This window comes from Rhodanobacter sp. sgz306013 (assembly GCF_057031145.1).
Genome location: NZ_JBXCIJ010000006.1, coordinates 1 through 57,671, shown reverse-complemented (window position 1 = coordinate 57,671; position 57,671 = coordinate 1). Strand labels below are relative to the sequence as shown.

Annotated in this window: 46 protein-coding genes (1 of these 46 running past the window's edge); 22 read left to right on the top strand and 24 right to left on the bottom strand. The window is 69.5% G+C overall.

The genetic code is table 11. The annotated features are described in order from the left end of the window. Positions 1 to 154, top strand: the 3' portion of a protein-coding gene (locus tag AC2EWF_RS17750) for a hypothetical protein (protein ID WP_483640726.1). It extends 1,166 nt beyond the left edge of the window; 154 of the gene's 1,320 nt are visible here — the last part of the coding sequence; the start codon falls outside the window, past its left edge; the stop codon is at positions 152 to 154. Positions 155 to 168: 14 nt separating this feature from the next. On the opposite strand, the gene ubiA is transcribed toward AC2EWF_RS17750, so the two are convergent. Beyond that, entirely contained in the window at positions 169 to 1,098 is a 930-nt protein-coding gene (gene ubiA / locus AC2EWF_RS17745) for a 4-hydroxybenzoate octaprenyltransferase (protein WP_483640725.1), read from the bottom strand. Between the two features lie 396 nt (positions 1,099 to 1,494). Between ubiA and AC2EWF_RS17740 the strand changes: the two genes are divergently transcribed. The 5 genes from AC2EWF_RS17740 (at position 1,495) to AC2EWF_RS17720 (ending at position 8,887) form a co-directional block, all read left to right on the top strand. Further along, positions 1,495 to 1,839: a TfoX/Sxy family protein gene (locus AC2EWF_RS17740; RefSeq protein ID WP_483640724.1), complete on the top strand. Its 345-nt coding sequence runs from the start codon at positions 1,495 to 1,497 to the stop codon at positions 1,837 to 1,839. A 244-nt stretch (positions 1,840 to 2,083) separates the two neighbouring features. After that, positions 2,084 to 4,408, top strand: a complete 2,325-nt coding sequence (locus tag AC2EWF_RS17735; protein ID WP_483640723.1) for a TonB-dependent receptor family protein — start codon at positions 2,084 to 2,086, stop codon at positions 4,406 to 4,408. Between the two features lie 99 nt (positions 4,409 to 4,507). Further along, positions 4,508 to 6,919, top strand: coding sequence for an alkaline phosphatase family protein (locus tag AC2EWF_RS17730; RefSeq protein ID WP_483640722.1), 2,412 nt, complete (start codon positions 4,508 to 4,510; stop codon positions 6,917 to 6,919). Positions 6,920 to 6,960: 41 nt separating this feature from the next. Next, positions 6,961 to 8,295: a cytochrome-c peroxidase gene (locus AC2EWF_RS17725; protein WP_483640721.1), complete on the top strand. Its 1,335-nt coding sequence runs from the start codon at positions 6,961 to 6,963 to the stop codon at positions 8,293 to 8,295. A gap of 244 nt (positions 8,296 to 8,539) precedes the next feature. Next, positions 8,540 to 8,887 (top strand): VOC family protein, encoded by a 348-nt coding sequence (locus AC2EWF_RS17720; RefSeq protein WP_483640720.1) that lies wholly within the window; start codon positions 8,540 to 8,542, stop codon positions 8,885 to 8,887. Between the two features lie 55 nt (positions 8,888 to 8,942). On the opposite strand, the gene ilvD is transcribed toward AC2EWF_RS17720, so the two are convergent. The 11 genes from ilvD to AC2EWF_RS17665 form a co-directional block, all read right to left on the bottom strand. Continuing rightward, positions 8,943 to 10,817, bottom strand: a complete 1,875-nt coding sequence (ilvD, locus tag AC2EWF_RS17715; RefSeq protein ID WP_483640719.1) for a dihydroxy-acid dehydratase — start codon at positions 10,815 to 10,817, stop codon at positions 8,943 to 8,945. A gap of 43 nt (positions 10,818 to 10,860) precedes the next feature. Next, positions 10,861 to 12,429: a threonine ammonia-lyase, biosynthetic gene (ilvA, locus tag AC2EWF_RS17710; protein ID WP_483640718.1), complete on the bottom strand. Its 1,569-nt coding sequence runs from the start codon at positions 12,427 to 12,429 to the stop codon at positions 10,861 to 10,863. Continuing rightward, complete coding sequence (ilvN, locus tag AC2EWF_RS17705) at positions 12,426 to 12,707, bottom strand: acetolactate synthase small subunit (protein ID WP_483640717.1); 282 nt, start codon at positions 12,705 to 12,707, stop codon at positions 12,426 to 12,428. Before ilvN ends, ilvA begins: the two co-directional genes overlap by 4 nt. Positions 12,708 to 12,887: 180 nt before the next feature. Beyond that, positions 12,888 to 14,687 carry a biosynthetic-type acetolactate synthase large subunit gene (gene ilvB, locus AC2EWF_RS17700; protein WP_483640771.1) on the bottom strand — a complete coding sequence of 600 codons (1,800 nt, stop codon included), beginning with the start codon at positions 14,685 to 14,687 and terminating at the stop codon, positions 12,888 to 12,890. Positions 14,688 to 14,816: 129 nt separating this feature from the next. Then, on the bottom strand, positions 14,817 to 15,158 hold the full coding sequence (locus AC2EWF_RS17695) for a VOC family protein (protein ID WP_483640716.1): 342 nt from the start codon (positions 15,156 to 15,158) through the stop codon (positions 14,817 to 14,819). Between the two features lie 74 nt (positions 15,159 to 15,232). Continuing rightward, complete coding sequence (gene ilvC, locus AC2EWF_RS17690; protein ID WP_483640715.1) at positions 15,233 to 16,249, bottom strand: ketol-acid reductoisomerase; 1,017 nt, start codon at positions 16,247 to 16,249, stop codon at positions 15,233 to 15,235. 229 nt (positions 16,250 to 16,478) lie between these two features. After that, on the bottom strand, positions 16,479 to 17,606 hold the full coding sequence (gene leuB, locus AC2EWF_RS17685) for a 3-isopropylmalate dehydrogenase (protein ID WP_483640714.1): 1,128 nt from the start codon (positions 17,604 to 17,606) through the stop codon (positions 16,479 to 16,481). Next, positions 17,603 to 18,184 (bottom strand): 3-isopropylmalate dehydratase small subunit, encoded by a 582-nt coding sequence (gene leuD, locus AC2EWF_RS17680; RefSeq protein ID WP_483640713.1) that lies wholly within the window; start codon positions 18,182 to 18,184, stop codon positions 17,603 to 17,605. Before leuD ends, leuB begins: the two co-directional genes overlap by 4 nt. Continuing rightward, positions 18,181 to 19,599, bottom strand: a complete 1,419-nt coding sequence (leuC, locus tag AC2EWF_RS17675) for a 3-isopropylmalate dehydratase large subunit (RefSeq protein WP_483640712.1) — start codon at positions 19,597 to 19,599, stop codon at positions 18,181 to 18,183. The genes leuD and leuC overlap by 4 nt, the downstream gene beginning before the upstream one ends. After that, positions 19,596 to 20,597: a branched-chain amino acid transaminase gene (locus AC2EWF_RS17670; RefSeq protein ID WP_483640711.1), complete on the bottom strand. Its 1,002-nt coding sequence runs from the start codon at positions 20,595 to 20,597 to the stop codon at positions 19,596 to 19,598. Before AC2EWF_RS17670 ends, leuC begins: the two co-directional genes overlap by 4 nt. Beyond that, positions 20,594 to 22,204: a 2-isopropylmalate synthase gene (locus AC2EWF_RS17665; protein WP_483640710.1), complete on the bottom strand. Its 1,611-nt coding sequence runs from the start codon at positions 22,202 to 22,204 to the stop codon at positions 20,594 to 20,596. Before AC2EWF_RS17665 ends, AC2EWF_RS17670 begins: the two co-directional genes overlap by 4 nt. A gap of 784 nt (positions 22,205 to 22,988) precedes the next feature. On the opposite strand from AC2EWF_RS17665, the gene AC2EWF_RS17660 reads away from it, so the two are divergent. The 7 genes from AC2EWF_RS17660 (at position 22,989) to AC2EWF_RS17630 (ending at position 33,430) form a co-directional block, all read left to right on the top strand. Further along, positions 22,989 to 24,050, top strand: a complete 1,062-nt coding sequence (locus AC2EWF_RS17660) for a LacI family DNA-binding transcriptional regulator (protein WP_483640709.1) — start codon at positions 22,989 to 22,991, stop codon at positions 24,048 to 24,050. Positions 24,051 to 24,069: 19 nt separating this feature from the next. After that, positions 24,070 to 27,093, top strand: a complete 3,024-nt coding sequence (locus AC2EWF_RS17655; protein WP_483640708.1) for a TonB-dependent receptor — start codon at positions 24,070 to 24,072, stop codon at positions 27,091 to 27,093. Positions 27,094 to 27,162: 69 nt separating this feature from the next. Then, complete coding sequence (locus AC2EWF_RS17650) at positions 27,163 to 28,686, top strand: tryptophan halogenase family protein (RefSeq protein ID WP_483640707.1); 1,524 nt, start codon at positions 27,163 to 27,165, stop codon at positions 28,684 to 28,686. 165 nt (positions 28,687 to 28,851) lie between these two features. Next, positions 28,852 to 30,315, top strand: a complete 1,464-nt coding sequence (locus AC2EWF_RS17645) for a glucoamylase family protein (RefSeq protein ID WP_483640706.1) — start codon at positions 28,852 to 28,854, stop codon at positions 30,313 to 30,315. Between the two features lie 16 nt (positions 30,316 to 30,331). Then, on the top strand, positions 30,332 to 31,609 hold the full coding sequence (locus AC2EWF_RS17640) for a sugar ABC transporter substrate-binding protein (RefSeq protein WP_483640770.1): 1,278 nt from the start codon (positions 30,332 to 30,334) through the stop codon (positions 31,607 to 31,609). Between the two features lie 115 nt (positions 31,610 to 31,724). Next, the gene (locus AC2EWF_RS17635) at positions 31,725 to 32,612 is read left to right on the top strand and encodes a carbohydrate ABC transporter permease (protein ID WP_483640705.1); all 888 of its coding nucleotides are present in this window, start codon (positions 31,725 to 31,727) and stop codon (positions 32,610 to 32,612) included. Beyond that, positions 32,609 to 33,430 (top strand): carbohydrate ABC transporter permease, encoded by an 822-nt coding sequence (locus tag AC2EWF_RS17630; protein ID WP_483640704.1) that lies wholly within the window; start codon positions 32,609 to 32,611, stop codon positions 33,428 to 33,430. The genes AC2EWF_RS17635 and AC2EWF_RS17630 overlap by 4 nt, the downstream gene beginning before the upstream one ends. A 794-nt stretch (positions 33,431 to 34,224) precedes the next feature. Here the strand turns inward: AC2EWF_RS17630 and AC2EWF_RS17625 are convergent. Next, complete coding sequence (locus tag AC2EWF_RS17625; protein ID WP_483640703.1) at positions 34,225 to 35,319, bottom strand: ABC transporter ATP-binding protein; 1,095 nt, start codon at positions 35,317 to 35,319, stop codon at positions 34,225 to 34,227. 146 nt (positions 35,320 to 35,465) lie between these two features. Here AC2EWF_RS17625 and AC2EWF_RS17620 point away from each other — a divergent pair, with 146 nt between their 5' ends. From AC2EWF_RS17620 to AC2EWF_RS17580, 9 genes are all read left to right on the top strand, one after another. Continuing rightward, positions 35,466 to 36,821, top strand: coding sequence for a GH1 family beta-glucosidase (locus tag AC2EWF_RS17620; RefSeq protein WP_483640702.1), 1,356 nt, complete (start codon positions 35,466 to 35,468; stop codon positions 36,819 to 36,821). A 34-nt stretch (positions 36,822 to 36,855) separates the two neighbouring features. Continuing rightward, positions 36,856 to 38,454 carry a GH39 family glycosyl hydrolase gene (locus AC2EWF_RS17615; RefSeq protein WP_483640701.1) on the top strand — a complete coding sequence of 533 codons (1,599 nt, stop codon included), beginning with the start codon at positions 36,856 to 36,858 and terminating at the stop codon, positions 38,452 to 38,454. A 9-nt stretch (positions 38,455 to 38,463) separates the two neighbouring features. Beyond that, entirely contained in the window at positions 38,464 to 39,147 is a 684-nt protein-coding gene (locus AC2EWF_RS17610) for a GNAT family N-acetyltransferase (protein WP_483640700.1), read from the top strand. Between the two features lie 220 nt (positions 39,148 to 39,367). Continuing rightward, positions 39,368 to 39,991 carry an XrtA/PEP-CTERM system exopolysaccharide export protein gene (locus tag AC2EWF_RS17605; RefSeq protein ID WP_483640699.1) on the top strand — a complete coding sequence of 208 codons (624 nt, stop codon included), beginning with the start codon at positions 39,368 to 39,370 and terminating at the stop codon, positions 39,989 to 39,991. Positions 39,992 to 40,028: 37 nt separating this feature from the next. After that, on the top strand, positions 40,029 to 41,573 hold the full coding sequence (locus AC2EWF_RS17600; protein WP_483640698.1) for an XrtA system polysaccharide chain length determinant: 1,545 nt from the start codon (positions 40,029 to 40,031) through the stop codon (positions 41,571 to 41,573). Continuing rightward, on the top strand, positions 41,570 to 42,337 hold the full coding sequence (locus AC2EWF_RS17595; RefSeq protein ID WP_483640697.1) for a P-loop NTPase family protein: 768 nt from the start codon (positions 41,570 to 41,572) through the stop codon (positions 42,335 to 42,337). Before AC2EWF_RS17600 ends, AC2EWF_RS17595 begins: the two co-directional genes overlap by 4 nt. Positions 42,338 to 42,413: 76 nt before the next feature. Then, on the top strand, positions 42,414 to 43,724 hold the full coding sequence (locus AC2EWF_RS17590) for an outer membrane beta-barrel protein (RefSeq protein ID WP_483640696.1): 1,311 nt from the start codon (positions 42,414 to 42,416) through the stop codon (positions 43,722 to 43,724). A 44-nt stretch (positions 43,725 to 43,768) separates the two neighbouring features. Next, positions 43,769 to 44,494: a serine aminopeptidase domain-containing protein gene (locus AC2EWF_RS17585; protein WP_483640695.1), complete on the top strand. Its 726-nt coding sequence runs from the start codon at positions 43,769 to 43,771 to the stop codon at positions 44,492 to 44,494. Beyond that, positions 44,491 to 45,324 (top strand): alpha/beta hydrolase family protein, encoded by an 834-nt coding sequence (locus AC2EWF_RS17580; RefSeq protein WP_483640694.1) that lies wholly within the window; start codon positions 44,491 to 44,493, stop codon positions 45,322 to 45,324. Before AC2EWF_RS17585 ends, AC2EWF_RS17580 begins: the two co-directional genes overlap by 4 nt. 5 nt (positions 45,325 to 45,329) lie before the next feature. Here AC2EWF_RS17580 and AC2EWF_RS17575 read toward each other — a convergent pair whose 3' ends face one another. The 11 genes from AC2EWF_RS17575 to AC2EWF_RS17525 all read right to left on the bottom strand — a co-directional run. Next, the gene (locus AC2EWF_RS17575; RefSeq protein WP_483640693.1) at positions 45,330 to 46,520 is read right to left on the bottom strand and encodes a hypothetical protein; all 1,191 of its coding nucleotides are present in this window, start codon (positions 46,518 to 46,520) and stop codon (positions 45,330 to 45,332) included. Then, entirely contained in the window at positions 46,517 to 47,686 is a 1,170-nt protein-coding gene (locus tag AC2EWF_RS17570) for a glycosyltransferase family 4 protein (RefSeq protein ID WP_483640692.1), read from the bottom strand. Before AC2EWF_RS17570 ends, AC2EWF_RS17575 begins: the two co-directional genes overlap by 4 nt. Further along, positions 47,683 to 48,324, bottom strand: coding sequence for a polysaccharide deacetylase family protein (locus AC2EWF_RS17565; protein WP_483640691.1), 642 nt, complete (start codon positions 48,322 to 48,324; stop codon positions 47,683 to 47,685). The genes AC2EWF_RS17570 and AC2EWF_RS17565 overlap by 4 nt, the downstream gene beginning before the upstream one ends. Next, complete coding sequence (locus tag AC2EWF_RS17560; protein ID WP_483640690.1) at positions 48,321 to 49,493, bottom strand: glycosyltransferase; 1,173 nt, start codon at positions 49,491 to 49,493, stop codon at positions 48,321 to 48,323. Before AC2EWF_RS17560 ends, AC2EWF_RS17565 begins: the two co-directional genes overlap by 4 nt. Further along, positions 49,490 to 50,605 carry a glycosyltransferase gene (locus AC2EWF_RS17555; RefSeq protein ID WP_483640689.1) on the bottom strand — a complete coding sequence of 372 codons (1,116 nt, stop codon included), beginning with the start codon at positions 50,603 to 50,605 and terminating at the stop codon, positions 49,490 to 49,492. The genes AC2EWF_RS17560 and AC2EWF_RS17555 overlap by 4 nt, the downstream gene beginning before the upstream one ends. Positions 50,606 to 50,613: 8 nt before the next feature. Continuing rightward, positions 50,614 to 51,972 carry a phenylacetate--CoA ligase family protein gene (locus AC2EWF_RS17550; protein ID WP_483640688.1) on the bottom strand — a complete coding sequence of 453 codons (1,359 nt, stop codon included), beginning with the start codon at positions 51,970 to 51,972 and terminating at the stop codon, positions 50,614 to 50,616. Beyond that, positions 51,969 to 53,519 carry an oligosaccharide flippase family protein gene (locus AC2EWF_RS17545; RefSeq protein ID WP_483640687.1) on the bottom strand — a complete coding sequence of 517 codons (1,551 nt, stop codon included), beginning with the start codon at positions 53,517 to 53,519 and terminating at the stop codon, positions 51,969 to 51,971. The genes AC2EWF_RS17550 and AC2EWF_RS17545 overlap by 4 nt, the downstream gene beginning before the upstream one ends. 24 nt (positions 53,520 to 53,543) lie before the next feature. Beyond that, positions 53,544 to 54,977, bottom strand: coding sequence for an O-antigen ligase family protein (locus AC2EWF_RS17540; protein ID WP_483640686.1), 1,434 nt, complete (start codon positions 54,975 to 54,977; stop codon positions 53,544 to 53,546). A gap of 76 nt (positions 54,978 to 55,053) precedes the next feature. Further along, complete coding sequence (locus tag AC2EWF_RS17535) at positions 55,054 to 56,184, bottom strand: glycosyltransferase family 2 protein (RefSeq protein WP_483640685.1); 1,131 nt, start codon at positions 56,182 to 56,184, stop codon at positions 55,054 to 55,056. Then, on the bottom strand, positions 56,181 to 56,531 hold the full coding sequence (locus AC2EWF_RS17530) for a hypothetical protein (protein ID WP_483640684.1): 351 nt from the start codon (positions 56,529 to 56,531) through the stop codon (positions 56,181 to 56,183). The genes AC2EWF_RS17535 and AC2EWF_RS17530 overlap by 4 nt, the downstream gene beginning before the upstream one ends. 125 nt (positions 56,532 to 56,656) lie before the next feature. Further along, positions 56,657 to 57,671: non-ribosomal peptide synthetase (locus AC2EWF_RS17525; protein WP_483640683.1), on the bottom strand; the 1,015-nt coding region annotated here is incomplete at its 5' end.

Below are 57,671 nucleotides of genomic sequence, written 5' to 3'. Positions count from 1 at the left end.
GCCGGACTTCAGCCGCGCCGCGTTGTCCGCCCCGATCGTGACCAGGGGCAGGCATCTCGAAGGCAAGGGCTGGACCATCGATCTGGCGCCGGGCTGGTCTGTCGCCCCGGCTGCGAAGTCCGGGAACTACGTGCTGGTGCAGTATCCCCGCTGACCACCGGTGCCGGTTCAGCGTACTGCCAGCGCCAGCGCGATGCCTGTCCACACCGCCAGGCCCCACCAGTTGTTGTGGCGGAAGGCGGCGAGGCAGGGGCCGCGCTCGCGCTTGCGGATCAGCCACAACTGGTACGCGAACAGGCCGGCGGCCACGAGCAGGCCCAGCCAGTACGGCCAGCCGAGGTGCGCACGCTGGCCCACGAACAGCATCGCCAGCAGCAGCGTCGCCATCAGGATGCCGATGATCGGCAGGTCGGCGTCGCCGAACAGGATCGCGGTGGATTTCGCACCGGCCTTGAGGTCATCCTCGCGGTCCACCATCGCGTACTCGGTGTCGTACACCACCGACCAGAGAATGTTGGCGATGAACAGCAGCCAGCCCAGCGGCGGCACGGTGCCTGCCACTGCGGCGAACGCCATCGGGATGGCCCAGCCGAAGGCCGCGCCCAGCACCACCTGCGGCAGGTAGGTCCAGCGCTTGGTGAACGGATACAGCGCGGCCAGCGCCGCGCCGGCGAACGACAGCTTGATCGTCAGCGCATTGGTGAACAGCACCAGCACGAAGGCGAACGCCAGCAGCGAGGCAAACACGACCAGCGCCTCGCGCGGCGTCACCCGCCCGCTGGCAATCGGGCGCCCCGCGGTGCGCGCCACCTGGGGGTCCAGCTTGCGGTCGGCGAAATCGTTGATCGCGCAGCCCGCCGCGCGCATCGCGAACACGCCCAGCGTGAAGATCGCCAGCGGCTTCAGCGGCGGCCAGTCGCCGGCCGCCAGCCACAGCGCCCACCAGGTCGGCCACAGCAGCAGCAGCGCGCCGATGGGGCGGTCCATGCGGGTGAGCACGAGGTAGTCGCGCGCCTTCTCGCGATGCCGCGTCGGCAACCTGCGCAGCAGCCAATCCAGCACGCCGTTCGCGCGGGTGGAGCTGTCGGCCGGGCGCACGACGGTCGGCGCCGCCTTCGCAACGTGCCTTGAGATCGAAGAAGCGGGTTTGCGCCGCTGGCGCTTGCGCGGAGGGGAAGCCATCGGCGCAGTTTAGCGTGGCCGGGTTGGCGCGGCGGCGTGATGCCGACCCCAAAAATGGCGTGTCGCGCCGCGGTCGCAACGCTTCGTCGCGCGATCTCCACCGCGACCCCGGGAGAGGATGGCTTTGCACGATATGAGACGCTATGGTCGCGACGACGCACGCCGTTGCAGGTATCCATGACACTGCCGCCACGGCGAGCCGAAAGGTCCTCTACCTGCCGGCGTTGGCGGTCTGCTGGGCCTGCTGCTGCTCTCGCGCTGAACATCGCGGCGCCCGGGCACGAATTCGAATCTGACTGGAGTTGCGCGCGCATGGCCACCGATCGCGATTTCATCGATTACGTCATCGAGCAGGTTGCGCTGGGCGACCGGCTCTCGCACAAGAAGATGTTTGGCGAGTACGCGCTGTACGTGGACGGCAAGGTGGTGGCCTTTGCCTGCGACAACAGCTTGTTCGTGAAGCCTTCCGCCGCTGCGGCAACGCTTGCTCCGCAGTTGCCGCAGCGCCCGCCGTATCCCGGCGCAAAGGACTATCCGGTGGCCGATGAGCTGCTGGACGACGCGGATGCGATCCGCCGCCTGTTCGTCGAGACCGCCGCGTCGATGCCGCTGCCGAAGCCGCGCAAGCCTGCGGCAACGAGGAAGCGCGGCAAGTAGTTCCACGGTTTTCACGAATCCCGACCGGCGCCTCCCCCGCCGGGTTCGGCGTCGTGGCTGGCCGACGCGCCCGGATCGCGGGCCGGCCATGCCGGCGTCATGCCGCACGCCTGACCTTCATCTGGTTGTAGGCGAATTTTCACAAAGCGGATTCACCATGCCGCAGGCCGTCGACGACGGTCGTCGAATCCCTCATCGCCATATGCGGCGTCCTCGCGAGACGCGCCGCCAAGGATGCTTGCGCATGTTCAACCGCCGTACTTCGATCCAGCTGTCGTGCCTCGCCCTGGCCATCCTCGCGACGCTGCACGGCAACGTCGCCGCCGCGGCCGACGATGCCGCCGCCGCCCCCGCTCCGGCAGCCGCGCCGGCCAAGGACCGAGCCATCGCGCTGACCGCGGTGTCGGTGGTGGCGACCGGCGAGACGCGCCAGATCCAGACCATCGGCCGCAAGGACATCGAGGCGGTCGCGCCGGGCACCAGCGCGCTGAAGGTGCTCAACGAGCTGCCTGGCGTCAACTTCCAGTCGTCCGATCCGTGGGGTGCGTACGAGTGGTCCACGGCGATCAGCTTGCACGGCTTCGACCAGAGCCGGCTCGGCTTCACGCTCGACGGCATCCCGCTGGGCAACATGTCCTACGGCGTGAGCAACGGCCTGCAGGTGACCCGCGCGATCAGCTCCGACAACATCGCCTCGGTGCAGCTGGCGCAGGGCGCCGGCGCGCTGGGCACGCCGTCCAATACCAATCTTGGCGGCACCGTGCAGTTCTATTCGGCCGACCCGGACATGACGCCGGGTGCGCGTTTCAACCAGACGATCGGTTCGGACAACACCCTGCGCACCTACGCGCGACTGGATACCGGCGACTTCCACGGCTTCTCGATGTACGTGTCGTTCGACCACGCCAACACCGACAAGTGGAAGGGCTACGGTTCGCAGCGCTCCAACCAGGCCAACCTGAAAGCCGTGTACCAGTGGGGCGACGGCAACCGCGTCAGCCTGTTCGTGGACAGCTCGCGGCGCAAGGAATACGACTACCAGGATCTCTCGTTGACCAGCCAGCGTGTGCTGGGCTGGAACTTCGACTACTGGCAGCCGGACTGGAACACCGCGCTGCGGGCAGCCACCGCCTACCACACCAGCGGGCAGTACAGCGGCGTGGCCAACGGCTTTCCGGCCTCGCTGGCCGGCCTGCCGGCCGACTACGACTGGCTGGATGCGAACTACTACGCCGGCGGCGGCATCCGCAAGGACAACCTGGTCGGCCTCAACGGCAGCTTCAACTTCGGCGAGAACCTGACCTGGAACGTGGGCAGCTACTACCACGGCGACCGCGGCGAAGGACAGTGGGTGACGCCGTACGCGTCGTCGCCGGCCTCCGGCCTGCCGCTGGCCATGCGCACCACCGACTACGGCCTGGACCGCTACGGTGTGACCAGCTCGCTGCAGTACACGATCGGCAACAACGACGTCGAAGTGGGCGTGTGGGGGGAGAACTCCAGCAACCACATCGAGCGCAACTACTTCAACCTCGCCGGCCAGTACACCGGCCTGTGGACCTTCTACGACGGCGAGACGCCGTTCCTGCGCGGCTTCCTGCAGCACTACACCTACGACACGCGCATGGCGTATGCCGAGGACACCCTGCATTTCATGGACGACCGGCTGACCGTCAACGTCGGCGCCAAGTCGCTGCGTTCCACCAGCACCGCGGAATCGCTGGTGGCCACCAGCGCGTTCGCGCAGGGCAGCATCAAGGCCAGCGACGGCTTCCTGCCGCAGGCCGGCGTGGACTACAAGCTGGACGGGCACCAGGACATCTACGCCTCGTACAGCAAGAACATCGACGCCTACGGCGCGCTGCCCTTCGCCACCTCGCAGGCGACATTCGACGCCAGCAAGAGCACGCTCAAGCCGGAAGGCTCGCAGACGGTGGAAGCGGGCTACCGCGTGCACGGTGCCACCTTCGAGGCGGCGGCCGACCTGTACTACACCCGCTTCAGCAACCGCCTGCTGCAGACCACGCCGTGCTCTGCGGTGCAGACCTGCGCCAGCCAGCTCGACAACGTCGGCAGCGTGGACAGCAAGGGCGCCGACCTGTCGCTGATCTGGCGCCCCGTCGAGGGCCTGCGCTGGCTCAACACGTTGTCCTACGACAGCTCCAAGTACCAGGACGACTACCTCAACGGCGGCGTGGTCGCCACCCGGGGCAAGTACGTGGTGGGCATCCCGAGCTGGATGGCCACGTCCAGCGTGAACTACCACGTGGGCGCCTGGGACTTCACCGTTGACGGCAAGTACACCGGCCGGCGCTACATCACCTACACCAACGACTCGCAGGTGCCGTCGTACTGGCTGTTCAATGCCGGCGCTAGCTACGACCTTGGCGCGATGGCGGGCTTCCGTGACATTCGCCTGGCGCTCAACGTGACCAACCTCGCCGGCAAGCATTACTTCGCCACCACCGGCACCAACGGTTACGTCGCCTCCGATCCGAACGGCTACAACCAGACCTTGCAGGCCGGTGCGCCGCGGCAGGTGTTCTTCAACATCAACGCGAAGCTCTGAGGTCGCTGCCGTGCCGGCCGCTCTCGCGGCCGGCACGGGGCGTTAACCTTGCCACCGGACGCGAGTCGATCGCGTCCTTTCACTTTTTCGGGGTTGCCCATGAAACGTCGTCTGTTGCCCTTGGTCCTGCTGTTCGCGCTGGGTGGCTGCGCGCGTGAGGCTACGGTGTCGCACCTTGCCGTCAGCGGCGTGGTCGGCGGTGCGGTGCCGGTGGCCGGCGTGCCAGTCACGGCCACCGACCATGCGGGCCATCGCACGGTGTCCGGCGTGACGGACGGGCAGGGCCACTACTCGCTGCTCCTCGATGGGCCCGGCCCGTTCGTGCTGACGGCGCCGTTCAACGACGACGGCGGCGCGCCGGCCATCCTGTCCGCGGCGCTTTCGCCCGCGTCGGGCCAGGCGTCGGCGGTGGTGAACCTCGATCCGCTCACCACCTTGCAGACGCAGCGCGCACTGGGGGCAGTGCTGGACGGCGCGCCCGATGCGGCGAAGATGGCCGGCCTCGACGCCGCGCGCATCGCCGCGGCGGAACGCGATGTCGCCACGGTATTCGCCCCGCTGTACGCGGCTTTCCAGGTGCCCGCCGCCGCGGCGAAAGATCCCGCGGGCGATGCGTCGTTCCACGCCGATGCCGGCAATCCGCTGGGCGCGCTGTTCTCGGTCGTGCACTTCGACGTGCGCCGGGGCAGCGCCAGCGTCGGCAGCGATGCCGACCGCGCGGAGGTTTCGGTGCCTGCGCAGGGCGCGCCTTCCGCCGCGGTGCCCGCCACCGCGGCGGCTTCGGCGCTGGCGCTGGCGCACGGGCCGACCGCCACGCCAATCCAGCACGTGATCGTGGTGATCGGCGAGAACCAGACCTTCGATGGCCTGTTCGGCGGCTATGCGCCGGCCAGCGGTCAGTCGGTGCGCAACCTGCTTTCCGAAGGCATCATCAAGGCCGACGGCACGCCGGGCCCCCATTTCGCGCTGGCCGCGCAGAGCAAGGGTGCGCCGCTCAAGGCCTACAGCCTGCAGCCCGAACGCGCGGGCAGCTACGCCACCTTGCCGCAGCCGCTGCAGACCGGCGAGATCAACCCGGTGACCTTCCAGAGCGCCACCGGTGTGCCGGACACGCGCTTCCCCGCTGACCTGCCCAACGGGCCGTTCCAGATCACCCGCTACGTGCCGTACCGCAACGCGGGCAAGGACGGCCTCGCCGCGGCGGTGGTGACCGGCGATCCGGTACACCGCTTTTTCCAGATGTGGCAGCAGACTGGCGGCGACAACGCCAGGCTCGACATGTTCGCCTGGGTCGCCGCGAGCACCGGCCAGGGCGGCGACACCCCCGGCGTGACCCCGGCCAATCCGGCGCAGGGCGGCGAGCTGATGGGTTTCATGAACATGTCCGCCGGCGACGCGCCGCTGTTCGACAAGCTGGCGCGGGACTACGCGCTCGGCGACAACTACCACCAGTCCATCATGGGCGGCACCGGCGCCAACTTCTTCGCCATCGCCACCGCCGACGTGCCGTTCTTCAACCAGGACGGCAAGGTCGCGGCGCCACCAGCCAACCAGATCGAAAACCCCGATCCGATGCCGGGCACGCCGGACTTCTACACCCGCGACGGTTACCAGGGCGGCTCCTACGTCGACTGCTCCGACCCGAAGCAGCCGGGCGTCGCCGCCATCCGCGCCTTTCTCGACGCGCGCCACATCCAGAGCAAGTGCGCGCCTGGCGCCTATTACCTGCTGAACAACTACAACCCCGGCTACGACATGGACGGCCGTCCACAGCCGATCGGCCCGGACAACTACAACTACCCGCCGCAGACCGTGCCCACCATCGCCGAGCTGCTGGCGAAGCACGGCGTGAGCTGGAAGTGGTACACCGGCGGTCGCGACGCGGCGGACGTCGCCGCCGAGGCGGCCGCGCTGCACATGCCGGTGGCGAAGGCGCAGATGCTCCAGTACAACAACATCGGCGATCCGCTGGCGGCCTCCGCGAACGTGATGGGCGATCCGGCGCTGAGGTCCGGCCTTGCCGGCCTCAGCACGCTCGACAGCGACCTGGCACGGCACACGCTGCCGGCGGTGTCCTTCGTGGTGCCGAAGAACCTCGACAGTGGCCATCCCGGCTATTCGGCGCCGGCCAGCTACGAAGCCTTCCTCAAGGACCTCCTGGCCAGGGTCCAGGCCGACCCCTCGCTGTGGGCGCATACCGCGATCCTGATCACCACCGACGAGGGCGGTGGCCATTTCGATACCGGCTACATCCAGACGCTGGACTTCTTCGGCGACGGCCCGCGCATCACGATGCTTGCGGTCTCCCCGTATGCGCGCAAGGGCGTGGTGGACCACGAATACGGCGATCACGCCTCGATATTGAAGTTCATCGAGCGCAACTGGCGCCTGCCGCCGCTGTCGGCGCGCAGTCGCGACAACCTGCCGGATCCGGTGACCGTGGCCGGCCATCCGTACCGGCCGGTCAACGGCCCGGCGGTGGGCGACCTGATGTCGCTGTTCCGGTTCTGAGCCGGTGCCGCGCCAGCGGGGATCGCGAGCCGGATGAAGGCATGCGTCCTGCGCCCGGTGAACGGCATGGCCTCGGGTCCGCTTGGATCGGCGCCGCCGCCGCCGCCGCCGCGACGCTGGCCGTGCTCGCCATCGGCCTCGCGGGTGCCTGCCTGCCGGCATTGGCGCGCGAGCAGGCCACGGCAACGACGGATGCGGCGCGCGACGCCGCCATCCGCCGCTGGGTGCGCTACCCGCCCATGCCGGCGCACCTGAGTCCGCAAGCCGAACTGGGCAGGCGGCTGTTCTTCGACAAGGCCTTGTCCGCCTCCGGGCGGATGTCGTGCGCCAGCTGCCACGATCCCGCGCATGCCTACGGCCCGCCGGACGGTCGCGCGGTGCAGCCGGGCGGCAAGGACCGACGCCACGCGGGTATGCGTGCGGTGCCCTCGCTGCGCTACCTCGACAACACGCCGCTGTTCAGCCTCAACGCCTTTACTCCCGGCTCCGAGGATGCCGAATACGAAGGCCCCAGCGGCGGCTTCGACCAGGATGGCGCGGCGGCCTCGCGCCAGCAGCAAGCCGCCGGCCCGCTGCTCGATCCCAATGAAATGGCCAACGCGACGCCCGCGGCGGTGGTCGCCGCGGTGCGCGACGGCCCCTACGTGCGCCGGTTCGCCCAGGTCTTCGGCGCGGACGTGTTCATGCATCCGCGGCAGGCCTTCGACGCCATCGGCGCGGCGCTGCAGGCGTTCCAGGCCGAGGACCCGAGCTTCCATCCCTACACCAGCAAGTTCGACGCGGTGATGTCCGGCCATGCGCGCTTCACGCCGCAGGAGCTGCGCGGCTACGCGCTGTTCAACGACCCGAAGAAAGGGAATTGCGCCTCGTGCCACATCGACGTGCCCGGCCCCGGCGGCCGGCCGGCGGCATTCACCGATTACGCCTACGAGGCGCTGGGCGTGCCGCGCAATCCGCAGATTCCGGCCAATCGCGATCCGCACTACTACGACCTCGGGCTGTGCGGCCCCAAGCGGCGAGATCTCGCAAGGCAGACGCAGTACTGTGGCATGTTCAAGACGCCGACCCTGCGCAATGTCGCCACGCGCCGCGTGTTCTTCCACAACGGCTACTTCCACACGCTGGACGCGACGATGCACTTCTACGTCGAACGTGACACCGACCCGCGCAAGTGGTATCCGGTGGTGGGCGGCAAGCTGCAGAAGTACGACGACCTGCCGGCGCGCTACCGCGCCAACGTCGATCGCGGCCACGCGCCGATGGATCGCGCGCCGGGCGACGAACCCGCGCTCGACGCGCTGGAGATCGCCGACGTCATCGCGTTCCTCAAGACGCTGGACGACGGCTATACGGCCAGGGCTGGCGGGACACCGTAAGCAACGAACGGCCTTCGCGCGAGCGCCGCTCAGCGACGCTTTCCCGTCGAAACGGCGAGATGACCAACCATGTTTCACCATGCGTCCAAGGTCGCCCTGTCCGCGCCCGTCGTGGTGGCCTTGCCGGAACCCGGGAAGCGCAGCGCGTTCCAGGGGGTTCTGCCCACGGCGTAGCCGCCAACTTGGGCACCAGGGCGCTTCGGCGCGCGCATCGGATATTCGACACCACCGGAGGAGAGCCGCCATGCCCAAGTCGCTGGATCACATCGCCCTGGTAGTGCGCGATCCCGCGCGCAGCGCCCGGTTGTTTGCGCAGGTGTTCGACGACGCGCGGGTGGAGCAGGACGGGGGCGGTCACGACACCCGGGTCTGGCTGGCTGGCGTGTGCCTGGTGCTGGTGCGCGGCGCGCCGCCGGCCGCGCGCAACGGCGACCACATCGCTTTCGCGGTGGACAAGGCCGCGTTCGCGGCTTGTGCGGAGCGCCTGCGTGCCGCGGGCATCGCATGCCTGATGGCACGCGGTGACAGTGCGCTGTACTTCGACGACTACGACAACCACGTGTTCGAGCTGGACGTGGCGGAAGGCGACTGATGCCGCGCCGCGATGCCGTGCCCGTCGTGGCGGGGCATCACCGGGCGTTCCGCGGTCAGGCCGGCGTTTCGCCGACACTTGCGATGCCGAGCCGGCCCAGATCCCGCACCGCGCCGTTCGCCGCGTTCGACGCCATCGCCGCATAGGCCTGCAACGCCACCGAAACTGGCCGAGAACGGTTCGCCGGCTTCCACGCCGCGCGGCCGCGCGCCTCCATCGCGCCGCGGCGCGCGGCGAGGGTTTCTTCCGGCAGGTCGAGGCGGATGCTGCGGTTCGGAATGTCGATGGCGATCGGGTCGCCGTCCTCGACCAGGGCGATCAGGCCGCCTTCCGCGGCTTCCGGCGAGACGTGGCCGATCGACAGGCCGGCGGTGCCGCCGGAGAAGCGGCCGTCGGTGACCAGGGCGCAGGCCTTGCCCAGGCCTTTCGACTTGAGATAGCTGGTGGGGTAGAGCATCTCCTGCATGCCTGGGCCACCGCGTGGGCCTTCGTAGCGGATCACCACCACGTCGCCGGCCTTCACCTTGTTGCCGAGGATGCCGCTTACCGCGGCTTCCTGGCTTTCGTAGACCCTGGCGGTACCGTTGAACACCAGGATGGAGTCGTCCACGCCGGCGGTCTTCACGATGCAGCCTTCCGGCGCGAGGTTGCCGAACAGCACGGCGAGGCCGCCGTCGTGGCTGAACGGCGTGCTGGCGGAGCGGATCACGCCGCGTTCGCGGTCGGTGTCCAGCGACTCCCAGCGCGCAGACTGGCTGAAGGCCACCTGGGTGGGGACGTTGCCGGGAGCGGCGCGGTAGAAGGTGTGCACCGCCTCGTCGTGGCCGCGCACGATGTCCCATTGCGCCAGCGCCTCGCCCAGGGTGGGTGCGTGCACGGTGGGGCGGGTGGTGTCGATCAGGCCCGCGCGGTCGAGTTCACCCAGGATGGCCATGATGCCGCCGGCCCGGTGCACGTCCTCCATGTGCACGTCGGCCTTGGATGGCGCCACCTTGCACAGGCAGGGCACGCGTCGCGAGAGGCGGTCGATGTCGGCCATGCCGAAGTCCACGCCGCCTTCGCGTGCCGCGGCCAGCAGGTGCAGCACGGTGTTGGTGGAGCCGCCCATGGCGATGTCCAGGCTCATGGCGTTCTCGAACGCCGCGCGGTCGGCGATGCCGCGCGGCAACGCGCTGGCGTCGTCCTGCTCGTACCAGCGGCGGGCCAGGTCGACGACAAGGCGGCCGGCGCGGCGGAACAGCTGCTCGCGGTCGGCATGCGTGGCCAGCACCGAACCGTTGCCGGGCAGCGCCAGGCCCAGCGCCTCGGTGAGGCAGTTCATCGAGTTGGCGGTGAACATGCCCGAGCAGGAGCCGCAGGTGGGACAGGCGGAGCGTTCCAGGCTGGCCACCTCGGCATCGCTGTAGCTGTCGTCGGCGGCGGCCACCATCGCGTCGATCAGGTCCAGCGCCTTCTTCGCGCCCTTCACCACCGCCTTGCCGGATTCCATCGGGCCGCCGGAGACGAACACCGCGGGGATGTTCAGCCGCATCGCGGCCATCAGCATGCCGGGGGTGATCTTGTCGCAGTTGGAGATGCACACCAGCGCGTCGGCACAGTGCGCGTTGGCCATGTATTCCACGCTGTCGGCGATCAGCTCGCGCGAGGGCAGCGAATACAGCATGCCGCCGTGGCCCATGGCGATGCCGTCGTCCACCGCGATGGTATTGAACTCCTTGGCCACGCCGCCGGCGCCCTCGATCTCCTCCGCCACCAGCTTGCCGAGGTCGCGCAGGTGCACGTGGCCGGGCACGAACTGGGTGAAGCTGTTCGCGATGGCGATGATGGGCTTGCCGAAGTCCCCGTCTTTCATGCCCGTGGCGCGCCACAGGCTGCGGGCGCCGGCCATGTTGCGGCCATGGGTGCTGGTGCGGGAACGGTAGTCGGGCATGGGCGTTCGTACTCCGGAAATCCAATGGGGGGTGCGGGTGGCGTCAGCTGCGCAGCAGCAGGCGGTAGGCGGCGTTGCCGCTCTCGTCGCAGTGCGGGTAGCCCAGCGTGGCGAGGAAGCGGTGCAGCGTGGCCAGTTCGTCGGCCGGCACCTGGATGCCGACCAGGATGCGGCCATGGTCGGCGCCGTGGTTGCGGTAGTGGAACAGGCTGATGTTCCAGTCCGGGTGCAGGCGGGCGAGGAAGTCGGGCAGCGCGCCGGGGCGCTCGGGAAAGTCGAAGCGGTACAAGCGTTCGTCCTGCGCCAGCGGCGAGCGGCCGCCCACCATGTGGCGCAGGTGCAGCTTGGCCAGCTCGTCGTCGGCCAGGTCGAGTACGGCGAAGCCCTGGGCGCGGAATGCGGCGGCCAGCGCCGCGCGTTCGCCGCGGCTGGCGGTCTGCACGCCAACGAAGATGTGCGCCTGGCGCGCGTCGCCGATGCGGTAGTTGAACTCGGTGATGCTGTGCCGGCCCAGCGCCGCGCAGAAGCGGCGGAAGCTGCCGCGTTCCTCGGGGATGGTCACCGCGAACAGCGCCTCGCGCTGCTCGCCGGCCTCGGCGCGCTCGGCCACGAAACGCAGCCGTTCGAAATTCATGTTCGCACCGGAAACGATCGCGGCGAGCGTGGCGCCCTGCAGCCTGTGGCTGGCGGCGTACTGCTTCAGCCCCGCCAGCGCCAGCGCGCCGGAGGGTTCGGGCACGCTGCGGGTTTCCTGGTACACGTCGCGGATCGCGGCACACAGCGCATCGCCGTCCACACGCAGCACCTCGTCCACGTGGCGGCGGCACACCGCGTAGGTGAGCGCGCCCACCTGCTTCACCGCAGTGCCGTCGGCGAACAGGCCTACCTCGGGCAGCACCATGCGTGCTCCGCTTTCCAGCGAGCGCGCCATCGCGTCGGAGTCGTCCGCCTGCACGCCGATCACCTTCGTCTGCGGCGACAGCGTCTTGATATAGCTGGCCACGCCGGCGAGCAGGCCGCCGCCTCCCACCGGCACGAACACCGCGTCGGGCGGCGTGGAAGACTGGCGCAGCAGTTCCATGCCCACGGTGGCCTGGCCGGCGATCACGTCCAGGTCATCGAACGGATGCACGAATACCAGGCCGCGCTCGGCCTGCAGGCGCGCGGCGGCGGCCTGGGCGTCGCTGTAGGAATCGCCGGCCAGAAGCACTTCGACGAACGCGCCGCCGAAGCGGCGCACCGCGTCCACCTTCACTTGTGGCGCGGTCACCGGCATCACGATCAGCGCACGGATGCCGAGTTTCGCCGCCGCCAGTGCCACGCCCTGCGCGTGGTTGCCGGCCGAGGCGGCGATCACGCCGTTCGCCCGTTCGGCGGCGTCCAGCGCGGCCATGCGGTTGTAGGCGCCGCGCAACTTGAACGAGAACACCGGCTGCAGGTCTTCGCGCTTCAGCAGCACGCGGTTGCCGATGCGCGCGGACAGCAGTCCGGCAGGTTCCAGCGGCGTCTCGCGCGCCACCTCGTACACGCGCGCGGCCAGCGTGCGGCGCAGCAAGTCCAGGTCGGACGGTGCGTCGTCAAGGCCTGCGTGCGTGGCGAGGCGCGCGTTCATGCCGGCGTGGCGGTGGCGAAGCGGCCGCCATCGCGGCCGCCCACCAGCGACAGGCTGCTCGCGTCCAGCACGTCCACCAGCTTGCGCAGCTGGCGCAGGATCTGCTCCAGCGTGCCCTCGTCGCCGTGCATCACCAGGGTCAGCTGCGACATCGCCGGGTCGTGGGTGGTCGCCACGGTGAGCGCGTCGATGTTGACGTGGCGCGCGGCGAACAGCCCGGCCACGCGCACCAGTGCGCCGGATTCGTTCTGCAGCAGGATGGACAAGGTGTGTTTCATGGTCTTACTCCGCGAACCCTTCATGGATGGAACCAACCGTTGATGTAACCAACCGTTCGCCCTGAGCGTAGGCCCGCAGGGCCGGAGTCGAAGGGCAAGTCGCGGGGGCGTTTCGACTCTGCCCGCTGCGCGGGCTACGCTCAGCGCGAACATTGCTTTCGGACGACATAAGCGGTGTTTTCAGAACATCGACGTGGATGGAACCTCGTTTGCCTCGACCGGCGCCTCGCCGCGCGACGGGATGAACTCGCCGGTGATCATCTGCGCGTAGGTCGCCCCCGGTCCCACCATCGGGTACACGCCGGCATCGACGTCGATCACCACTTCCAGGAAGGCCGGGCCGTCCCAGGCGAGGAAGTCGGCGATGGTGGATTCGAGCTGCGCCTTGTCGTCGAGGCGGCGCGCCCAGGCGAAGCCGTCGGCCTGCGCGGCCAGCACGAAGTCCTTCTTGTGCAGGCTCTTGTCGGAGGCGGCGAAGCGCCGGCCGAAGTACAGCTTCTGCCACTGCCGCACCATGCCGTCGCCGCTGTTGTTGAGTACGACGATCTTCAGCGGCAGGCCGTAGGTGGTGACGGTCTCCAGTTCGCCGAGGTTCATGCGGATGCTGGCGTCGCCGTCGATGTCGATCACCAGCGCGTCGGGCCGCGCGAACTGGGCGCCGACCGCCGCGGGCAGGCCGAAGCCCATCGTGCCCATCGAGCCGGAGGTGAGCCATTGCCGCGGTGCGCGGAAGTCGAAGTACTGCGCCGCCCACATCTGGTGCTGGCCCACGCCGGTGCTGACCACGGCGCGGCCCCTGGTATGGCGGTTGATCGCCTCGATCACCGCCTGCGGCTGGATCAGCGGGTTCGCGCGGTCCCAGTCCATCGCGTGCCCGCGCTTCAGCGCGGCGACGTGGGCGTGCCAGTCGTCCAGCGCGGGGCGGATGCCGTGGCCCTGGCCGTAACGGGTCAGGCGTTCCAGCGCGAGCCGCAACGGGCCCACGTGCTGCCAGTCCACCGGCTTCACCTTGCCGATCTCCGCAGGGTCGATGTCGACCTGCGCGATGAACTTCGCGCGCGGCGCGAACCGGGCGGGCACGCCGGCCACGCGGTCGTCGAAGCGCGCGCCCAGCGCGAACACGAAGTCGCAGTCCTCCACCGCGTAGTTCGCGTAGGCGGTGCCGTGCATGCCCAGCATGTGCAGCGCCAGCGGCTCCGTGCTGTCGAACGCGCCCAGGCCCATCAAGGTGGTGGTGACTGGCAGGCCGAACGCGTCGGCGAACACGCGCAGCGCCACCGCGGCCTCTGCCGCGATCACGCCGCCGCCGGCGTAGATCAGCGGGCGTTTCGCCTGCATCAGTGCGTCGAAGAACGCGGCGCAGGCCTCGTCGTCCAGGTGTGAGCTCTCCACCGCGCGCAGGCGCGCGCGGTAGCCGGGGATGGTCAGGCGGCAGGCGCCGTCGAAACGCAACGCGGCGTTCTGCACGTCCTTCGGCACGTCCACCACCACCGGGCCGGGGCGGCCGCTGCGCGCGATCTCGAACGCGGTGCGCAGGGTGGCTTCCAGCTGTGCGACGTCGGTGACCAAGAACACGTGCTTGGCGCAGGCGCCCATGATGTTGCTGACCGGCGCCTCCTGGAACGCGTCGCTGCCCAGCGACGAGGTAGGCACCTGGCCGCAGATCGCCACCAGCGGAATCGAGTCGGCCATCGCGTCGCGCACCGGCGTCACCATGTTGGTGGCGCCGGGGCCGGAGGTGACGATGGCCACGCCGACCTTGCCCGAGGCGCGCGCATAGCCCGCGGCCATGAAGCCGGCACCCTGTTCGTTGGCCGGCACCACCAGCGGCATCGGCTCGCGCCCCTCGACCGACGCATGGTCGGCGTTGTAGCGGAACACCGCGTCGTACACCGGCAGGATCGCACCGCCGGAATAGCCGAACAGCACGCCGGTGCCTTCGTCGGCCAGTACCTGCACGATCGCCTCGGCGCCGGTCATGGCATGGCCGGCGAGCGGGTGCAGGTGGGCGGCGGGGGCCGTGGGGGCGGTCTGCGTGGTGGCGGTCACGATGGATTCCTGGCGGGTGGGCGGATGTCTCTTCCCCTGCTTGCAGGGGAAGGAGACGAATCAATTGCGGATCAGTTCGCGCTCGACGGCCGGGTGCACCGGTACGCCGAAGGTGGCGATGATCTGCAGGTCCTGCTCCAGCGTGGAGAAGCGTTCCCACGCGATGCCGTTCACGTCGGTGCTGCTGCTGAAGCCCTGCGCGTCGTCGTCCTCGAAGCCGAGCTGGCAGATCTGGCCGGCCTTTTCGGGCTGCTGGCGGATCGAGAAGTTGAGGCTGTCGGTACGCCACATTGCGTAGATGCCGTAGACCAAGGCCTGCGGCGGCTGGCCCAGGCGCTTGCTGTAGTCGGCGATGGAGGCGTCGAGGTCGGCGACGGCCAGGGCGATATGGAAGCGTTTCATGGCATACCTCGTTCTGCTCTCGTTGCGTGGTGGAACGGGCCGCGCGATGCGTCGCGCGCGGCCCGGCGCCGGCCTCAGCCGACCTTCTTCAGCGGCTCGGCGGCCGGCTTCGGCGCGTTGGCCTGCAGCCAAGGCATGCGGGCGCGCAGCTTCTTGCCCACCTGCTCGATCGGATGCTCCAGGTCGGCCTGCTTGAACTTCTTGTAGTTCGGCAGGCCTGCGTCGTATTCGGCGGTCCAGTTGCGCGCGAAAGTGCCATCCTGGATGTCCTTCAGCACGTCCTGCATGCGTTGCTTCACGCCGGCGTCGATCACGCGCGGGCCGCTGACGTAGTCGCCGTACTGCGCGGTTTCGGAAACGAACTCCAGCATCCGGGTGATGCCGCCCTCGTAGAACAGGTCGACGATCAGCTTCAGCTCATGCAGCACTTCGTAGTAGGCGATCTCCGGCTGGTAGCCGGCTTCCACCAGGGTCTCGAAGCCGGCCTGGACCAGGGAGCTGGCGCCGCCGCACAGCACGGCCTGCTCGCCGAACAGGTCGGTCTCGGTCTCTTCCTTGAAATCGGTCCTGATCAGCATCGCGCGGCCACCGCCGATGCCGTCGGCATAGGCATGCGCCTTCGCCTCGGCCTGGCCCGACACGTCCTGGTGCACCGCCCAGATGCACGGCACGCCGCGGCCGCGCTCGTATTCGGTGCGGACCAGGGCGCCCGGGCCCTTCGGTGCCACCAGGATCACGTCGATGTCCTTGCGCGGATCGATCTGCCGGAAGTGCACGTTGAAGCCGTGCGCGAACAGCAGCGCCGCGCCGGGCTTGATGTTCGGCTCGATCGCTTCCTTGTAGAGCGCGGGCTGCACCATGTCGGGGGTGAGCACGGCGACCAGGTCCGCGCCCTTCACCGCCTCGCCCGGCTCGGCCACGGCAAAGCCTTCGGCCTTGGCTTTCTCCCACGAAGGACCGCCCTTGCGCAGGCCGACCACGACGTCCAGACCGGAGTCGCGCAGGTTGAGGGCGTGGGCGCGGCCCTGGCTGCCGAAGCCGAGGACGGCGATGCGGGCCTTGGCCAGCGTATCGTTGGTGCTGCTGCTCATGCGGTGACTCCTTCGTTGACGGTGACGTGGTTGCTTGCGGTGGTGTGCGGCTGGATGCGGCGGACATGGGTTGCCTCCCCTGCGCGCGCCTTGGCGCCGGAACGGGGGCAGCGACGGAACCACGCTGGGGAGTGGGCGTTCGTCGCCGATGGCGCCGCAGGCGGCACGCAGGGGAGGGCAAGGGTGGCGAAGGCGTATCCGCCTTTGCCGTGACGGTGCGATGGCGTGCTCAACCGCATGAGCGTGCCCCGCTGAGGAAGGCGTGCTCGTTGCCGGCGTGCGCTTCCAGCGCCGCCAGTACGGCGGCGCGCACGTCGGTGGTGCTGGCGTGGCCGCCGAGGTCGCGGGTGCGCGGACCGTGCTGCAGCACATGGTCGACGGCGGCTTCCACCGCCCGGGCCTCGGTCTCCAACTGCAGCGAGTGGCGCAGCAGCAGTGCGGCGGACAGCATTGCGCCGACCGGATTGGCCACGCCCTTGCCCGCGATGTCGGGTGCAGAACCGTGGATCGGTTCGTACAGCCCGACCGCGCCTGTCCTGAGCGTAGGCGAAGCCGGAGTCGAAGGGCCCAACGAGGCCGAGGGCAGCAGGCCCAGCGAGCCGGCCAGCGCGGCGGCCTCGTCGGTAAGGATGTCGCCGAACAGGTTTTCGGTGACCACCACGTCGTAGCTGGCCGGGCGGGTCAGCAGCAGCATCGCCATCGAGTCGACCAGCTGGTGCTCCAGCACGACGTCGGGATAGTCGGCGGCCACGCGCGTGACGGTGCGGCGCCACAGCCGCGAGGTTTCCAGCACGTTGGCCTTGTCCACCGAGGTGACATGCCGGCGGCGGCCGCGCGCCAGCTCGAAGGCGCGGCGGGTGACGCGTTCGACCTCGGCCTCGGTGTACCTGCATTCGTCGGTGGCGTAGTCGGCGCCCCTGGTCTTCGCGCCGAAGTACGCGCCGCCGGTCAGCTCGCGCACGAACAGCACGTCGACCCCCTTCAGCTTCTCGTCCTTCAACGGCGACAGCGCGGCCAGCGCGGGATGCACGGTGAGCGGACGCAGGTTGGCGTACACCCCCAGGCCGGCGCGCAGCGCCAGCAGGCCCTGCTCGGGGCGCACCGTGGCGTTGGGGTCGGACCACTTCGGGCCGCCCACCGCGCCCAGCAGCACCGCGTCGGCGGCCTGGCAGGCGGCCAGCGTCGCGGCCGGCAGCGGCTCGCCGGTGGCGTCGATCGCGGCGCCGCCGGCCAGGTGCTCGTCGAACGAGAACGCGTGCTCGTAGTGCGTGGCCACGGCCTGCAGCACGGCGACCGCCGCCGCGGTGACCTCGGGACCGACGCCGTCGCCGGGCAGGGTGACGATGCGTGCCTTCATGCAGCTTGCTCCTGTTGTTCGTAATGGGCGATCAGCTCTTCGTTCTGCAGCAGGTAGCCCAGCTGATCGACGCCGTGCAGCAGGCAGTGGCGTGCGAACGGCTCCAGTTCGAAGCCGATGCGGCCGCCATCGGGCAGCGCGATGTACTGGCCCTGCACGTCGATGCTCAGCTCGACGCCGGGGTTTGCCAGCAGCCAGCGGTGCTCGGCGGGGGAGATCACGATGGCGAGCAGGCCGTTCTTCAGCGCGTTGTTGCGGAAGATGTCCGCGATCTCGCTGCACAGCACCGCGCGGATGCCGTAGTCCAGCAGCGCCCAGGGCGCGTGCTCGCGCGAGGAGCCGCAGCCGAAGTTGCGGCCTGCCACCACGATGGCGCAGCCCTTCGCCTCCGGCCGGTTGAGCGGAAACGCCGGGTTGTCGCTGCCGTCGGTCAGGTAGCGCCAGTCGTTGAAGCAGAGCCTGCCCAGGCCTTCGCGCGTAGTGGTGGTGAGGAAGCGCGCGGGGATGATGCGATCGGTGTCGATGTTCTCGTCCGGCAGCACGGCGGTGCGCGAGTGGATGCGGGTGACGGGCTTCATGCGGCTTGCTCCTGCGACAGGTACTCGCGCGGATCGGCAATCGCGCCCGCGACGGCGGAAGCCGCGGCGGTGGCGGGGCTGGCCAGCACGGTGCGCGCGCCCTTGCCCTGGCGGCCCTCGAAGTTGCGGTTGGAGGTGGAGACGACCAGCTGGCCAGGTTGCGCCAGGTCGCCGTTCATGGCGATGCACATCGAGCAGCCCGGCACGCGCCACTCGGCGCCGGCGGCGCGGAACACCTCGTGCAGGCCCTCCGCCTCGGCGTCGCGACGCACCGCCTCGGAGCCGGGCACCACCAGCATGCGTACGCCGGCGGCGACGCGGCGGCCGCGCAGCACCTGTGCGGCCTCGCGCAGGTCGGACAGCCGCGAGTTGGTGCAGCTGCCCACGAACACCACGTCCACCCTGGTGCCCTGCATGGGCTGGCCGGCGCGGCTCTGCATGTAGTCCAGCGCGCGCTGCTCCATCGCGTTGCGCGCGGCGGGCACCGGCGTATCCATCGCGATCGCCATGCCGGGATGGGTGCCGTAGGTGACGGTGGGTTTCACCGCGCGGGCGTCGATGCGCACCTCGCGGTCATACCGGGCGCCCTCGTCGGTCCGCAGCGCGCGCCAGCGCGCCACCGCACGCTCCCACGCCGCGCCCTGCGGCACGCGCGGGCGGCCCCGCAGCCACGCGAAGGTGGTTTCGTCGGGAGCGATCAGACCCGCGCGTGCGCCGGCTTCGATCGACATGTTGCACACCGTCATGCGCTCCTCCATCGACAGCTTCTCGATGGCCGCGCCGCGGTACTCGATGACGTGGCCGGTGCCGCCGTCCACGCCGATGGTGCCGATGATGTGCAGGATCAGGTCCTTCGCGCCCACGCCCTGCGGCAGCTCGCCGTCGACATGGATCGCCAGCGTCCTCGGCTTGCGCTGCAGCAGGCACTGCGTGGCCATCACGTGACCCACCTCGGTGGTGCCGATGCCGAAGGCCAGCGCGCCGAACGCGCCATGCGTCGAGGTGTGGCTGTCGCCGCAGACGATGGTCATGCCCGGCTGCGTGGCACCCAGCTCGGGGCCAATCACGTGCACGATGCCGCGCTCGGCGCTGTCCCAGCCATGCAGTTCAATGCCGAATTCGCCGCAATTCTTCTCCAGCTGCGCCACCTGCGCCTGCGCTTCCGCGTTCGCGTACGGACGTGTGCCGTCGGCGTTCGCCGGCAGGGTGGGCGTGGAATGGTCCAGCGTGGCCAGCGTGCGGTCCGGGCGGCGCAGCTTCAGGCCCCGCGAACGCAGCTCGTCGAAAGCCTGCGGCGAGGTGACCTCGTGCACCAGGTGCAGGTCGACGTACAGGATCGCCGGGGTGTCGGCGCTTTCGGGCGCGACGACGTGTGCGGCCCAGATTTTCTCGAACAGGGTGCGTGCGGCCGTCATGCCGGGATCTCCATGGAAGCAGGCTTTTCTTGACGAGTGCGGGCGTGGATGGCCGCTTCTTGAACTTCGCGGCCAGGTGCGGCTGCGCCGACCACATCCAGCCAGCCCCACTTGTCCGCGGTGCGGCCGTCGAACAGGCCGAAGAACGCCTCGCGCAGCGAGCGCGTCACCGGACCGGGTCGGCCGTCGCCGACCGGCTTGCGGTCCACCGAGCGCACCGGGGTGATCTCGGCGGCGGTGCCGGTCATGAACACCTCGTCGGCGGTGTACAGCGCCTCGCGCGGCAGCTCGCGCTCTTCCGCCGCCAGGCCCAGTTCGGCGGCCAGGGTGAGCACGCTGTCGCGGGTGATGCCGGCCAGGATGCCGGCGCTGGAAGGCGGCGTGAGCAGCTTGCCGCGCTTCACCAGGAACAGGTTCTCGCCGGCGCCCTCGGACAGCATGCCGTTCACGCCCAGCGCGATGCCCTCGTCGTAGCCGCCGCGGCGCGCCTCCAGCCCGATCAGCTGGCTGCTGAGGTAATTGCCGCCGGCCTTGGCCCAGCTGGGGATGGTGTTCGGCGCGGGGCGGTGCCACGAGGAGACGCAGACGTCGGCGCCGCGTTCGGCGGCGTCGCCGAGATACGCACCCCATTCCATCGCCATGATCGCCACCTCCACCGGCGCGCCGGGCTTCGCCAGCACGCCCAGGCCGCCGGCGCCGCGGAACACGATCGGCCGCACGTAGGCGGACTGCAGCCGGTTGGCGCGGATCACCTCGCGGCAGGCCGCATCGATCTCGGCCTCGCTGTAGCCGATCTCGATCTCGTACACCCTGGCCGATTCGAACAGGCGCCGCGTGTGGTCGGCGAGGCGGAAGTAGGCGGGGCCGTCCGGCGTGGCGTACACGCGCTCGCCCTCGAACACCGAGGAGCCGTAGTGCAGGGCATGCGTGCTGACGTGGACGTTGGCTTCGCTCCACGGTTTGATGCGGCCGTTGTGCCAGAGGAAGGGGGTGCTCATCGGGAGGCTCCCTGGGTCTTGGTGGTGCGTGGGGACGGAGTGGTCGCGTGCTGCTGTTGCTGGGCGATGCGGTTCACGATGGCCAGCGCGGCCTGCGCCGCGGCCTCGACGATGTCGGTGCTGACGCCGTGGCCGTTCCAGGCGCGACCGTCGTGCTGTGCGGAGAGCCGCGCCTCGCCCTGGGCGTCGCCGCCTTCGCCGACCGCCTGCACCTGGAAACGGGTCAGCTGCAGCGTGGTGTCGGTGGCGCGCTCCATCGCGCGCAGCACCGCATCCACCGGGCCGTCGCCCAGCGCGGCCTCGGCCACTTCGCGGCCATCGTCGTGGCGCAGCTTCACCGAGGCGGAGGCGCCGGCACCCAGGTGCGCGCTGGTGTCCAGCCGGGTCAGCCGCCACGGGCCGGCGGCATCGGGATCGCGGCCGCGCGCCAGCGCGTCCAGGTCGTCGTCGTGGATCTCGCGCTTCTTGTCGGCCAGCGCCTTGAAGCGGGCGAAGATGTCCTCCATCGCCGCGTCGTCCGGCGCGTGGCCCAGTGCTTCCAGCCGCTTGCGCAGCGCGGCGCGGCCGGAGTGCTTGCCGAGCACCAGCTTCGTCTCGGCGATGCCCACGTCCTCCGGGTGCATGATTTCGTAGGTGCCGCGGTGCTTCAGCATGCCGTGCTGGTGGATGCCCGATTCGTGCGCGAACGCGTTCTCGCCCACGATCGCCTTGTTGCGCTGCACGTTCTGGCCGGTCAGCTCGCTGAGCAGGCGCGAGGCGGGGTGGAGCTTTTTCGTGTCGATGCGGGTGTCGGTGCCGAACCAGGCGCCGCGCACCTTCATCGCCATCACGATTTCCTCCAGCGCTGCGTTGCCGGCGCGTTCGCCGATGCCGTTGATCGTGCATTCCACCTGGCGCGCACCGGCGCCCACCGCGGCCAGGCTGTTCGCTACCGCCAGCCCCAGGTCGTTGTGGCAGTGGCTGGAGAACACCACGTGCCTGCCGCACTTCACGTTGGCGATCAGCCAGGCGAAGCGTTCGGCGATCTCGGCCGGCGTCATGTAGCCCACCGTGTCCGGCGCATTCAGCGTCGTGGCGCCGGCGGCGGCGGCGGCGGAGAACACCTCGGCCAGGAACCCGGGCTCGGTGCGCATCGCGTCCTCGGCCGAGAACTCCACCTCGTGCGCCAGCGTCACGGCGCGTTCGACCCCGGCGACGGCGGCGTCCAGCACCTGCGCCTTGCTCATGCCCAGCTTGTGCTCTCGGTGCAGGGGGCTGGTGGAGAGGAACACGTGGATGCGCGAATGTTTCGCCTGCTCCAGCGCGCGGCCGGCACTGTCGATGTCGCCCGGCACGCAGCGCGCCAGCGCGCAGGCGGTGGTGTCGCGCAGCGTGGAAGCGATCTGTGCGACCGCAGCAAAGTCGTCCGGCGAGGCCTGCGGGAAGCCCGCCTCGAGCACGTCGACGCCGAGTGCCTCCAGCATCTGCGCCATGCGCAGCTTGGCGCGCCGGTCCATCGAGAAGCCGGGCGTCTGTTCGCCGTCGCGCAAGGTGGTGTCGAAGATGCGCACGTGCTCCGCGGCTACGTCGCCGCTCTCGCTCTGCTCGTTGTGCTGCGGGTTTTTCATCGCTGGCTCCGTTGCGGGACGGGCTTTCGGGCAACAAAAAACCCCGCGCCATTTCTGGTGCGGGGTTCTTCGGGTGTTTTCAGGTTCGTTTTCTAGCTACCTGGACACATGCCCTCAGCCCGCACCTCCGTTGGTAATAAGGAGTACGAGTACAAGGGCAAGAAGGAGCGCGCCGCGAAGCCGCAGCAGGCCGGCGACCGTCGCGAGGCGGGTCGTTTCGGCGTGGCTGCGGTGGCTGTTGCGCTGCGTCATGCCGTCGACACTACGGCAGCCCGTCGGAGGGTGTCAACAGTTACGTGTGAAATCTTTTTCGGGTTGGCCGGCGAAACGGTCTGGACGGCTGGACGGCTGGACGTCCGAACGGTGCGCATGCGCACCGTTCGGACGCCGGCACGGTTGGCGGTCGCGCGGGGGGCCTTCGCGCGTACGCGGCGCACGGCAAGCGCGGCGTGCACCGCCCCTGTTCGCCCGATTCCGGGCGGCGGTGGAATCGTTTTCGGCAATCGCCTGCCGGAACCCCCGTGCCACGGGCGCCTTGGGCTGGCGCCCAGGTGCGGCGCAGCGGCCGATGCTGCAACGCAAAGAGCCATGTGATGTGGTTGTCGGAACGGGCTGGTACCGCCTGCAAAGCATCTGTGCCGGAAGTCGCGTAAGCGCCGCCGCCGGATTCTTCCGCAGCGCAGCGCAACGAAGTTGATGGACTTCTTTACAAGCATTGATGAAAACGTTTACGTTCTGCCCGCCCGGCGCCCGGCGCGGACCCGGAATCAAGCGGAGATCAGGTGTGACGGCAACCATCAAGGATGTAGCGCGTGAGGCGAAGGTCTCGGTGGCCTCGGTGTCGCGCGCCCTGAACGGCGCGGGCGGCGTGACCGCGGCGACCGAGCAGCGCATCCGCGAGGCGGCGGCGCGCCTGCGCTACGTGCCGCATGGCGCCGCGCGCAGCCTGATCACCCGGCGCACGCATACCGTGGGCGCGCTGATGCCCGACCTGTATGGCGAGTTCTTCTCCGAGTTGATCCGCGGCATCGACCTGGAGGCGCGCTCGCACGGCCTGCACTTGCTGGTTTCCAGCTCGCACGACGGCGCGGACGATGCGGCGGCGGCCCTGCGGGCGATGCAGGGCCGCGTGGACGGCATCGTGATCCTGTCCTCGCCGGGGCTGGATGCGGACTTCCTCAAGACCAACCTGCCGGAAGGCCTGCCCAGCGTGCTGCTCAACAGCGACGTGAAGAGCGGCGCCGCCGCGGTGCTGAACATCGACAACTTCGCCGGTACCTATGCCATGGTGCGCCACCTGGTCGGGCTCGGGCACACGCGCATCGCCTTCATCAGCGGGCCCAAGGACAATTACGACGCCCGCCAGCGCGAGGCGGGATTCCGAGCGGCGATGGCCAAGCTCGCCCCGGATGCCCCGCTGAGCATCGTGACCGGCAATTTCGGCGAGTCGTCCGGCTACCTGGCCGGGCGCGAGCTGCTGGCGGGCAAGACGCGACCGCAGGCCGTGTTCGCCGCCAACGACATGATGGCGGTGGGTTGCCTGCAAGCCTTCAAGGAAGCCGGCCTCGACGTACCGGGCGACATCGCCCTGGCCGGTTTCGACGACATCCCGATTGCGCGCTACGTCACGCCGTCGCTCAGCACGGTGCGCGTACGTATCGCGGAATTGGGCAAGAACGCCATGGATCTGCTGGCCGACCTGATGGATCGCCCCGGGTCGTCCGCGGCATCGGTGCACACGCTCGGCTGCGACATCGTCGTGCGTGAATCCTGCGGGGCGCTTCGGGGCGGAGCCACAACCACCACAACCACAACCAAGAAGCCACGCCGTCCGTCGCGTCGATGACGGCATTGGAGGGGAGAGCATGAGCAGTCACAAGCCTTTCAAGAAGCGATTGCTGCCGGCCGCCGTCGCCATGGCGATGGTTGCCGCGGCGCCGGGCATCGTCCTGGCCCAGTCGGCGGATTCCACCTTGCGCGGGCATGCGCCGCCCGACACCACGATCACCGCCAGGAACGTGGACACCGGCGCGGTGCGCGTCACCCGGTCGAGCAAGGACGGCAGCTTCGCGCTGGTCGGCCTGCGGCCGGGCACCTACCAGGTGGATGCCGGTGCGGGAACCCAGAAGACCGTCACGCTTTCGGTGGCCTCGACCGGCACGATCGACCTGGCACCCGCCGCCGTGCCGGCGGCGGCGCCGGCCGGCACCAAGACACTGGGCGGCGTGACGGTGTCCGCGTCGACCCTGCCGGACGTCACCACCTCCGAGGTCGGCAACATCGTTTCGCTGCGCGACATCCAGGCGCTGCCGGCGGCCTCGCGCAACTTCCTGGAGTTCGCGGACATCGTGCCGGGCATGGTGTTCACGCGCAACGCGGACGGCACCACCAGCCTGCGCTCCGGTGCCCAGGCCAGCAGCAACATCAACGTGTACATCGATGGCGTCGGCCAGAAAAACTACGTGCTTTCGGGCGGCATCACCGGCCAGAACGCCAGCCAAGGCAATCCGTTCCCGCAGCTGGCGATCGGCGAGTACAAGGTCATCACCTCCAACTACAAGGCGGAGTACGACCAGATCTCCAGCGCCGCGGTGACCGCCGAAACCAAGTCCGGCACCAACGAGTTCCACGGCGACGTGTTCGGCAGCTTCACCAACACCCGCCTGCGCGCGATGACGCCGTCGGAGCAGGCGGCGCACAAGAAGACGCCGTCGCACGAGAAGGACTACGGCTTCGACCTCGGTGGCCCGATCGTGAAGGACATGGCGCACTTCTTCATCGCCTACGAGGGCAAGGAATTCGACAGTCCGACCACCGTGGTGCCCGGCGTCGTCGGCGTCTCCGCCTCCCTGCCTGCCGACGTACAGTCGCAACTGGGACCAGGGAGCCTGCCGTTCAAGGAGAACGACTGGTTCGGCAAGATCGACTTCGAGCCCACCGAGCACGATCGTTTCGAGGCGAGCGGCAAGTACCGCCACGAGACCTCCATCAGCGGCCTCGGCGGCGTGAACACCGCCACGGCGGGGCTCAACACGATCAACACCGACAAGCGCTTCGACCTGCGCTGGGATCACAGCGCCTACAGCTGGTTCAACCGCCTGCAGCTGACCTACGAGGACGCGTTCTACACCCCCACGCCGATCATCCGCGGCGCGGGCGCCACCTACACGCTGACCGGCGCGCAGCAGAACACCACCATCGTGCAGACCGGCAATTCGCCGCTGGCCCAACAAAACAAGGGCCAGAAGGGTCCGGCGATCCAGGACGACCTGACCTTCAACGACCTGCAGTGGAACGGCGACCACGTCATCAAGATGGGTTTCAAGTACAAGGCCGTGAAGCTCACCGCGCAGGACGCAGGCGACTCCAACGCGCTGTTCAGCTACGCGGTGACGCCGGCCGGCACGGAGGCGATCCCCTACCAGGTGCAGTTCGGCTCACCCACGCCCGGCATCAGCCCGGTGGCCACCAGTTCCGACAAGCAGCTCGGCCTCTACATCCAGGACGACTGGGCGGTGGACGACCACCTGACCCTGAACCTCGGCGTGCGCTGGGACTACGAGAAGACGCCGTCCTACCTCGACTACGTGACCCCGGCGAACGTGGTAGCGGCCTTCGGCATGCAGGATCCGAACGCGCCGGCCGGGCAGACCTACGCGCAGTCGCTGGCCCTGGGCGGGGTGAACATCAACGACTACATCAGCACCGGCCACAACCGCCACGCGAAGACGGGCGAATGGCAGCCGCGCTTCGGCTTCTCCTACGACATCAACGGCGACCAGCGGCACGTGGTCTTCGGCGGCGTCGGCCGCTCCTACGACCGCGACCTGTACGAATCGCTGCAGGTGGAACAGACCAAGCAGTCGCTGTCGCAACCCACGCTGCTCTTCAACACGCCGGACGTGCCCTGCACGGTCGGCGTGAACAACTGCTACGCGTGGAACCCGGCCTACCTCAGCATCCCGACCCTGCAAGGCCTGGTGGCCGGTAGCAACAAGGGCAAGGAAGTCGACCTGGTCACCAACAACCTCAAGGCGCCGTATTCCGACCAGTTCAGCATCGGCATGCGCAACCAAGTGGGCGACTGGAACACCAGCGCGACGCTGGCCTACATCACCAGCCATGACGGCCTGGTTTACACGCTGGGCAACCGCTATCCGGACGGCAGCTTCTGGCAGAACGGCAGCCAGCCCTGGGGCAACGGCATTCCCGGCTTCGGCAGCCTGATCATCGGCAACAACGGGCTGGAGACGCGCACCAAGCAGCTGCTGCTGTCGGCCGAGAAGCCGTACACCAAGGAATCGCACTGGGGCGCGACGATCGCCTACACCTATTCGGACACGGAACAGAACAACGACAACGCCGACCCGACCGACCAGTATGCGTTCGACTACGAGTGGATCGGCAACTATCCGTTCACCTCGTCCGGCGTAGCCAAGCACCGCCTGGTGATGACCGGCACGCTGGACGGTCCGTGGGGCTTCACGCTGGGCGCCAAGCTGACCCTGGCCACGCCGATCCCCGACCTCAACCTCGCCTGCTTCGGGGCGCCGGCCACCAACGTGGACAGCGGCGGCATTGCCGGCAGCGGCTGCCGCTCGGTGGCGATCGCGCCGCCGGGCAGCGGGCGCTTCCTGATCGGCGGCAAGATCTTCGGCTACCGCGACCTGGACTTCCAGGCGACCAAGAACTTCAAGATCTACGGCAACCTCAACGCCTACGTGCGTTTCGACCTGATCAACGCGTTCAACTGGCACAACTACGTCAACTACGTGGAGAACTTTGGATCGAACGGCGTGATGAACAGCCAGCCGGTGACCTACTACCCCATCGGCGACATCACGGGGTATCCGCGCACGGTCAAGCTCCAGATGGGCATAAGCTTCTGACGGCGTGGCCGGGGCGCCTCGCGCGCCCCGGCTGCCCCGTTGGATCGCTCCCTGCCGTCGAGACGCCCCATGACCGACCTGCGCATCAAGCACATCGTCATTGCCGGCGGCGGTACCGCTGGCTGGATGGCCGCCGCGGCATTCGCCAAGGTGCTGGGCAAGGATTGCTCGATACACCTGGTGGAGTCGGAGGAGATCGGCACGGTGCGCGTCGGCGAAGGCACCGTGCCGCACCTCAAACTGTTCAACGACCTGCTCGGCATCGGCGACGTCGAATTCATCCGCAACACCCAGGGCACGTTCAAGCTCGGGGTGCAGTTCAACGACTGGGCGCGGCTGGGCGACAGCTACATCCACGGCTTCGGCGAGATCGGCCACGACATCAGCCTGCTGCCGTTCCACCAGTTCTGGATCAAGGCCAGGCAGCGTGGCGTGGCCCGGGACATCGGCGCCTATTCGATCAACACGGTGGCGGCGCCGCGCGGCAGGTTCATGCCGTCGGCGACCGACGTGCCGAAGGATTCGCCGCTGGCGAACATCGCCTACGCCTACCACTTCGACGCGGGCCTGTACGCGCGGTTCCTGCGCCGTTACGCCGAGCAGCGCGGCGTGCGGCGCACCGAAGGCAGGATCGCCAGTGTCGAACTGCGGCCGGACGACGGTTTCGTGGCGGCGCTGGCGATGGAGGGCGGCGAGCGCATCGAGGGCGACCTGTTCATCGACTGCTCCGGCTTCCGCGGGCTGCTGATCGAACAGGCCTTGCACACCGGCTTCGACGATTGCTCGCACTGGCTGCCCTGCGACCGCGCGGTCGCAGTGGGCTGCGAGCGGGTGGGCCCGCCCACGCCATACACGCGCGCCACCGCACGGCCGGCCGGCTGGCAATGGCGCATTCCGCTGCAGCACCGCACCGGCAACGGCCACGTCTACTGCAGCGCCCACATGAGCGACGACGAGGCCACCGCCCTGCTGCTGGCGAACCTCGACGGCGCCCCGCTGGGTGAGCCGCACCGGCTGCGTTTCACCACCGGCATGCGCAAGCGGGCGTGGAACCGCAACGTGGTCGCGCTGGGGCTGGCCGCCGGCTTCCTGGAGCCGCTGGAGTCCACCAGCATCTACATGATCCAGTCCGGCATCGCACGCCTGCTGGAGATGTTCCCGCAGCGGGACTTCAGCCCGGTGCTGGCCGATCGCTACAACGCGCGTTCTCGCTTCGAGTACGAGCGCATCCGCGATTTCCTGATACTGCACTACCACGCCACCGAGCGCGACGACACACCGTTCTGGAACGCCTGCCGCAGCATGTCGATTCCGGCGCAGCTCGACGACTACATCCGCCTGTTCCGCGACAGCGGGCGTTTCTACCGCGACGGTGAGGAGATGTTCTCCACGCCGAGCTGGGTGCAGGTGATGCTGGGCCAGCGCATCATGCCGCAGGGCTACCATCCGTTGGTGGACCAGATGCCGGAGCAGGATCTCGCCGGCTTCATGGCCAGCGTGGGACAGGTGGTGGACACCTGCGTCGAGGCGATGCCCATGCACCAGGCCTTCATCGACAAGGTCTGTCCGGCGCCGGCGATGGAGACCGCCTGATCGAGGGCGTTCGTGTTGAGCGTAGCGGAACAAAGTTCCGCGAAGTCGAAACACGCGGTTTCCCCGGATGCCCGGCCCTTCGACTTCGCACCTTCGGCGCTACGCTCAGGGCGAACGGGTTTTGGAAAGCTCCTGCTGATTCCTGTTAAGTGACACGAGGTTCGCATGTCTTCATCCCGATGGCGCCATTTGCACGTCCTCGCGGCGGCCGCCCTGGCGGTGCTCGTCGCCGGCACGCCGCTGCGCGCCGGGCAAGCGATCGCGCCGCCGCAACCCGACACCCTGAGCTACCGGCAGCTGGCGCCCGCGCAGAAAGCCTTCGTCGACGACCTCGAGCGCCGCACCTTCGACTGGTTCTGGCAAAGTGCGGACCCGTACACCGGCCTGGTGCCGGACTCGTGGCCGAACCACACCTTTTCCTCCATCGCCGCGATCGGCTTCGGCCTGACCGCCTACGGTGTCGGGGTGGAGCGCGGCTACGTCAGCCGTGAACAGGCAGTGCAGCGCACGCTGGCCACGCTGCGCTTCCTCGCCGCCGCGCCGCAGAACGACGGCGAGGACGACACCGCCGGCTACCACGGCTTCTTCTACCACTTCCTCGACATGCACACGGGGCGTCGCTACGGCCGCCAGGTGGAGCTGTCCAGCGTGGACACCACCTTGCTGATGGCTGGCGTGCTGTTCGCCGAGAGCTACTACGATCGCGGCACGCCGCAGGAGCGCGAGATCCGCCGGCTCGCGGACCAGCTCTACCGCGCGGTCGACTGGCCGTGGATGCAGGTGCGCAAGCCGCTGATCAGCATGGGCTGGACGCCGGGCGGCAAGTTCATCGATGCCGACTGGCAGGGTTACGATGAGGGCAAGCTGGTCTACCTGCTAGCGCTGGGTTCGCCCACGCATCCGGTGGGCGCGGATGCGTGGGCGGCCTGGTGCGCCACTTATCCGCGCGACTGGGGCCAGTTCGAGGGCTATACCTTCCTCAACTTCGCGCCGCTGTTCGGCCACCAGTACACCGAGGCCTGGGTGGACTTCCGCGGCATCCGCGACGCCTGGAGCCGCGCGCACGGGCTGGACTACGCGGAGAACGGCCGGCTGGCCGCGTACGCGCAGCGCGCCTATGCCATCGCCAATCCCGGCCACTGGACCGGCTACGGCGCCGAGGTGTGGGGGCTGACCGCCAGCGACGGGCCGGGCGACGTCACCGAGAGTTCGCCGCAGGGCGTGCGCCGCTTCAGCGCCTACATGGCGCGCGGCGCCGGGCTGGACGAGATCAACGACGACGGCACCATCGCGCCCACCGCGGCCGGCGGCTCGATCGCGTTCGCGCCATCCATCGTGCTGCCCACCCTGATGGGGATGAAGCAGCGCTACGGCCGCTACATCTACGACCGCTACGGCTTCGTCGATGCCTTCAACCCGAGCTTCCATGGCGCGTCGACGGACGGCCACACCTATCCCGGCTTCGGCTGGGCCGACAACCAGCAACTGGGCATCGACCAGGGGCCGATCCTGCTGATGATCGAGAACTGGCGCAGCGACCTGGTGTGGAAGGTGATGAAGAAGAACCCGTACATCCGCCGCGGGCTGGAACGCGCCGGCTTCAGCGGCGGCTGGCTGGAACGCCGCTGAGGCAGCGCGCATGGGCATGGGCACAGCGAAGAGCGCGTGGCGGCGGTGGGCGGTCATCGCCGCCGCGCTGTGCCTCGCCGGCTGCGCCGGCCGGCACGACGAGACCCTGGTCTTCTGGACCTTCGGGCCCGAGGGCGACGCTGTCGCCAGGTTGTTGCCGGACTTCGAGCGGGCGCATCCGGACATCCGCGTCGAAGTGCAGCAGCTGCCGCTGAGCGCGGCGCACCAGAAGCTGCTCACCGCCATCGCTGGCGGAACCACGCCGGACATGGCGCAGCTCGGCAACAGCTGGCTGCCGGAACTGGTCGCGTTGCACGCGCTGGCACCGCTGCAGCAGCGCGTCGCCGGCTCGGCGATCGTCGCGGCGCCGGACTATTTCGCCAGCATCTGGAACACCAACGTCAGCGGTGGCCGGCTTTACGGGGTCCCCTGGTATGCCGACACGCGCCTGCTGTTCTATCGCGGCGACCTGTTGCGTCAGGCCGGCTTCGACGCGCCGCCGCGCGACTGGGCCGAGTGGCGACGCATGCTGGCCGCGCTCAGTCACCCTGAACGCAAGGTCTACGGCATCCTGCTGCCGACCAACGAATACGAGCAGCTGCTGTCGCTGGCACTGCAGCAACCCGATCCCTTGCTGCGCGACGATGACCGCTACGGCAACTTCGAAAGCCCCGGCTTCAAGCGGGCATTGACCTTCTACGTGGACACCTTCCGCCTGCGGCAGGCGCCGATGGTCACCAACGTGGAAGTGGGCAATCCCTGGGAGGAATTCGGCCGCGGCATCTACGCGTTCTACCTGTCGGGGCCGTGGAACATCGGCGAGTTCCGCAAACGCCTGCCGGCGAGCCAGCAGGCCGAGTGGTCCACCGCGCCGCTGCCTGGGCCGGACGGTCCCGGCGCCGGCCTCGCGGGCGGCGCCAGCCTGGTGCTGTTCCGCGCATCGAAGCACCAGCGGGAGGCCTGGGCGCTGGTCGAGTACCTGTCGCAGCCGCAGGTGCAGCGGCGCTTCTACGAGCTGACCGGGGACCTGCCGCCGCGCCGCAGCAGCTGGGACAGCCCGCTGCTGCGCGACGACGCGCAGGCGCGCGCCTTCCGCGAACAGCTCGAACGGGTGAAGGGCACACCCGCCGTGCCCGAGTGGGAACGCATCGCCGACATGATGCAGCAGGTCGCCGCGCGCGCCGTGGCGGGCGAACTGACGGTGGACCAGGCCGCGGCGACGATGGATCGCCAGGCTGACCGCATCCTGGCCAAGCGGCGTTCGCTGCTCGATCGTGCGGAGGCGCGGCGATGAACGCGCCGATGAAGTCCGCACCGATTCCTGCACCCTCCCCTGCGCGCAGGGGAGGGCCGGGGCGGGGCCGCTCTTCCCGCAAGCGCGAAACCGATCCCCGCGCGGAGCAGTGGGCATGAACACGCGTCGGGCCGCGTGGCTGTTCCTCGCACCCGCGCTGCTGGTGCTGGGCGTGTTCTTCCTGATCCCGGTGCTCGGCGCGCTCGCCCTGAGCTTCACCGACTACGACCTCTACGCGCTGGCCGACCTGCACAACCTGCGCTTCGTGGCGCTGGGCAACTACTGGGCGCTGCTGCACCGGCCGGCGTTCTGGGCGGCGCTGGGGCACACGTTCTATTTCGTGGTGGTGGGCGTGCCCTTGTCGCTGGCCGCGTCGCTGGGCGCGGCGCTGCTGCTGCATTCGCCGCTGGCGCGCGGCAGGGCATTCTTCCGCACCGCGCTGTTCGCCCCGGTGGTGACCACGGCGGTGGCGATGGCGGTGGTGTGGCGCTACCTGTTCAACACGAAGTACGGCTGGGCCAACCATCTGCTCGGCGCGCTGGGGGTCCATCCGGTGGACTGGCTGGGCGACCCGCACTGGGCGATGCCCACCATCATCCTGTTCGCGGTGTGGAAGAACTTCGGCTACAACATGATCATCCTGCTCGCCGGGCTGCAGGCGGTTCCCGTCGAGCTGTACGAGGCGGCTCGCATCGACGGCGCCTCGGCCTGGCGGCAGTTCCGCCACGTCAGCCTGCCGATGCTGCGGCCGACCCTGCTGATGGTGGCCATCCTCACCGTGTCGGGCTATTTCCAGCTGTTCGCCGAGCCCTACGTGATGACCGAGGGCGGCCCGCTGCAGAGCACCACCAGCGTGCTGTACCTGATGTACGAGGACGGCTTCCAGTGGTGGAACCTCGGCACCGCGGCGGCCGAGGCCTTCCTGCTGTTCCTGGTGATGTTCGCGGTGACCGCGGCGATGCTGCGGCTGTCGCCCGGGGCGCGGGCAGGGGAGGCGGCGTGAATCCGCGGCTGGCGAAGGCGCTCGTCAACGGCCTGTTGCTGGGCGGCGCGCTGGTCGCGCTGTTCCCGCTGGCATGGATGCTCGCGGTGTCGTTCATGCCGGCCGGTACGTCCAATGCGCTGCCGCCGCCGCTGTGGCCGGCGCATCCCACGACGGACAACTACCGGCAACTGTTCGAACGCGCCGGCATGTGGCGCTACCTGCTGAACAGCCTGCTCATTTCCGGTGCGATCACCCTGCTGTCGCTGGGCTGCAACCTGCTGGCCGGCTACGCCTTCGCCAAGCTGCGCTTCGCGAGGCGCGAGCGGCTGTTCCGCATGCTGCTCGGCCTGCTGGTGGTGCCGGCGCAGGTGGCGATGCTGCCGCTGTTCCTGATGTTCAAGTACGCCGGCCTGGTGGACACCTACGTGGGCGTGGTACTGCCGGGCATGGCGACGGTGCTGGGGATCTTCCTGGTGCGCCAGTACGCACGCGGCCTGCCCGACGAGTTGCTGGAGGCGGCGCGCATCGACGGTGCGGGCGAACTGCACATCTTCGTGCGCATCGTGCTGCCGCTGCTGCGGCCGGTGGTGGCAACGCTGGCGATCCTCACCTTCCTCACCGCCTGGAATGACTTCATGTGGCCGCTGATCGAGCTGACCGGACAAGGCCACTACACGCTGCCGCTGGGACTGGCCTCGATGGCGCGCGAGCACACCGAGGGCACCGAGCAGATGATGGCCGGCTCGGTACTCACCGTGCTGCCGGTGTTGCTGCTGTTCCTTTCCATGCAGCGGCATTACCTGGACGGGTTGTTGATGGGGAGCGTGAAGGGATGAGGGCTGGCATGCGCCCCGGCCCGCACATCCCGCCTCTCCGGCTTGCGGGACTTCCTGTTTCTGCCTGTCCACCAACAGGTTCGTCGTTGAGGGGACGGGGTTGGTGTGAGGGGGTTTTTGTCTCTGCGTTCGCGCGGGTTTCGAAGCGGTTTCGTCTGCCTGCCGGCAGCCGAGCTACTTTTCTCTTGCGTGGCCAAGAGAAAAGTAGCCAAAAGAGAAGGCCACCCCGCGGCGTCGCTTGCCGCCCTTCCATAGGCGGCAAGTCCGTGAGGCGTGGCCGGGCTTTTCGAGCGGGCTCCTGCCCGCGCGAAAAGGCGAGACCGTCCGTGGTCTCGCCCGCTGCGCGGCCTGGTCGTCCCCACCTCACCGTCGCCGAGGGGCCCCAAAAGCAGGCGCGCATCGTGCGCGCCAGAAGCGAAAGCGCGGCACGCTTGCGGTGCTCCGCTTTGGTTGTTGCTTCTGCGCGCCGGGAGCGCGCTGCTCTACCCGGGGCCCCTATGGCGCGGCGGGCGGGCGAAGGAAAGCCCGCAGGGTGGCCGGCATGGAAGCCGGCCAGTTTTTCGCCGGCACAGGAGTTGCCGTCGAAAAACCCCGTAGCCCGCCCGCGTACCCGCAGGGCAGGAAGCCCGGAGGGCGCGCCATCGGGGTGGCCTTTCTCTTGGGTTACTTTCTCTTTGTCCACGCAAAGAGAAAGTGACTCGGGCGCCGGCAGGCGCTCGAAACCGCTTTGTCGCTTGCTCAGTCGCCGCGCAAAAGACACCTCCCGCAGATGCAGGGGAGAAGACGTGTGCGCCTCAACTGATTCGAGTCCCCTTGCCCGGATCGAAGAAATGCAAGCGTTGCGTGGCAATGCCAAGCCGCACCGTCTCGCCGGGTGCGCAGGCGAACCCCGGCGGCGTGCGCGCGACCAGCGCCGAATCCCCGTGGCGCAGGTTGAGGATGACCTCGTTGCCCACCGGTTCCAGTACTTCCAGCCGCGCTTCCAGCGCTGCGCCGGGGTCGCCGGCAGCGAGCGGGTGAAGGTCTTCCGGGCGCAAGCCGAGGATCACTTCGCGGCCGCGCCAGCGATCGAATGCGTCCATCTGCGGTGGCGTGCCAAGCGGGATGGCGCCCCCGGCGGTGGCCAGCGCGAGGCCGTCGCTCGCTTGCAGCACGCCGCGCAGCAGGTTCATCGCGGGGCTGCCGAGGAAGCCGGCCACGAACAGGTTGGCGGGGCGTTCGTAGAGCTTCATCGGCGTGTCGATCTGCTGGATCACGCCGCGGTCGAACACCACGATGCGCTGGCCCAGCGTCATTGCCTCGACCTGGTCGTGCGTGACGTAGACGGTGGTGGTACCGAAGCGGTGGTGCAGCCGCGCGATCTCCACCCGCATCGCCAGGCGCAGCCGCGCGTCGAGGTTAGACAGCGGTTCGTCGAGCAGGAAGACCGCGGGCTGGCGCACCATCGCACGGCCCAGCGCCACACGCTGGCGCTGGCCGCCGGACAGCGCGGCGGGGCGGGCGTCCAGTTGCTGCTCCAGTTCCAGCACGCGCGCCACGTCGCCCACGCGCCGTGCGACCTCCGCGCGCGGGGTGCCGCGCAGACGCAGGCCGAAGCCGAGGTTCTCGGCCACCGTCATGTGCGGGTAGAGCGCGTAGTTCTGGAACACCATCGCGATGTCGCGATCCTTCGGCGCCACCTCGTTCACCACGCGGCCGCCGATGCGCAGCGTGCCGGCGCTGACGGTTTCCAGCCCCGCGATCATGCGCAGCAGGGTGGTCTTGCCGCAGCCGGAAGGACCGACCAGCACCAGCAGCTCGCCGTCGCCGACGTCGAAGCTGGCGTTCGCGACGGCGACATGGCCGTTCGGATAGACCTTGCGCACGTGGTCGAGACTGACGGTGGCCATCGGCGTTGCGTGCTCTCTGGTGGTGGTCGCGGCGCGGTGGTCGCCGCCGCGGAAAAGGGAGTGCATCCCGGGACGGCGTTCGGCTATTCTCGGGATGTAATCGATTACATCAAGCCGCAGTGCGGCATTCGAGAGTTTCGCAAGCCATGACCCGACGCTACCGCTTTCCGGACGGCTTCCTCTGGGGCGCGGCCACCTCCGCCTACCAGATCGAGGGTTCGCCGCTGGCGGACGGCGCCGGACCCAGCATCTGGCAGCGTTTCGCGCACACGCCGGGGATGATGGCGGACGGCGACCACGGCGACGTGGCCTGCGACCACTACCGCCGCTACCGGGACGACGTGCAGCTGATGCGCGCGCTGGGCCTGCGGAGCTACCGCTTCAGCGTGAACTGGGCGCGCGTGCTGCCCGGGGGCACCGGGCGGGTCAATCCGCAGGGCCTGGACTTCTACGCGCGACTGGTCGACGAGCTGCTGGAAAACGGCATCGCCCCGAACGTCACGCTGTTCCACTGGGACCTGCCGGCGGCGCTGGACGACCGCGGCGGCTGGCTGAACCGCGACAGCGCACACTGGTTCGCCGAATACGCGGCGACGATGTTCAAGGCGCTGGACGACCGCGTGCCGCAGTGGACCACCCTCAACGAGCCGTGGGTGGTGGTCGACGGCGGCTACCTGCGCGGCGCGCTGGCGCCGGGCCACCGCAACCTGTACGAGGCGCCGATCGTCGCCCACAACCTGATGCGCGCCAGCGGTGCCGGCATCCAGGCGTATCGCGCGCACGGCAGGCACGCGATCGGCGTGGTGTTCAACATCGAGCCGAAGTACCCGGCCTCCGGCAGCGCGGAGGACCTCGCCGCCACGCGGCGCGCGGATGCCTACATGAACCTGCAGTTCGCCGATCCCGCCCTGCTCGGCAGCTACCCGCCCGAACTGCGCGAGGTGTACGGCGAGGCATGGCCGGACTTCCCCGCGGACGATTTCCGGCTCACCAGGCAGCCGGTCGACTTCGTCGGGCTCAACTACTACACGCGCGCGGTGGTGCGGCACGACGCCGATGCCTTGCCGCTGCGCGCCGCGCCGGTGTACCAGCCGCACCGCACCCACACCGAGACCGGCTGGGAAGTGTACGAACAGGGCCTGACCGACATGCTGGCCGGTTTCCGCCAGCGCTACGGCGACATCCCGCTCTACATCACCGAGAACGGCGCGGCTTTCTACGACCCGCCGGTGGTCGATGGCGACGTGCTGCAGGATCCGCTGCGCACGGACTATCTGCGCCGGCACCTCCAGGCCGCGCACCGCGCCATCGAGGCCGGCGTCGATCTCCGCGGCTACTACGCGTGGTCGCTGCTGGACAACCTGGAGTGGTCGCTGGGCTACGCCAAGCGCTTCGGCCTCTACCACGTCGATTTCGCCACCCAGCAGCGCACGCCCAAGGCCAGCGCGCAGCTCTACGCGCGGGTGATCGCGAGCCACGGCGAGGCACTGGACCAGGCATGAACCGCCGAACGACAGGCACGATGAGGACGAACCGATGAAAGCGAAATGGACGCTGTTGCGCGCCACGCTGGGCCTGCTGGCCGCGTGCCTGCTCACCCCGGGATTCGCGCAGGCCGCGCCCGCGGCAGGCGATGTGGTGCGGATCCACATCGACGCGAAGGCGCCGGGTGCGCCGTTCCCGCACTTCTGGGAGCAGATGTTCGGCTCCGGCCGTGCCGTGCTGGCGCTGCGCGACGACTACCGCAACGATCTCGTCCGGGTGAAGCAGGCCACAGGTTTCGGCTACGTGCGCTTCCACGGCATCTTCGATCGCGAGGTAGGTCTGTTCCATTTGGGCCAGAACGGCCAGCCGTTCTACAACGCCGCCGATAAGTCGGGCACTGACGGGCAGCCTGTCTACAACTTCTCGTACGTGGACCAGATCTACGACGGCCTGCTGGAACGCGGCGTGCGCCCGTTCGTGGAACTGGGCTTCATGCCGGACGCCATGAGCTCCGACCCCAAGGCTCTGCAGGACTTCTGGTACCACCCGAATGTCGCGCCGCCCAAGGACTACGCGCTGTGGGACGGCATGATCCGCGCCTTCGCGCAGCACCTGGTCGCGCGCTACGGCATTGACGAGGTGTCGAAGTGGTACTTCGAAGTGTGGAACGAGCCGAACATCGGCTTCTGGGCGGGCAACCCCAAGATGCCCACGTATTTCACCCTGTACGACCACACCGCGCGTGCGCTGAAGTCGGTGAGCCCCCGCCTGCGCGTGGGTGGCCCAGCCACGGCGCAGGCCGCCGAGGTCGCCGACTTCCTCAAGCACGTGCACGACGCGAACGTGCCGGTGGATTTCGTCAGCACCCACGTCTACGGCGACGACACCGCGGACAATGTGTTCCACACCCGCGAGAACATCCCGCGCAAGGACATGGTGTGCCGCGCGGTGGACAAGGTGCACAAGGAGGTGCTGGCCTCGCCATACCCGAAACTGCCGTTCATCATGAGCGAGTTCAACGCCTCCTACGCCAACCTGCCCAACGTCACCGACACGGTGTACATGGGCCCGTGGCTCGCCAACACCATCCGCGCCTGCGCGGGCAAGGTGGACGCGATGAGCTACTGGACGTTCTCCGACGTGTTCGAGGAAGGCGGCGTGGTGCGTTCGCCGTTCTACGGCGGCTTCGGCCTGATCGCCGAGCGCAACATCCCCAAGCCGGCCTTCAATGCCTTCGCGATGCTGCACAGGCTGGGCGACGTGCGGCTGCCGGTGCCCTCGGATTCCGCGCTCGCCACCCGCCGGGCCGACGGCACGCTGGTGCTGGCCCTTTGGAACTACGCGCCGCCGGTGGGCGACACCGCCAGCTATACCGCCGGCAAACCGAAGGGCGACATCAAGCACTTCGAGGTCGATCTGTCCCGGCTGCCGGCGGGCGCCACGGCGACGATATGGCGCCTGGACGAAACACACGGCAACGCGATCGCCGGCTTCGACAAGATGGGGCGCCCGGCCTTTCCCTCGCGCGAGCAGATCAGGCAGCTGCGCGCCGCCGGCAGGATGGCCGCGCCGGAACAGGCCGCGTTGCACGGCGGCAGGCTTGGCCTCGACATTCCGCCACAGGGCCTGGTGGTAGTCGAAGTGCGCTGAGCACCCATCGTGGATCCGCTCGATCGCCCTGTCTGGGCCAGCCTCTCCGGCCTGCATGCGGAGCTGGCGTTGGGTGGCGCGCTGGCGAAACGCTACCGGCCGGAGATCAACCGGTTCGCTTCCGCGCGCGATGACAGTGATGAGGCACTGGCGGCGCTGGCCGCGCTGGTGTCGTCCGCGGAGCCGGTGTTCGTGCTGCAGGTGCCGGCTATCCGCATCCCGCCGGGCCTGGCGGCCGGCAGGACCGCGCTGGGAGTGCAGATGGTCGCCACCGAGCCTGTCGCTGCGGAGGCGGGGGGTGGGAAAGTGCTGCCGCTGGGCGACGCGGACGCCGCAGAAATGCTGGCGCTGGCCACGCTCACCGCGCCGGGGCCGTTCCTGCGCGAGACGCATCGCATGGGCCGTTTCGTCGGCATCCGCGTCGGCGGTCGGCTCGTCGCGATGGCCGGCGAGCGCTTCCGCTTCCCGGGGTACACCGAGGTCAGCGGCGTATGCACGCATCCGGACTTCCGCGCCCGTGGGCTGGCCCGGCGCCTGTCCCGGCACGTGGCGGCCGGCATCGCCGCGCGTGGCGATACCGCCTTCCTGCATGCGTGGAAAACCAACGCGGCGGCGATCCGCCTCTACGAGACGCTGGGTTTCCGCCTGCGTTGCGAGGTAAACGTGGCCGTGCTCGGCGCACTGTCCGGGTGATCCCGGCCGGACGGCGCTGCCGGCGCCGGGCCGGCGGCCGCTCCCCGGCCGCCCCCCTCGCAGGCTTCCGTCGTTTCCGGCCATGCAAGTCGTCCCCAGGCGGCGCGCGTTGTCGTCCCGTGCCGACGACCGTTGACGGGGAAGGGCGATTTCACACCGATTTACGTCTTGCCGGTTCACAATATGCTAACGTCAAGGTCACAGATTTGGGGGGATGACCATGAAGCACCTCATCGTGCTCGTTGCGCTGCTGTTGGCCCTTGTAGTAAGCGGTTGCGCGGCAGTGACGCCGTCGACCCAGCCGCCGAAGGTCAACGCCGACGCCATGGCGGTCAGCAACTACCGCATCGGCGTGGATGACCAGCTGCAGGTGTCCGTGTGGCACAACCCCGACCTCAGCGTGTCGGTGCCGGTGCGTCCGGACGGCAAGATCACCGTGCCGCTGATCGGCGACGTGCAGGCCGGCGGGCAGACGCCCGAGGAAGTGGCCGCGGTCATCCGCGACAAGCTCAAGGCCTACGTGCGCGACCCGCAGGTCGCGGTGATCCTGACCCAGCTGCGCAGCCATGAATACCTGGCCCGCGTGCGCGTCACCGGCGCCGTGCGCACGCCTGTCTCGCTGCCTTATCGCCCGGGCATGACCGTGCTCGACGTGGTGCTCGCCGCAGGCGGCGTCACCGAGTTCGCCTCGCCGGACCGCACCGAGCTTTATCGTCACGCCGGCCAGGGAGACAGCCAGGCCTACGCGGTGCGCCTGGGCAAGATCCTCAACAACGGCGACCTGGCCACCAACTATCCGTTGCAACCCGGTGACGTGATCACGGTGCCGCAGCGCAACTTCTGAAAAGACGCGAAGGGGGCCTCAGGAAGAGGCGAGCGCCATGAACGAACAACCGATCTCACTGCAGGCCTTGCTGCCTGTGCTGTTGGAAGAAGGCCGCCGTCGGCGCGTGACGCTGGGGCTGGTCTTCGCCGCGATCACCCTGGCGGCGCTGGTCGTCGGCCTGCTGTGGCCGAAGAAGTACGAGGCTTCCACCACCATCCTGGTGCAGGAAAGCGGCATCATCGCGCCGCTGATGAAGGGCGTCGCCACGCCCACCGGCAACGCCAACCGCGCCGACATCGCGCGCGCGGTGATCCTGAGCCACAAGGTGCTGGACCAGGTGCTGGCCCAGGGTGGCTGGCTGGCTGGCCACCCAAGCCCGGTGGAGCTGGACCGCATCACCAACGGCATCAAGTCGCGCACCGTGGTGAAGTTCTCGCGCGACAACCTGCTGACCATCAGCTACTTCGATTCCGACCCGGTCCGTACCTACAAGGTCACGCGTCTGTTCGGCCAGCTCTTCATCAGCGAGAGCCTGGCCTCCAAGCAGCGCGAGAGCCGCGATGCCTTCGATTTCATCAACAGCCAGGTCGAGGCCTACAAGCGCAAGCTCACCGGCGCCGAGGACAAGCTCAAGGCCTATCGCGAGAGCAATGTCGATGCACGCGCGGGCAGCGAGGCAGCCACCGCCGCGCGCATCAACGACCTGCGCGCCCAGGTGGAAAACGCGCGCATGGACCTGATGGAGAAGCGCTCGCAGGAGGCCTCGCTGGAGGCGCAGCTCTCCGGCGAGTCGGAAGTCTCCGCGGTGCAGACCACCGCCGGCCTGTACCAGGCCCAGCTGGCCGACCTGCAGGCGCAACTGGACAAGCTGCTGCTCACCTACACCGACGACTATCCCGACGTGGTGCGCGTGCGCCACCAGATGCAGGATCTACGGCAGCAGCTGGCACAGGCCGAGCAGCGCAGGCAGAACTCCAACGGCAAGCCGGCGTCGCTGGGGGGCAATGCGCAGTTCAATCCGCTGTACCAGCAGATCAGGAGCCAGCTGACCGATCTGCGCGGCCAGATTGCCGCGACCACCGCGCGGATGAACGCCAGCCAGGCGATGCTGCAGTCCGAGCTCGACCGCAGCCGCCGCATCGCCGGCTCGGAGAACGCCACCGCCGAGCTGACCCGCGACTACGACGTCAACCGCGACGTCTACCAGGACCTGCTGAAGCGCCGCGAGAACGCACGCGTGTCGATGGACCTGGACGCCACCCAGCAGGGGTTGACCTTCGCCGTGCAGAATCCGGCGATGATGCCGCTGATCCCAACCGGTCTGCGCTTCATGCACTTCGCCGTGGCCGGTTTCGCGCTGGGCCTGGCGCTGCCGTTCGGCCTGCTGTTCGGCATCGCGCGCTTCGATCCGCGCGTGCGCTCGGCCGAGCAGCTCGAGCGCCTGACCGGCCTGCCTGTGCTGGTCAGCGTGCCCTATTACGCCACGCCGCAGGACCGGCGGGGCGCGCGGCTGCGCAATCTCGCGCTGGCGCTGATCCTGGCGGCGGTGGCGTTGTCCTACCTCACGCTGTTCGTGTTCAAGCTCAAGGGGGCGGCATGAAGCCCGACGAACCGGTTTCCGGCACCGTGCTGCGGTCAGGGGCGGGAGAGGCCGACCACCTGCCGCAACAGGCGTCCGCACATGCCATCGCCCTGATGGCCGAGCCGCGCACGCTGGCTCCGCGACAGCTGGAGGAGCGTCGGCTGATCCACCGCGAGGCCTCTTCGCGGGAGCAGTCGGATACCTTCCGCGAACTTCGCACGCGCCTGCTCGGGATGGGCGGCAGCGGCAACTTCATCACCCTGGTGGTGGCGGTCAGTCCGCGCTCGGGGGCCAGCTTCGTGGCGCGCAACCTGGCCACCGCGTTCGCCTTCGACGAGGCCCGCACCAGCCTGCTGATCGATTGCAACCTGCGCTATCCGGAGCAGCACCGCGCGCTCGGCGTCGATCCCGCCAACGGCGGCCTGATCGACTTCCTCGAGCATCCGGCGCAGGGCATCGCGTCGAAGATCTACGCCACCGGCGTGCCGCGCCTGCGGTTGATCCCGGTGGGCGACGCGCGCGAAGGCAGCGGCGAGTACTTCTCGTCGTTCCGGATGCACGCGCTGTTGGACTCGATGCGCCATCGCTACCCGGATCGCTACCTGTTCCTGGACGGCCCCACCATCAAGGGATCGCCCGACGCGCGCATCCTTTCCGACCTCGCCGACTTCGTGGTGGTGGTGGCCGGCTACGGCCGCGACACCCCGGCCGCGATCAGCCAGGCGGTCGCGCATTTCGAGCCGGAGAAGCTGGCCGGCGTGGTGTTCAACCAGGCGCCTTGAGGCCGACGGTGAGCCGCCGCCCGGGAACGGCCGCGGGCGGACGCCATCACCGCGTCATCCACCGCAGGAGGCATCCATGTCCTCATCCACCCGGCTTGCCCACGCCACCTCGCTGGCGCTGGCGCTCATCGCCACCCCGGCGCTCGCCGGCCAGTTCGACTATTCGTTCTACGGCGGCGTCGAACACAGCGACAACATCAACCTCAGCGCCACCGCGCCGGTGAGCCAGTGGGTGCTGATCCCGGGCTTGGGCTTCGACTACGCGCAGCAGGGCGCCACGCTGCAGGCCCGGGTGACCGGCGCGGCCGAATACCGCGACTACATGGGCGGCCCCTACGCGGATCAGAAGCTCGGCGAACTCGCCGGCATGGCGAACTGGACCGTGCTGCCGGAACGGCTGGATTTCGTGGCGCAGGACTACGCCAGCGTGCAGCCGGTTTCCACGCTGTCAAGCGACGCGCCGGGCAACCAGCAGCAGACCAACGTGCTCACGGTGGGACCGACGCTGCATTTCGACCTGGGCACCGCCATGCGCGGCCAGGCGGAGCTGCGCTACATCAACAGCCGGGCCTCGCGCACCACCGAGTTCAATTCCTCGCGCGGCGATGCGGCGCTGCGGCTGATGCGTGACATCTCGCCGACCAGCCAGCTCTCGCTCAACCTGGAAACGCAGAAGGTCAATTTCGACAACAGCGGCCAGATCGACTATCGCCGCGACGAGGCGTTCGTGCGCTTCGTGCGCAGGCTCGCGCACCTGGACCTCGACGTGGCCGCGGGCTGGTCGCAGATCCGCCTGGCCGGCGGCCTGGGATCGGCCTCCGACCCGCTGGTGCGCGCCAACGTCAGCTGGCACGCGAGCGCCCGCGACACGTTCGGGGTTTCCTTCACGCGCAGCTATTCGGATGCCGCGCAGGACCTGATCAACCTGGCCGAACCGGTGGAGACCGGCGCGCGCGTCACTCCTCCGCTGAGCATCCAGACCGGCGGCGCGGTGATCGGCAGCGGGATCTACCTCGAACGGCGCGTGGCCGCCCACTACGACTACAGCGGCGAGCGCTTCACCTTCAGCCTGTCGCCGTGGTACCGCCGGCTGCACTACGTGGAAGGCACCCAGTTGGACCAGACCGGCCGCGGCGGCGACGTCGGCGTGGACTACCGCCTCAACGCGCGGCTGACGCTTTCGGGCTACGTGAACTACGAGCGGGAAAACTACACCACGCTGGAGCGCCGCGACACCACGACCAACATTGGCGTCGCGCTGCGCCAGCAGGTCAACAGCCACTGGAGCTGGCGCGTGTCGTTGCTCGATCGCCGCCGCACCAGCACCGCGCCGGACAGCGGCTACCGCGCAAAGGAAGTCTATTTCGGAGTCGTCTACCAGCGATGACACCGGCATCGGAGCCCTGCCAGTTCGGACGCGACGGAGCGCTGATGGGGATGTACCACGGCGTGGCCGGCCATGCGCGGGTGGGCGTGCTGCTGTGCCCGCCGCTGGGCCAGATGCTGCTGCGCACCCATCGCGTCTATCGCCAGCTGGCCGCGGGGCTGGCTGCGCGCGGCATCGGCGTGATGCGTTTCGACTACCGCGGCACCGGCGACTCGGCCGGCGACAGCCTCGCGCTGGACTGGCAGCACTGCCTGGACGACATCCGCAGCGCCGCGGCCGAGCTGCGCGTGCGTAGCGGTTGCACCACGGTGGCGGGTTTCGGGGCACAGCTGGGCGGCGCCCTGGCGCTGGCGGCGGCAGCGACGGCGGGTTTTGCGCGGCTGCTCCTGTGGGACCCGGTGCTGGACGGCGCCCGTCACGTGGCCGAGCTCGACGCCTGGCATGAAGCGCTGCGCAACGATCCGCAGCATTACGCCCGGCCGCGCGCCGTGGACGAAGTGGCCGGGCAGTGGCTGGGCTTCCCGGTCAGCGCCCGCTGGCGCGCGCAGCTGTCCGGTTGGCGCGCCGAACCGGCACGGGTGCCCACCCTGATCCTCGATTCGCGCCCCGGGCAGGCGGCCGACGGCTGGTCGCCGCTGGCCGAGGCCGGCGCACGCGTGCTGGCGTTGCCGGCGAGCACGGACTGGGGCGACCTGCACCGGCTGGAGCACGCGATCCTCGCCCCCGACCTGTTGCGCATGGTGGGTGCGGAGCTGGAGTCGGCCGCATGACGGCGGAGCGTGCCTTCCGCTTCGGCCGCGCCCGGCACCTGGTCGGCATCGCCGGCCTGCCGGCCGCCGCGCGCGGTACCGTCGGCGTGATCGTGCTCAATACCGGCCTGATGCATCGCGTCGGTCCGTTTCGCCTGCACGTGGACATGACCCGCCGGCTCAACGCGCTCGGCTATCCCACCCTGCGCTTCGACCTGTCCACCATGGGCGACAGTGGCGCCAGCGCGGAAGCGGGTTCGCGCGAGGAGCAGGTCCGCGCGGACGTGCGCGATGCCGCCGCGCTGCTCGCGGGCCACGCCGGCTGCACGCGCTTCGTGCTGGTCGGCCTGTGCCGCGGCGCGCAGAGTGCCCATATCGCCTGCAGCGAAGCGGGCGTGGCCGGCGCGGTCTTCCTGGACGGCTATATCTATCGCACCGCGGGCTTCAAGCTGCGTCACTACCTGCCGCGGTTGTTCAGCCCGGCGCGCTGGCACGGCTTCCTCGCGCGCAAGCTGCGCGAGGCGATGGTACCGGAGGAGGAGGTCTCCTTCGGCAGCGTCTACCCGCCCCGGGCCAGGGTTCGCAGCGAGCTCGCCGACATGCTGGCGCGCGGGCTGCGGCTCTGCTTCGTCTACAGCGGCGGCATCGGCGAGCAGCTCAACCATCCGCGCCAGTTCCGCGAATGCTACGGGCGCGACGTGGCCGACCATCCGGCGCTGCGCATGGACCTGCTCGACGGCACCGACCATACCTACACGTTGCTCTGCGACCGCGAGCGCCTGTTCGGCCACGTCGAGGGCTGGTTGCTGCAACAGTTTCCACCGACGCCGAAAGCGACGCCGGCGGACTGAGCTGCTCAGGCGGTCGCCGGTCCGCCGCGCATGCGATGCGGCGGTGGCGGCAACTCGTAGTCGCGCCAGTCGTGCGGATTGCCGCTCTTGCCGGCCTCGGCGGCCTTGATGATGTTGTACATCTCGCGCGCGGTGACATAGTGCAGCACGTGGTTGGTGCCGTCGTTGTACGCCCGTTCCAGGTGGGTGTGCATGCGGTCGGCCGCGTCGCCCAGCAAGGTGTCCATGTCGCGCTCCTGGGTGCCGTGGGTATGCACCTTGACGAAGATCCATTCGGGCCGGCCCTCCACGTGGATGCCGGTACGCACCCAGTGGTCCACCCGCGCCGGCGTCGGCGGGCAGCCGCGACGCACGTCGGCGTTCTCGATGCGCGGTACCAGGCCAAAGCGCCGCTCGCGCCAATTCAGTCCCAGCGGTCCCTGCACTATCATCAGGTCGCCGACGGGCGTGCCGCCCACGCGCACCGGCACGCCGGTGTCGTGCGACTTCGGGCGCAGCGGATCGTCGGTGGCGTAGTAGATGCTGTTGACGGTCCGCGTCTGCGTCTCGCTGGGCGCGGACGGCAGGGTGAAGTCGGCGTAGCAGCCCAGCTCGCGCAGCAGGATCAGCTCGTTGTTGAGACCGCACCAGCGGCCGTCGGCGCGCGAGTTGTCGAGGCACCAGTTGCCGTGGATGAAACCGAAGCGCAGCTGGCCGGTCCCCGGGTCCCGCGGCAGCGCGCCGTGGCGTTCGTGCAGCAGCCGGTTGAAGCGGGCTATCGTGGCGGTGAAATTTTCCGGGGTGTCGTTGTCGTGGTGCAGGTGGATCTCGATCTCGCCGTAGCCGTCGGCGCAGAGTGTGGCCAGCTTGTCCAGGTGTTCCTCGACGTATTCCTCCTCGGGATAGAAGAAGCTGTGTTGCGGCGGCCGACCGTCGGCGTCGCGGTGGCGATCGGCCAGCGCGCGGTAGTCGCGGCACCAGCGGTCGACGCGGGCGCGCTGGGTGGCGAGGTCGACGCGGCCCCAGTTCGGTTCGAAATGGTCGACGAAGGCAAACATCACGTGCACCGGGCCGCTGGCCGGGCGCGGCGGCGGGCGCCGGCGCAGGTGGCTGCCCAGCCAGATCTGCATGTTGCGCGAGCGGATCGCCAGCGCCACCGCCACCGCCACCGCGGCGAGCAGCATCAGCGCGACAAGAACGGCGAGCGTGGCGATCAAGGCTTCGCCTCCGGCAGCAGGCCGAGCAGCTGCTCGGCGTTGTTGCGCCATTGGCGCTCGCGCACGATGTATTCGCGCGCGGCGGCGCCGACCCGTTGGCGCTCCCCGGGTTGCGCGGCCAGCTCCAGCACGCGTTGCACGCAGGCCTGCAGCTGGCGCTGCGGGAACAGCCAGCCGGTAAGGCCGTCACCGACCACTTCGGCCACCGGCGCATAGTCGGGTGCGACCATCGCCACGCCCATCGCCATGAATTCGAACAGCTTCACCGGCGAGCCGTAATGGTTGGAGTCGGGCAGTACCGCGTAGTCCATGCAGGCGATCCAGGAAGGTATCTCGGCGTGCGGCACGCGGCCGGGCAGCAGGATGCGGTCGGCCAGGCCGCGCGCCTGCACCCGCGCGCGCACCTCGGGCAGATCGCGACCGTCGCCGACCAGCAGCAGCACCAGTTCCGGGGCCTCGTCCAGCCGTGCGGCGACCGCCTCGACGAACCCGTTGACGCCATGCCAATGCACGAACGCACCGACGTAGCCGCACACCACCCGTCCCGCCACGCCGCGTTCGGCACGCAGGCGTTCGCGGTCGTGCCGCGCCGGATCGAAGCGGGCGAGGTCGGCCGCATTGGGCGAGACCACCGACGGGGCGATGTCGCCGTAGGCGGCCTCGGCCTGCTGCCTGAAGTAGCTGGAAATGAACACCAGCCCGGTCGCGCTGCGCAGGCACCAGCCTTCGATGCGTCGCGCCAGGGATTTCAGCCACAACGGGCGCACCCGCTCGACCAGTGCCGAGTCGTTGATCTCCAGGATCACCGGGATGCCACGCCGCCGCGCCAGCCACACGGTGGCGAACAGGAACAGGGAATAGCGCTCGTAGACGAGCTGCGGCCGGAGCCGCGCGAACGCGCGCCGCATGCGCGCGAGGGTGACCAGGTTGTAGCCCAGCTCCAGCGCCTCGAACAGCACGCCCGGCATGCGCGAGACGATGCCGCCGAGCCCGCCGGGCGGCTTTGTCCGCGCGGCGCCGGCGGCGGGTTCCTGCTCCGGGTCGGCGCCGGGGAAGGACAGCACGTTGACTTCGTGGCCGAGTGCGCGCAGCGCACCGACCACGCCGCGGATGTGCACGCCTTCGACATCGCGCCCGCGGGTGCGGTGGTGATAGAGGATCCTCATGCGGCCGTTGCCGGCAGTGCGTGCAGCTTGCGGCCCCCGGCATGCCACGCGGGCAGCATGCGTGCGAGGATGCGCGCCGCGCAGTCGCTGTCGTCGTGCATCAGCAGTACGTCGCCGTCGGCCGGCGGTCGCCGCAGCAGCCGCGCGGCCAGCTCGTCGGGCGGCTGCGGCTGGTAGTCCAGGCTGTCGTAGGACCAGTAGGCCAGGTTGCGACCGCGCCGCGCAAAGGCCAGCAGCAGCGGCAGCGATACCACGCCGCGCGGCGGCCGGAAGCGGGGCGGCCCGGAACGGTCGAAGCCCGCCAGCAGGCGATCGGTGCGCTCCACCTCGGCCAGTTGCTCGCGCAGGCCGAGTCGATGGAACAGCGGGTGGCTGTACGAATGATTGCCCAGGGTATGGCCCTCCGCCACGATGCGCTCGACCAGCGCGGGATGCCGCTCGACACGCTGGCCGATCACGAAGAAACTCGCCCGCACACCGTGCCGGGCCAGAAGATCCAGCAGCCGGGGCGTGTGCTCCGGGTGGGGGCCGTCGTCGAAGCTGAGATACAGCGCACCCGGTTCGCGCGGGCCGCGCACCAGCACCAGGCGCTCGGGCAGCAGGCCGAGTACTTGCTGTCGCGTCGGCCGGATCCTCACCGCAGCACCGCCGCCGCGGCTTCGCCGCGCATCGCCTGCTGCAGCACCGCATCCAGCCGGTCGATGTTGCTGTCCCAGCCGAAGCCGTGCGCGTGCTTCGCGATGGCGGCGTGGTCCCAGGACCGTGCCGCCGCTACCGCCAGCGCGTCGGCGAGCGCGACGGGGTCGCCCGGCGGCACCAGCAGGCCGGCATGCGCGGGCACCACCTCGGGAATGCCGCCCACCCGCGTCGCCACCACCGGCGTGCCGCAGGCCATCGCCTCCAGCACCACGTTGGGCACGCCTTCGTTGTGGCTGGGCAGGCACAGCAGGTCGGCGGCGCGGAACCAGTCAGGCAGCGCCTCGTGCGGCATCGCGCCGGCCAGCTGCACGCGCGCCTCGATGCCCAGCGCGCGCGCGCGAGCGAGCAGCGTGCCGCGGCAGGCGCCTTCGCCCACGTAGACCAGGCGCGCCTGCGGTTGCGCCATGGCCAGCGCCGCATGAGCCTCCAGCAGGTCGAGGCAGCCCTTGCTCGCCTTCAGGTTGCCGACATAGAGCAGCAGCGGGCCGGCCGTGCCGGCCAAGCCGAGTCGCGCGCGTGCCGCGGTCCGGTCGCCCGGAGCAAAGCGTGCAGCGTCGACACCGTTGTAGACCGCGTGCACGCGCGAGGGGTCGGCGCCCAGCGCCACCGCCTTGTCGGCCAGCGCGCGGCTCACCGCCACCACCGCGGCGGCACCGCGCAGGCTGGCGGCGATCTGCGGCCGGCGCAGTGCGTGCGTGGCCTGCACGTTGAGGTCGCTGCCGTGCACTTTCACCACGTACGGAATGCCGAGCAGGCGCGCAAGCCAGCCGGCGGCCACCGCATCGGGATAGGCCCAGCTCGCGAGGATGCCGTCGTAACCTGCCGTGCGCAGGCGCCGGCCGCGCTGCAGCAGCAGTGACAGCAGCCAGCAGCCCGCATGCAGCGCGCGGCCGAAGCGCGGCGGATAGACAAACACGAAATGGTCGGTGTGCAGGCCCGGCACCTCGACGCTGCCGCGCCGCCCGCGCAGGCGCTCGCGGAAATCCACCGCGGTGACCACGTGCAGCTCATGGCGCCGGCCCAGGCGTTCGAACTGCTGGCGGTTGAACGCGCCACGCAACGGGTCCCAGGGCGTCGGGAACAAGTTGGTCAGCACCAGCAGCTTCATGCAGCCTGCCCCCGCGACTCGTACAGCGCGGCGTAGCGCGCAGCCATCGCCTCGAGCGAGCCGCGCGTCTCCATCATCGCGCGGGCGGCCGCACCGCAGCTCGCGGCGCGCTGCGGATCCCGCAGCAGGTCGAGGATCGCCTGCGCCAGCGCGTCGGCGTCACGCGCCGGCACGATGCGGCCGGTGACGCCGTGCTGCACGATCTCGCGGTTGCCGCCCACGTCGGTGGCCACGATCGGCAGCGCGGTGGCCGAGGCTTCCAGCAGCGCCATCGAGTAGCCCTCGCTCACCGAGGACAGCACGAACACGTCCAGCCCCTGCAGCAGCTCGCGCACGTCGCTGCGGTCGCCGAGGAAATACACCGCCCCGGCCAGGCCCTCGTCGCGTGCGCAGGCTTCCAGTTCCGGCCGCAGGAGGCCGTCGCCGACCAGCAGCAGCGCGCTGTCCGGCTGCTGCCCGTGCACGCGGCGGAAGGCGCGGATCAGGCCGACCTGGTCCTTGGCCCAGTTGAGCCGTCCCACCGTACCGACCAGGCGTGTCTGCGGCGACAGTCCGAGCGCCTGGCGCAAGCGCTCGCGCGCGGCCGGCGAGGCGGTCGCGAATTCCTGCACGCGCAGGCCGTTCGGCACCACGCGTAACTTGCGGCGCGGCACCAGCCCTTGCTCGATCGCGCCATTGCACGCTGCCTCGCAGACCATCGCCACCGCGTCGGTGCGCGCCAGGCTGGCGCGATAGAGTATTTCCGCCCGGTTCCAGCGTTGCATGCCGCCCATGCCGTGGCGGGTGTTGATGAGCTTGCCCACGCCCAGGCCGAGGCTGGCCAGCACCGCGAGGTAATGCGCCACGGCATTGTGGCTGTGCAGCACGTCGGTGCGGTGGGCGCGGATCAGCCGGCGCACGCGCGACAGCGCCTTGAGGTCGAAGCCCCTGCGCTTGTCGCAGGCGTGCACCGGGATGCCGGCGGCATCCAGCTCGTGCGCCAGCGTGCCGCGTTCGAACAGGCATACCACCTGGCAATGGTGGCCTTGCTGCTGCTGCAGCTTGACCAGGTCGAGCACGACGCGTTCCAGCCCTCCGCGGTTGAGGTTTTCCACGATGTGGGTGATGTTCATCGGTGCATTCAGGAGGAGGAAGGTGGCAGGGCGGAGACGGTGACGCGCAGCTTGCCGCTGGGCGTCAGGGGAAGGTCGTCGACGATGCGGCACTCGAGCGCGACGCTGTCGCCGACCACCTTCGCCAGTTCGCGGCGTATCCAGGCCATCGCATCGTCGTCGAAGCGTTCATCGCAGACCAGCGCGAGCTCCAGCCGGTCGAGCCGGCGCTGCACCAGCTGGAAGCGGCGCAGGCCCGGCACGTCCTTGAGCATGTGGGGGAAGAACTCGCCGGGCAGCAGATGGCCGGCGGTCGTGCGGATCGCATCCAGCTTGCGGCCGTCCACCTGCGCCAGCAGCGGCAGGCCGCGTCCGCACGGGCAGGTCGCGGAGCCGGCGGTGGCCAGGTCGCCGTTGGCGTAGCGAAGCAGCGGCATGCCGTAGTTGGACAGGTCGGTGAGCAGCACTTCGCCGCTCCCGCCCGCAGCCGTGGTGCCGTGCAGCTCCACCACCAGATGGTCGGCGTTGACGTGCAGGCCGTGCCGGTGCTCGCATTCGGAAGCGATCAGCATCACCTCGCGGCAGCCGTAGGTGTTGTAGGCCGGGCAACCGAACGCACGCTCGATCAGTTCGCGCTGGAAGTCGTGCAGCGCCTCGGCGGCGCCGAGCACGGCGGCCGGCGGCCGCGCCAGCGTGCGGCGCCGGTCGAGCAGCCACTGCGCCAGTCGCACCAGCGGGCCGACATAGCCCACGATCACCTCGGGCCGGTAGGCATCGATGGCGTCGACGTAATCGCCGAGGTTGGCGTCGGTCATGTGGAAGCTGTTGAGCATGCGCCGGGCGAACGCCGCGTGGTACAGCCGCTCCTTGAACTGGTGCAGGCGCTGCGGCTCGCCCACCGCGCCGCCCCACACGTACAGCGTGCGCCGGCCCATGCGTGCGCCGGCCCAGCCATAGCCGCGCCACATCACCGCAGTGCGCCGCTCGTTGCTCTCGCGGGTGTAGCCGAAGCGCATCGGCTGGCCGGTGGAGCCGCCGGTGGCCTTGTACAGGAGCTGGTCGTGCCAGCCGTCGGCCTTGAATTCGTCGAAGTGCGCGCGGATCTCATCCTTCCCGAGCACCGGCAGGCGCGCGTAGTCGTCCAGGCTGCGGATGTCCGCCGCCGCGATGCCGAGCTCGCGCCAGCGGCGGCGATACCAGGGCACGTTCTGTTCGCAGTGTCGCAGCAGGCGTTGCAGGCGCTCCAGCTGCAGGGCACGCAGTTGTCCGGGCGCCAGCCACTGGTCGTGCTCGTAGCTGGCGAGGAAGTCCAGCGTGCGGCGCCGGCGCAGGCCCGATTCGTAGGCCGGGTAGAGCACCCGGCGGAACACCTGTTCGTAGAGGCTCACGACTGCTGCCCCGCACGCGCGCCGGACCAGGCCAGCAGGCGTCCCAGCAGCAGCGGCCGGCCCGCCGCGAAGCGCTGGTGCAGGCTCTTCAGCTGCTCGATGTCCGCGCCCGTCCAGCAGCGCAGCCACAGTGTCAGCGGCAGGTACGCCGCGACCAGCAGCGGTCCGCCCAGCAGCAGCGTGAACAGCGGCGGCAGGCGCAGCGGCAGCATCAGCGAGGCGGTGGCGCCGGCCAGCGTGGCGGCCAGCACGATGCGCCCCAGCCGGCGCCACTCCAGCGGCATTCCGCCGACGCGCATGCCCAGCACCACGTAGGCCGAGGAGCTGACCACCGCGGCGATCACGATCGCCGCCATCGCGCCGTGCAGCCCGAAATGCCGGACCAGGGTCACGTCCACGCCGATCTTGAACGCGCCGAACAGCAGGGTGAGCGTGAGGATCACGTGCTGACGGTCGGCGCTCACCAGCAGGCTGGTCGCGCCCTGCGCCGAGGTGTTCAGCGCGCTAGCCAGCATGCACAGCGCGAACACCGGCGCGGCGGCGGCATAGGCGGTGCCGTACAGCAGCCCGATCACCGCGCTCGCGAAGCAGGCGCCGAACGCCACCATCGGCGCGCTCAGCATGGCCAGGTACGAGGTCACCGTCACGAAGCGGCGGCCGCCCACGGCGCGCCCTTCGCTCAGCGCCTTTGCCATCATGGGCAGCAGCACCGCGCTGAACACCCCGGGCACCAGCAGCATGATGCCGCTGGCCAGCTGGAAGGCCACCTTGAAGTACCCCGCCGCGGTGGCGCTGGCGAACAGGTTGAGGAACAGGATTTCCACGTCACTGGCGATCAGGAAGCTCACGATGATGGTCAGCGAGACGATGCGCAGGTGCCGGCGGATGCGCCGCAGCAGTTCGCCCGGCAGATCGCCCAGGCGCGGCAGCGGCGCCAGCAGGCGATGCACCTGGTACTGCGAGGCGAGCAGGAACACCGCGCTGGAGATCGCGTACATCACCACGAACCACAGGATGTCGCCGTGCAGGAGCATCGCGACCACCACCAGCGCCAGATTGGTCGGCGCCGCCACCAGGGTGATGCGGGCGGTGGCGTCGAAGGCCTCGAAGCCCTTCGCGATCGCCACGTTGAACATGTAGGGAGCGCGCATGCCCACCGCGGCCGCCAGCAGCGCGAATTCCAGCAGGTCCAGCTCGGCGGCGTAACGCCGCCCAAGCAGCAGGTACGCGCCCAGGCCGAGGCCGAGCACCACCAGCAGGTGCCAGCGCTGCACCTTGCGCATGTAGGCCAGCATGGGCCGGATCAGCTCGGGCTGCCGGCTGCCGCGCAGCTCCGCCACGAACTTGATCACGCCGGTGGTGATGCCCGAATTGGTCACCACGATGCCGATCGCCGCGAACCAGATGAACAGGCCGTAGATGCCGTAGTGGCGCGGCCCCAGGTGGCGCGCGATCAGCACCGCGCAGACCATGCCGAGGAAATACTCGACGTAGATCCCCAGCGAGGAGAACAGCGTGTTGCGCAAGGTGAGGGAGCGTGGGGTCATGTGCTTGGGGTCATGGGCGCGGAGTCATGGCATTCGCAGCAGCACGGCCACCAGCACATAGAGCGCCGCGATGACCATCAACGAGATCGGCAGCCAGCGCCAGCCGCTGGCTGAGAGGGTGAAACGCGGCAGCGTGTCGTGGCGCTGACGCAGGCTGGTGTAGTGGCCCACCACGATGGCGGCCAACGTGTAGAGCATGATGTTGTAGCTGCGGCTGAGGAAGAACGCGGCGGTGAAGAAGCCGCACAACGCGCAGAACAGGGTCAGCGACAGCGCCTGTTCGGCGCGGTCCCGGCGCGCTTCCGCAGCGGTGTCCGCGCGGTCCGCCGCGGCTCCCCCCCTAATTGCCGTGACGGCCGTACCGCGCGGGGCCGCGGGCGAGCGCCGCTCCATGCCGATGCCGGCGGGCACCGCCCGCGCCAGCGCCAGCCGTGCTGGCTGGCGCGCTGGCGTCACCGCGCGCACGGTGGCCTGCACTGCCTGCGTCAGCCCGGCCTGCAGGCGCAGCAGACGCCACATCATCCAGAAGCCGTAGCCGACGAAGGCCAGCCAGGTCACGAAGCCCAGGAGGCCGGTCTCGGCCAGCACCAGCACGAGGGAGTTGTGCGCGGTCAGCGTATTGTAGTCGGTGAAATTGCCGAAGCCCACGCCGAACAGCGGATGCGTCTTGAACATGTCGAAGCCCTCGTACCAGGCATCCACGCGGCCGAAGGCGGACTCCTCGTCCGGGTCGAGGTCGTTCATGCGCGTGGAGGGCAGCAGCATCAGCCCGACCAGGCCGGCGAAGCTCAGCGAACCGGCAGTGAGCAGCCCGCGCTTCTGCCATAGCCAGACCGCGCCCATCATCAGCACCGCCAGCTGGGTGCCACGCGACTTGGTGAGATAAATGCCGGCCAGCAGCAGCACGATGCCGGCGCGCCAGAACCAGCGGCCGAGGAAGCCGGCACGCGCGGCGACGCAGAACAGCATCGGCAGCGCCATCACGAACAGCAGGCCGAGGTCGTTGGGGTCGTTGAAGATGCCCACGTAGCGGATGCGCCCGTCCTCGCCCAGGGTCATGCCGGTCCAGCCCACGCCGTGGCTGGCCTGCTGCAGGCTGTGCAGAGCCAGCACCATCGCGCACAACCCGATCACCGCGAAAGTGGTGGCGGTGCGGCGCGGATCGTCGATGGCGCTCGCCAGTACGAAGAACACGATCAGCGAGGGCCCCATCTGCTCGATCACGTATTCCATGCCGCCGGACCAGCCGTTGACCACCATCGAGGCCATCGCGATCAGCACGAACAGCGGCAACAGCAGGAACTGCGGCGCACCGGGCGTGCGTGCGCCGCGCAGCAGCCAGCCGACGAAGGCCAGCAGCAGGGTCAGCGACATCACCGGCAGGCCCGCCATGCCGGGCAGGAAGTCCTGCGGACGGACGATCGCGAAAGCGAGATAGACGAGGATCAGCAGGAACATGCGCGCCACTCCCCGCAGGCGCCCGCAGGCGCATCCTGGCATGCCGCCGAGGTGACGTTGCTGACGCGCCACTTGATCACCACAGGTGCAGCCTCCGGTTGCGGGCGAACGCCAGCAGCGCCTGCGCGGCGAACAGGTTGAGATAGCAGAACGCGGTCAGCAGCCGCACGGGTTGGCGCCCGCCCAGCGCAGGCAACAGGCGCCCCGCCACCACTGCGGCGAGTGCGGCGAGCAGACCCAGCGCGGTCGCCGCGAACAGCGCGTGCTGCGTCGCCAGCAGTGTCGCCGAGAGTGCCAGCGCCAGCAGCAGCCACGGCGCCAGCAGGCGCAGCAGCTTGTGGCTGACAAAGCGGAACCACAACGGGTTGCGCCACGGCAGCAGCAGCCAGGGCGCCAGCTGCACCAGCTGGTAGTTGCCGGCCAGCGTGCGGATCTTGCGGCGCTGCTCCTCGCGCGGCTGCTGCGAGCTGCCGTCCCAGGCTATCGCTGCCGGCTCGTACACCACGCGCAGTCCGGCCGCGGCCACCTGCATCGGCACCAGCACGTCGTCCAGCACGGTGCCCGAAGGCAGCGGGCGGAATAGCGAGCGGCGCATCGCGTACAGCGCACCGCTGACCCCGATCACCGAGCCGGAGCGGCTTTCGCTGGCGCGGATCAGCGTCTCGTAGCGCCAGTACGCATCAATGCCGCGGGCGAAGCCAGTGTGCGCGTCGAACAGGCGCAACTGCCCGCCGACCGCGCCCACGTGCGCATCGCCAAGGTTCACTACCAGCTGGCGCAGCGCGTCCGGCTCCAACCGCTGGCGCACGTCGGTCATCAGCAGCACTTCGCCGTGCGCCTGCGCCACCGCGTCGTTGAGGCAGGCGGCCTTGCCGCGCCGTTCGGCGAACTCCAGCACGCGGATGCGTGCATCGCCGAGCGCGCGGGCGCGCGCGGCCGTGTCGTCGCGGCAGCCATCGCAGGCCACCACGACGTCGAGCTGGCCGGGTGGGTAGTCCAGCGCGAGCAGGTTGGCCAGCTTGGCCTGCACGTGCGCAGCACCGTCGTGCACGGCGAGCACGGCGGTGACACGCGGCGTCCATGCGCGTCGTTGCACGGGGCGCGGCCGCCAGCGTGCCAACGCCGCGACCCACAGCGGATAGCCGGCGAAGACGTGCGCGAGGCCGAGCGCCGATATCGCAAAGACTTCACTGGCAAAGCCAATCAAGGCCGTTCCCCCATGCTTCGGCGAAGACGAGCCGCGCGCCCAGCCCCGGCCAACGATGCAGCCGCAGCAGCGACGATCGCGGGTCGTCCTTCGCTTTCGCGAACAGTCCATCGGCCAGCAGTCCCAACCTGCCAGAGGCCACGCCGGGTCGCGGCGGAATGGGTGTGGCGCGGATAGGCCAGTGCCTGCGCCCACCCGCCGTGGCGTCGCCGCCGGGTGGCAGCCTGCTCCAGCACGCCTCCGTCGCCGTACTGGCAGGCCAGCCATTTCTCCTTGCGGATCTCGCTCAGCGGAAAAGCGGAGCCGGTCATCGGTTCCGCATATCGGCCATCAAGACGGTCGTTCATGCTGTCCCCTGTTTCGAACAATCCCCTGTCCAACAGCCATCGGTCGAAACGGTGTCGTCATTATGGTCATGGCACCTCGGAATGGCGATTGGTGGATGGGTGTTGGCATGCCGGCGCATTCCGCATCAGCGCAGGCCCAGCAGCCGCCGCAGTCGGCGGCCGAACGGGGCGTGCTGTCCGGCCGCGGCCGGCTCGGGCAACTGCCCGGCCAGCGCGGCGAGGGTGCTGCTGGCGATATCCAGCAGGTTCAGCCGCACGCCGGTCTCGCGCTGCACGCGTGCGGCCAGCTCCACCGCCAGCAGCGAGTGGCCGCCGACATCGAAGAAGTTGTCCTGCGGCGCCAACGCGCTCACGCCGATCAACTCGCACCACACGGCACCCAGATAGCGGCGGCGCGGATCGCCGTCCGCGCCTGGCGCCGCGGGCTCGCTCCCGGCCGTCGCCACCGGCGGCGGCAGCGCCTTGCGGTCCAGCTTGCCGTTCGGCGTCCGCGGCAACGCTTCCAGCCGCACGATGTGCTGTGGCCGCATGTAGCCGGGCAGTTGCGCTTCCAGCGCGCCGCGCAGGCGCGGCAGCAGGCTGCTTTCCGCCTCGGCGGCGACCACGTAGAGCACCAGGCGCTGGTCATGGCCGGAAAACTCGCACAGCACCACCGCCGCATCCGCCACGGCGGAGTCCTCGCGGGCGATCGATTCGATCTCGCCGGGTTCGATGCGGAAGCCGCGGAGCTTGATCTGGAAGTCGACGCGGCCGAGGTGCTCGAGGGTGCCGTCGGGCCGCCAGCGGCCGCGGTCGCCGGTGCGGTAGAGGCGGGCGGCCGGCTCGCTGGAGAACGGATCGGCGACGAAGCGCTCGGCGGTGAGTTCCGGCCGGTGCAGGTAGCCGAGCGCCACGCCCGCGCCGCCGATCCACAGCTCGCCCGGCACGCCGGGCGGACAGGGCTGGCGCCGCTCGTCCAGCACCCACACCGTGGTGTTCGCGATCGGCGTGCCGATGGTGATCGGCTGGTCCTTTTCGACCTTCGCGCAGGTCGACCACACCGTGGTCTCGGTGGGTCCGTACATGTTCCACAGCTCGGCGCAGCGATCGAGCAGCGCGGCGGCCAGATCCGGCGCCAGCGCCTCGCCGCCGCACAGCGCG

Bases quoted from the DNA above. Each gene is read 5' to 3' on its own strand.
- AC2EWF_RS17740 (WP_483640724.1), top strand. From the start codon at position 1,495: ATGGCCACCGATCGCGATTTCATCGATTACGTCATCGAGCAGGTTGCG.
- AC2EWF_RS17735 (WP_483640723.1), top strand. From the start codon at position 2,084: ATGTTCAACCGCCGTACTTCGATCCAGCTGTCGTGCCTCGCCCTGGCC.
- AC2EWF_RS17730 (WP_483640722.1), top strand. From the start codon at position 4,508: ATGAAACGTCGTCTGTTGCCCTTGGTCCTGCTGTTCGCGCTGGGTGGC.
- AC2EWF_RS17725 (WP_483640721.1), top strand. From the start codon at position 6,961: ATGCGTCCTGCGCCCGGTGAACGGCATGGCCTCGGGTCCGCTTGGATC.
- AC2EWF_RS17720 (WP_483640720.1), top strand. From the start codon at position 8,540: ATGCCCAAGTCGCTGGATCACATCGCCCTGGTAGTGCGCGATCCCGCG.
- ilvD (WP_483640719.1), bottom strand. From the start codon at position 10,817: ATGCCCGACTACCGTTCCCGCACCAGCACCCATGGCCGCAACATGGCC.
- ilvA (WP_483640718.1), bottom strand. From the start codon at position 12,429: ATGAACGCGCGCCTCGCCACGCACGCAGGCCTTGACGACGCACCGTCC.
- ilvN (WP_483640717.1), bottom strand. From the start codon at position 12,707: ATGAAACACACCTTGTCCATCCTGCTGCAGAACGAATCCGGCGCACTG.
- ilvB (WP_483640771.1), bottom strand. From the start codon at position 14,687: ATGACCGGCGCCGAGGCGATCGTGCAGGTACTGGCCGACGAAGGCACC.
- AC2EWF_RS17695 (WP_483640716.1), bottom strand. From the start codon at position 15,158: ATGAAACGCTTCCATATCGCCCTGGCCGTCGCCGACCTCGACGCCTCC.
- ilvC (WP_483640715.1), bottom strand. From the start codon at position 16,249: ATGAGCAGCAGCACCAACGATACGCTGGCCAAGGCCCGCATCGCCGTC.
- leuB (WP_483640714.1), bottom strand. From the start codon at position 17,606: ATGAAGGCACGCATCGTCACCCTGCCCGGCGACGGCGTCGGTCCCGAG.
- leuD (WP_483640713.1), bottom strand. From the start codon at position 18,184: ATGAAGCCCGTCACCCGCATCCACTCGCGCACCGCCGTGCTGCCGGAC.
- leuC (WP_483640712.1), bottom strand. From the start codon at position 19,599: ATGACGGCCGCACGCACCCTGTTCGAGAAAATCTGGGCCGCACACGTC.
- AC2EWF_RS17670 (WP_483640711.1), bottom strand. From the start codon at position 20,597: ATGAGCACCCCCTTCCTCTGGCACAACGGCCGCATCAAACCGTGGAGC.
- AC2EWF_RS17665 (WP_483640710.1), bottom strand. From the start codon at position 22,204: ATGAAAAACCCGCAGCACAACGAGCAGAGCGAGAGCGGCGACGTAGCC.
- AC2EWF_RS17655 (WP_483640708.1), top strand. From the start codon at position 24,070: ATGAGCAGTCACAAGCCTTTCAAGAAGCGATTGCTGCCGGCCGCCGTC.
- AC2EWF_RS17650 (WP_483640707.1), top strand. From the start codon at position 27,163: ATGACCGACCTGCGCATCAAGCACATCGTCATTGCCGGCGGCGGTACC.
- AC2EWF_RS17645 (WP_483640706.1), top strand. From the start codon at position 28,852: ATGTCTTCATCCCGATGGCGCCATTTGCACGTCCTCGCGGCGGCCGCC.
- AC2EWF_RS17640 (WP_483640770.1), top strand. From the start codon at position 30,332: ATGGGCACAGCGAAGAGCGCGTGGCGGCGGTGGGCGGTCATCGCCGCC.
- AC2EWF_RS17635 (WP_483640705.1), top strand. From the start codon at position 31,725: ATGAACACGCGTCGGGCCGCGTGGCTGTTCCTCGCACCCGCGCTGCTG.
- AC2EWF_RS17625 (WP_483640703.1), bottom strand. From the start codon at position 35,319: ATGGCCACCGTCAGTCTCGACCACGTGCGCAAGGTCTATCCGAACGGC.
- AC2EWF_RS17620 (WP_483640702.1), top strand. From the start codon at position 35,466: ATGACCCGACGCTACCGCTTTCCGGACGGCTTCCTCTGGGGCGCGGCC.
- AC2EWF_RS17615 (WP_483640701.1), top strand. From the start codon at position 36,856: ATGAAAGCGAAATGGACGCTGTTGCGCGCCACGCTGGGCCTGCTGGCC.
- AC2EWF_RS17605 (WP_483640699.1), top strand. From the start codon at position 39,368: ATGAAGCACCTCATCGTGCTCGTTGCGCTGCTGTTGGCCCTTGTAGTA.
- AC2EWF_RS17600 (WP_483640698.1), top strand. From the start codon at position 40,029: ATGAACGAACAACCGATCTCACTGCAGGCCTTGCTGCCTGTGCTGTTG.
- AC2EWF_RS17595 (WP_483640697.1), top strand. From the start codon at position 41,570: ATGAAGCCCGACGAACCGGTTTCCGGCACCGTGCTGCGGTCAGGGGCG.
- AC2EWF_RS17590 (WP_483640696.1), top strand. From the start codon at position 42,414: ATGTCCTCATCCACCCGGCTTGCCCACGCCACCTCGCTGGCGCTGGCG.
- AC2EWF_RS17585 (WP_483640695.1), top strand. From the start codon at position 43,769: ATGGGGATGTACCACGGCGTGGCCGGCCATGCGCGGGTGGGCGTGCTG.
- AC2EWF_RS17580 (WP_483640694.1), top strand. From the start codon at position 44,491: ATGACGGCGGAGCGTGCCTTCCGCTTCGGCCGCGCCCGGCACCTGGTC.
- AC2EWF_RS17570 (WP_483640692.1), bottom strand. From the start codon at position 47,686: ATGAGGATCCTCTATCACCACCGCACCCGCGGGCGCGATGTCGAAGGC.
- AC2EWF_RS17560 (WP_483640690.1), bottom strand. From the start codon at position 49,493: ATGAAGCTGCTGGTGCTGACCAACTTGTTCCCGACGCCCTGGGACCCG.
- AC2EWF_RS17555 (WP_483640689.1), bottom strand. From the start codon at position 50,605: ATGAACATCACCCACATCGTGGAAAACCTCAACCGCGGAGGGCTGGAA.
- AC2EWF_RS17545 (WP_483640687.1), bottom strand. From the start codon at position 53,519: ATGACCCCACGCTCCCTCACCTTGCGCAACACGCTGTTCTCCTCGCTG.
- AC2EWF_RS17540 (WP_483640686.1), bottom strand. From the start codon at position 54,977: ATGTTCCTGCTGATCCTCGTCTATCTCGCTTTCGCGATCGTCCGTCCG.
- AC2EWF_RS17530 (WP_483640684.1), bottom strand. From the start codon at position 56,531: ATGAACGACCGTCTTGATGGCCGATATGCGGAACCGATGACCGGCTCC.